This is a genomic window from Rhodophyticola sp. (assembly GCF_965284195.1).
Taxonomy (GTDB): domain Bacteria; phylum Pseudomonadota; class Alphaproteobacteria; order Rhodobacterales; family Rhodobacteraceae; genus Rhodophyticola.
Window position 1 is genome coordinate 1,626,517 of sequence record NZ_CBDIRM010000001.1, and the last position, 57,671, is coordinate 1,684,187.

The 57,671-nt window shown below is 65.2% G+C and carries 47 protein-coding genes and 1 tRNA gene (2 of these 48 only partly in view); 19 read left to right on the forward strand and 29 right to left on the reverse strand.

Translation table 11 applies throughout. From position 1 onward, the window contains the following. Both ACQ651_RS08110 and soxR read right to left on the reverse strand, forming a co-directional pair. On the reverse strand, nucleotides 1–29 hold the start of the coding sequence (locus tag ACQ651_RS08110) for a histidine phosphatase family protein (protein ID WP_430448991.1). Its footprint begins 562 nt before the window's first position; only the first 29 of its 591 coding nucleotides appear in the window; its start codon is at nucleotides 27–29; the stop codon falls past the left edge of the window. A gap of 64 nt (nucleotides 30–93) precedes the next feature. Beyond that, nucleotides 94–567 carry a redox-sensitive transcriptional activator SoxR gene (gene soxR / locus ACQ651_RS08115; protein ID WP_375552127.1) on the reverse strand — a complete coding sequence of 158 codons (474 nt, stop codon included), beginning with the start codon at nucleotides 565–567 and terminating at the stop codon, nucleotides 94–96. A 74-nt stretch (nucleotides 568–641) separates the two neighbouring features. On the opposite strand from soxR, the gene ACQ651_RS08120 reads away from it, so the two are divergent. After that, entirely contained in the window at nucleotides 642–872 is a 231-nt protein-coding gene (locus ACQ651_RS08120; protein ID WP_430448992.1) for a hypothetical protein, read from the forward strand. 111 nt (nucleotides 873–983) lie between these two features. On the opposite strand, the gene ACQ651_RS08125 is transcribed toward ACQ651_RS08120, so the two are convergent. From ACQ651_RS08125 to lon, 3 genes are all read right to left on the reverse strand, one after another. After that, a tRNA-Val gene (locus tag ACQ651_RS08125) sits at nucleotides 984–1,058 on the reverse strand. Between the two features lie 13 nt (nucleotides 1,059–1,071). Further along, on the reverse strand, nucleotides 1,072–1,599 hold the full coding sequence (locus tag ACQ651_RS08130; RefSeq protein WP_430448993.1) for an HU family DNA-binding protein: 528 nt from the start codon (nucleotides 1,597–1,599) through the stop codon (nucleotides 1,072–1,074). A gap of 277 nt (nucleotides 1,600–1,876) precedes the next feature. Beyond that, complete coding sequence (lon, locus tag ACQ651_RS08135; protein WP_430448994.1) at nucleotides 1,877–4,282, reverse strand: endopeptidase La; 2,406 nt, start codon at nucleotides 4,280–4,282, stop codon at nucleotides 1,877–1,879. Between the two features lie 585 nt (nucleotides 4,283–4,867). On the opposite strand from lon, the gene ACQ651_RS08140 reads away from it, so the two are divergent. Then, the gene (locus ACQ651_RS08140; protein ID WP_227286696.1) at nucleotides 4,868–5,515 is read left to right on the forward strand and encodes a hypothetical protein; all 648 of its coding nucleotides are present in this window, start codon (nucleotides 4,868–4,870) and stop codon (nucleotides 5,513–5,515) included. Here ACQ651_RS08140 and tgt read toward each other — a convergent pair. Beyond that, complete coding sequence (gene tgt / locus ACQ651_RS08145; protein ID WP_227286697.1) at nucleotides 5,512–6,642, reverse strand: tRNA guanosine(34) transglycosylase Tgt; 1,131 nt, start codon at nucleotides 6,640–6,642, stop codon at nucleotides 5,512–5,514. The two genes, ACQ651_RS08140 and tgt, sit on opposite strands and share 4 nt — an antisense overlap. Before the next feature lie 200 nt (nucleotides 6,643–6,842). Here tgt and ACQ651_RS08150 point away from each other — a divergent pair, with 200 nt between their 5' ends. After that, entirely contained in the window at nucleotides 6,843–7,205 is a 363-nt protein-coding gene (locus ACQ651_RS08150) for an SUF system Fe-S cluster assembly protein (RefSeq protein WP_227286698.1), read from the forward strand. Here ACQ651_RS08150 and ACQ651_RS08155 read toward each other — a convergent pair whose 3' ends face one another. Further along, complete coding sequence (locus tag ACQ651_RS08155) at nucleotides 7,206–7,355, reverse strand: hypothetical protein (RefSeq protein ID WP_227286699.1); 150 nt, start codon at nucleotides 7,353–7,355, stop codon at nucleotides 7,206–7,208. Nucleotides 7,356–7,444: 89 nt separating this feature from the next. Between ACQ651_RS08155 and ACQ651_RS08160 the strand changes: the two genes are divergently transcribed. From ACQ651_RS08160 to ACQ651_RS08180, 5 genes are all read left to right on the forward strand, one after another. Further along, complete coding sequence (locus ACQ651_RS08160) at nucleotides 7,445–8,305, forward strand: LysR family transcriptional regulator (protein WP_227286700.1); 861 nt, start codon at nucleotides 7,445–7,447, stop codon at nucleotides 8,303–8,305. A 30-nt stretch (nucleotides 8,306–8,335) separates the two neighbouring features. Beyond that, nucleotides 8,336–8,701: a HesB/IscA family protein gene (locus tag ACQ651_RS08165; RefSeq protein ID WP_121897941.1), complete on the forward strand. Its 366-nt coding sequence runs from the start codon at nucleotides 8,336–8,338 to the stop codon at nucleotides 8,699–8,701. Next, nucleotides 8,698–9,021 carry a TfoX/Sxy family protein gene (locus ACQ651_RS08170; RefSeq protein WP_375552121.1) on the forward strand — a complete coding sequence of 108 codons (324 nt, stop codon included), beginning with the start codon at nucleotides 8,698–8,700 and terminating at the stop codon, nucleotides 9,019–9,021. The genes ACQ651_RS08165 and ACQ651_RS08170 overlap by 4 nt, the downstream gene beginning before the upstream one ends. A gap of 135 nt (nucleotides 9,022–9,156) precedes the next feature. Then, complete coding sequence (gene tpiA / locus ACQ651_RS08175; protein ID WP_430448995.1) at nucleotides 9,157–9,903, forward strand: triose-phosphate isomerase; 747 nt, start codon at nucleotides 9,157–9,159, stop codon at nucleotides 9,901–9,903. A gap of 116 nt (nucleotides 9,904–10,019) precedes the next feature. After that, entirely contained in the window at nucleotides 10,020–11,015 is a 996-nt protein-coding gene (locus ACQ651_RS08180) for a TAXI family TRAP transporter solute-binding subunit (RefSeq protein ID WP_227286703.1), read from the forward strand. Nucleotides 11,016–11,090: 75 nt separating this feature from the next. Here the strand turns inward: ACQ651_RS08180 and ACQ651_RS08185 are convergent, their stop codons facing one another. Continuing rightward, a complete protein-coding gene (locus ACQ651_RS08185; protein WP_430448996.1) occupies nucleotides 11,091–12,332 on the reverse strand; it encodes a DVUA0089 family protein in 1,242 nt (413 codons plus the stop codon). Between the two features lie 252 nt (nucleotides 12,333–12,584). On the opposite strand from ACQ651_RS08185, the gene ACQ651_RS08190 reads away from it, so the two are divergent. Together ACQ651_RS08190 and ACQ651_RS08195 are read left to right on the forward strand one after the other, a co-directional pair. Beyond that, entirely contained in the window at nucleotides 12,585–15,089 is a 2,505-nt protein-coding gene (locus ACQ651_RS08190) for a TRAP transporter permease (protein WP_430448997.1), read from the forward strand. A 79-nt stretch (nucleotides 15,090–15,168) separates the two neighbouring features. Beyond that, nucleotides 15,169–16,335, forward strand: coding sequence for a cytochrome P450 (locus ACQ651_RS08195; protein ID WP_430448998.1), 1,167 nt, complete (start codon nucleotides 15,169–15,171; stop codon nucleotides 16,333–16,335). 10 nt (nucleotides 16,336–16,345) lie between these two features. On the opposite strand, the gene ACQ651_RS08200 is transcribed toward ACQ651_RS08195, so the two are convergent. From ACQ651_RS08200 to ACQ651_RS08210, 3 genes are all read right to left on the reverse strand, one after another. Beyond that, a complete protein-coding gene (locus ACQ651_RS08200) occupies nucleotides 16,346–17,095 on the reverse strand; it encodes a GIN domain-containing protein (protein ID WP_430448999.1) in 750 nt (249 codons plus the stop codon). A gap of 119 nt (nucleotides 17,096–17,214) precedes the next feature. Continuing rightward, entirely contained in the window at nucleotides 17,215–20,094 is a 2,880-nt protein-coding gene (uvrA, locus tag ACQ651_RS08205) for an excinuclease ABC subunit UvrA (RefSeq protein WP_375552114.1), read from the reverse strand. Between the two features lie 97 nt (nucleotides 20,095–20,191). Continuing rightward, nucleotides 20,192–21,352, reverse strand: coding sequence for an MFS transporter (locus tag ACQ651_RS08210; RefSeq protein ID WP_430449000.1), 1,161 nt, complete (start codon nucleotides 21,350–21,352; stop codon nucleotides 20,192–20,194). Nucleotides 21,353–21,501: 149 nt separating this feature from the next. Here ACQ651_RS08210 and ACQ651_RS08215 point away from each other — a divergent pair, with 149 nt between their 5' ends. Beyond that, nucleotides 21,502–23,739: a VWA domain-containing protein gene (locus ACQ651_RS08215; protein WP_430449001.1), complete on the forward strand. Its 2,238-nt coding sequence runs from the start codon at nucleotides 21,502–21,504 to the stop codon at nucleotides 23,737–23,739. Between the two features lie 68 nt (nucleotides 23,740–23,807). On the opposite strand, the gene lpdA is transcribed toward ACQ651_RS08215, so the two are convergent. From lpdA to ACQ651_RS08245, 6 genes are all read right to left on the reverse strand, one after another. Beyond that, complete coding sequence (gene lpdA, locus ACQ651_RS08220; protein WP_430449002.1) at nucleotides 23,808–25,205, reverse strand: dihydrolipoyl dehydrogenase; 1,398 nt, start codon at nucleotides 25,203–25,205, stop codon at nucleotides 23,808–23,810. A 90-nt stretch (nucleotides 25,206–25,295) separates the two neighbouring features. Next, the gene (locus ACQ651_RS08225) at nucleotides 25,296–26,162 is read right to left on the reverse strand and encodes an alpha/beta hydrolase family protein (RefSeq protein WP_430449003.1); all 867 of its coding nucleotides are present in this window, start codon (nucleotides 26,160–26,162) and stop codon (nucleotides 25,296–25,298) included. A gap of 55 nt (nucleotides 26,163–26,217) precedes the next feature. Beyond that, the gene (locus ACQ651_RS08230; RefSeq protein WP_375552111.1) at nucleotides 26,218–26,805 is read right to left on the reverse strand and encodes a DUF924 family protein; all 588 of its coding nucleotides are present in this window, start codon (nucleotides 26,803–26,805) and stop codon (nucleotides 26,218–26,220) included. Between the two features lie 41 nt (nucleotides 26,806–26,846). Next, nucleotides 26,847–28,124, reverse strand: a complete 1,278-nt coding sequence (locus tag ACQ651_RS08235) for an MFS transporter (RefSeq protein WP_430449004.1) — start codon at nucleotides 28,122–28,124, stop codon at nucleotides 26,847–26,849. A gap of 56 nt (nucleotides 28,125–28,180) precedes the next feature. Next, nucleotides 28,181–29,236, reverse strand: a complete 1,056-nt coding sequence (queA, locus tag ACQ651_RS08240) for a tRNA preQ1(34) S-adenosylmethionine ribosyltransferase-isomerase QueA (RefSeq protein WP_430449005.1) — start codon at nucleotides 29,234–29,236, stop codon at nucleotides 28,181–28,183. Further along, nucleotides 29,233–32,517 carry an AsmA-like C-terminal region-containing protein gene (locus ACQ651_RS08245; RefSeq protein ID WP_430449006.1) on the reverse strand — a complete coding sequence of 1,095 codons (3,285 nt, stop codon included), beginning with the start codon at nucleotides 32,515–32,517 and terminating at the stop codon, nucleotides 29,233–29,235. Before ACQ651_RS08245 ends, queA begins: the two co-directional genes overlap by 4 nt. A 123-nt stretch (nucleotides 32,518–32,640) precedes the next feature. Here ACQ651_RS08245 and ACQ651_RS08250 point away from each other — a divergent pair, with 123 nt between their 5' ends. The 5 genes from ACQ651_RS08250 to ACQ651_RS08270 all read left to right on the forward strand — a co-directional run bounded on the left by ACQ651_RS08250 (nucleotide 32,641) and on the right by ACQ651_RS08270 (nucleotide 37,480). Then, entirely contained in the window at nucleotides 32,641–33,102 is a 462-nt protein-coding gene (locus ACQ651_RS08250) for a peroxiredoxin (RefSeq protein WP_375552108.1), read from the forward strand. Between the two features lie 23 nt (nucleotides 33,103–33,125). Then, nucleotides 33,126–33,935 (forward strand): ferritin-like domain-containing protein, encoded by an 810-nt coding sequence (locus ACQ651_RS08255; protein WP_375552771.1) that lies wholly within the window; start codon nucleotides 33,126–33,128, stop codon nucleotides 33,933–33,935. 175 nt (nucleotides 33,936–34,110) lie between these two features. Beyond that, nucleotides 34,111–35,451, forward strand: coding sequence for a DUF5930 domain-containing protein (locus ACQ651_RS08260; RefSeq protein WP_430450318.1), 1,341 nt, complete (start codon nucleotides 34,111–34,113; stop codon nucleotides 35,449–35,451). Then, the gene (locus ACQ651_RS08265; RefSeq protein WP_227286727.1) at nucleotides 35,441–35,995 is read left to right on the forward strand and encodes a bactofilin family protein; all 555 of its coding nucleotides are present in this window, start codon (nucleotides 35,441–35,443) and stop codon (nucleotides 35,993–35,995) included. Before ACQ651_RS08260 ends, ACQ651_RS08265 begins: the two co-directional genes overlap by 11 nt. A gap of 39 nt (nucleotides 35,996–36,034) precedes the next feature. Then, nucleotides 36,035–37,480, forward strand: a complete 1,446-nt coding sequence (locus ACQ651_RS08270) for an MFS transporter (RefSeq protein ID WP_430449007.1) — start codon at nucleotides 36,035–36,037, stop codon at nucleotides 37,478–37,480. A gap of 36 nt (nucleotides 37,481–37,516) precedes the next feature. On the opposite strand, the gene ACQ651_RS08275 is transcribed toward ACQ651_RS08270, so the two are convergent. The 6 genes from ACQ651_RS08275 to ACQ651_RS08300 form a co-directional block, all read right to left on the reverse strand. Next, nucleotides 37,517–38,305 carry a DUF2189 domain-containing protein gene (locus tag ACQ651_RS08275; RefSeq protein ID WP_227286731.1) on the reverse strand — a complete coding sequence of 263 codons (789 nt, stop codon included), beginning with the start codon at nucleotides 38,303–38,305 and terminating at the stop codon, nucleotides 37,517–37,519. A 75-nt stretch (nucleotides 38,306–38,380) separates the two neighbouring features. Then, entirely contained in the window at nucleotides 38,381–39,766 is a 1,386-nt protein-coding gene (locus tag ACQ651_RS08280; RefSeq protein WP_430449008.1) for an amidase, read from the reverse strand. A 94-nt stretch (nucleotides 39,767–39,860) separates the two neighbouring features. Beyond that, nucleotides 39,861–40,985 carry a peptide chain release factor 2 gene (prfB, locus tag ACQ651_RS08285; RefSeq protein WP_121899520.1) on the reverse strand — a complete coding sequence of 375 codons (1,125 nt, stop codon included), beginning with the start codon at nucleotides 40,983–40,985 and terminating at the stop codon, nucleotides 39,861–39,863. 100 nt (nucleotides 40,986–41,085) lie between these two features. Further along, a complete protein-coding gene (locus ACQ651_RS08290; protein WP_375552104.1) occupies nucleotides 41,086–43,662 on the reverse strand; it encodes a penicillin-binding protein 1A in 2,577 nt (858 codons plus the stop codon). A 148-nt stretch (nucleotides 43,663–43,810) separates the two neighbouring features. Continuing rightward, a complete protein-coding gene (locus tag ACQ651_RS08295) occupies nucleotides 43,811–45,028 on the reverse strand; it encodes an N-acetylmuramoyl-L-alanine amidase (RefSeq protein ID WP_430449009.1) in 1,218 nt (405 codons plus the stop codon). 112 nt (nucleotides 45,029–45,140) lie between these two features. Then, nucleotides 45,141–46,298: a pyridoxal phosphate-dependent aminotransferase gene (locus tag ACQ651_RS08300; RefSeq protein ID WP_430449010.1), complete on the reverse strand. Its 1,158-nt coding sequence runs from the start codon at nucleotides 46,296–46,298 to the stop codon at nucleotides 45,141–45,143. 50 nt (nucleotides 46,299–46,348) lie between these two features. Here ACQ651_RS08300 and ACQ651_RS08305 point away from each other — a divergent pair, with 50 nt between their 5' ends. The 3 genes from ACQ651_RS08305 to ACQ651_RS08315 all read left to right on the forward strand — a co-directional run bounded on the left by ACQ651_RS08305 (nucleotide 46,349) and on the right by ACQ651_RS08315 (nucleotide 49,382). Then, nucleotides 46,349–47,701 (forward strand): M48 family metalloprotease, encoded by a 1,353-nt coding sequence (locus tag ACQ651_RS08305; protein ID WP_227286740.1) that lies wholly within the window; start codon nucleotides 46,349–46,351, stop codon nucleotides 47,699–47,701. Then, a complete protein-coding gene (locus ACQ651_RS08310) occupies nucleotides 47,701–48,459 on the forward strand; it encodes a DsbA family protein (protein ID WP_227286741.1) in 759 nt (252 codons plus the stop codon). Before ACQ651_RS08305 ends, ACQ651_RS08310 begins: the two co-directional genes overlap by 1 nt. Nucleotides 48,460–48,593: 134 nt before the next feature. Continuing rightward, nucleotides 48,594–49,382 (forward strand): Stf0 family sulfotransferase, encoded by a 789-nt coding sequence (locus ACQ651_RS08315; protein WP_430449011.1) that lies wholly within the window; start codon nucleotides 48,594–48,596, stop codon nucleotides 49,380–49,382. A gap of 122 nt (nucleotides 49,383–49,504) precedes the next feature. On the opposite strand, the gene ACQ651_RS08320 is transcribed toward ACQ651_RS08315, so the two are convergent. The 6 genes from ACQ651_RS08320 to purC all read right to left on the reverse strand — a co-directional run. Next, nucleotides 49,505–52,270 (reverse strand): Rne/Rng family ribonuclease, encoded by a 2,766-nt coding sequence (locus ACQ651_RS08320; RefSeq protein WP_430449012.1) that lies wholly within the window; start codon nucleotides 52,268–52,270, stop codon nucleotides 49,505–49,507. Nucleotides 52,271–53,002: 732 nt separating this feature from the next. Continuing rightward, nucleotides 53,003–54,319, reverse strand: a complete 1,317-nt coding sequence (locus ACQ651_RS08325) for a sigma-54-dependent transcriptional regulator (protein WP_121899545.1) — start codon at nucleotides 54,317–54,319, stop codon at nucleotides 53,003–53,005. A 17-nt stretch (nucleotides 54,320–54,336) separates the two neighbouring features. Beyond that, nucleotides 54,337–56,106: a sensor histidine kinase gene (locus ACQ651_RS08330; RefSeq protein WP_375552098.1), complete on the reverse strand. Its 1,770-nt coding sequence runs from the start codon at nucleotides 56,104–56,106 to the stop codon at nucleotides 54,337–54,339. Nucleotides 56,107–56,163: 57 nt separating this feature from the next. After that, a complete protein-coding gene (purQ, locus tag ACQ651_RS08335; protein ID WP_227286746.1) occupies nucleotides 56,164–56,832 on the reverse strand; it encodes a phosphoribosylformylglycinamidine synthase subunit PurQ in 669 nt (222 codons plus the stop codon). Next, nucleotides 56,832–57,062: a phosphoribosylformylglycinamidine synthase subunit PurS gene (purS, locus tag ACQ651_RS08340; RefSeq protein WP_227286747.1), complete on the reverse strand. Its 231-nt coding sequence runs from the start codon at nucleotides 57,060–57,062 to the stop codon at nucleotides 56,832–56,834. Before purS ends, purQ begins: the two co-directional genes overlap by 1 nt. 65 nt (nucleotides 57,063–57,127) lie before the next feature. After that, nucleotides 57,128–57,671 carry the 3' portion of a phosphoribosylaminoimidazolesuccinocarboxamide synthase gene (gene purC / locus ACQ651_RS08345; RefSeq protein WP_121899528.1) on the reverse strand. Its footprint extends 218 nt past the window's final position, so only the last 544 of its 762 coding nucleotides appear in the window; its start codon lies off the right edge, out of view; its stop codon occupies nucleotides 57,128–57,130.

Here is a 57,671-nt window from a genome sequence, read left to right on the forward strand (position 1 = left end):
CCATGGCGCAGGATATAGACCGGATACATGGGCGCAGCCCCTAGGCCGGAACGCGGCCGGGCGCAAGCCGCCGGGCGCGCGCGCCCGTGCGCCTCAGCCTTCCAGTGTGCTCCGCTCCTCCGGCGCGCCGGTCCAGCGTCTCGCGCCCGGCCCGTTGGCGGCAAGCGTGTCCCGGGGATTGTAAAGCGGGCAGGTCTCCAGCGACAGGCAGCCACAGCCGATGCACGATGCCATCTGCTTGCGCAATCGCTGCAGGGTCTCGATCTGCGCATCCAGCCGCGCCGCCCATGGCTCCGCCGCGCGGGCCCAGTCGGCGGCGGTGACAACCGAATTGGGCGGCACCGCGTCCAGCACGATCCTGATTTCCGACAGCGGTACGCCCACCGATTGCGCCGCGCGGATGATCGCCACCCGGCGCAGCTCCCGCCGGTCGTAGCGGCGATGATTGGCGCTGTTCCGCCATGAACTGATCAGCCCCTCCGCCTCGTAATAATGGAGCGTCGAAACCGCGACCCCCGCCCGTGCCGCCATGGCCCCCACACTCAGATCCTTCGCAATCGCCGACATTTCCGCTTTACCTCAAGTTCACTTGAGGTCGTAGCGTGACCCTGTTGAGACGATTCGCCAAGAGGAGAAAGCCCATGGCCCGCCCGATCACCCGCACCGCGCCCCCTTATCCCAAAGTCCGCTTTCCGGGCTTTCTGTCGCTGATGCTCAAGGCAGTTCTCCGCGCGGCGGATCACCGCCGACAGGCCCGCGCCTTCGACCGGGCGATGACCGATCCCCATCTGGCCCGCGATATCGGCCTGCCGGAGGTTCCGAGTGCCCCGGCAAATCCCCATCCGCTTGCCAGAATAGGAGAGCTGCGCTGACCGCCGGACGGGCGCGCCTCTCCCCAGGTCTTTACCCGCACGCCCGAGGGATACCGGCAACCGCGCACACCCGGTCCGCGCGAAATCTGGCAGCAAGACAGAAGGAAGGCATGGTGGGTGATGAGAGATTTGAACTCCCGACATCTTCGATGTGAACGAAGCGCTCTACCACTGAGCTAATCACCCGTAGGGCGGGCTTTTAGCCATCCTCGCCCGGCTTCGCAAGACCTTCCGGCGACGACTGATGCCGCTTGATCCGGGTGACCAGAACATCGCCGTTCCTCGCCGGATTGCGGCGTTTGACATTGACCTTGCCAAGGGGCGGCACGACCAGATCCTTGCCGCTGTCGAGCGCCTTGCCAAGCTCCTCAAGGACCAGTTCCACCACGATCCGCAAATCGCTCCGCTTCATCGCGGAGCGGGCCGCGACCGCCGCCAGCAGATCGCCGCGCTTGAACTTCTCGCTGCCTGTCCCTCCGGTGCCGGTTTCCGCATCGGCCACCTCCGCGACCGGCTCGGCCGCGGGGGGTGCCCCGGCCACCTCAGCGTCTGCCGCCGACGCCGCGCCTCGCGTCACCTTGTGCGCCGCATTGTGCACAGGGGCTTCGGCCTCCGTCTCCGCCGCGGGCATCGCTGCGGCGGTGGCGTCCTTCGGGGCGGATCTTGCGGTTTTCGTGCGCCGCCGCCCCGCGGGTGTGGATTTGCGTGGTTTGCTGCTCGTGGCCATGATCTGGCCCCCTGCTCATTGTTGCAACTCAGAACACAGCCTAGCGGTCCTTTGCACAGCCGTCAAAAGAACAACCCGGTCAATCCCGCAGACCGCATGACGCCCCTTGCGGCTGTCCTCCCCACCCCGCCGGGCCCAGGTTTGCCCCTCCGCAGCCGCTATCCCGGGCGCTTCGACAGGGCCCGGGGCAAGGGGGCCGCGCGCCTGCGGGGCAAAGAAAAAAAGCGTGCCGGGAAAACCTGGCACGCTTTTCGCAGTCACCTATCCGGCGCGGTCGTCAATGCGCCACGGTCGCACCGCCGCCGGGGCTTTCCAGCGCAGCCTTGGCCGCGGCGGCTTCCTCGGCCGCCTCGTCCCATTCCACCGGCTCCGGCTGCCCGATCAGCGCATGACGCAGAACCTCGGTCACATGGGCAACGGGGATGATCTCCAACCCCGCTTTCACATTGTCCGGGATCTCCGGCAGATCCTTCGCATTCTCCGCCGGGATCAGAACGGTCTTGATCCCGCCCCGCAGCGCCGCCAGCAGCTTTTCCTTCAGCCCGCCGATGGGCAGGACATTGCCACGCAGCGTCACCTCGCCCGTCATCGCGATATCCTTGCGCACAGGGATCTGGGTCAGCACCGACACGATAGAGGTCACCATCGCCACGCCGGCGCTTGGCCCGTCCTTGGGTGTGGCCCCCTCGGGCACGTGGACATGGATGTCGAGCTTGTCGAATTTCGGCGGTTTCACCCCGATGCTCGGGCTGATCGACCGCACGAAGGACGACGCCGCATCGATGGATTCCTTCATCACATCGCCCAGCGTGCCGGTGGTCTTCATCCGGCCCTTGCCCGGCAGGCGCAGCGCCTCGATCGACAGAAGATCGCCGCCCACCGATGTCCAGGCCAGCCCGGTGACCACGCCGATCTGGTGGTCCTCCTCGGCCAGTCCGAACTTGTGACGGCGCACGCCCAGCATGCCTTCCAGCTTGTCCGGCGTCACGGTCACGCTCTTCGCGGCGCCCCGCACGATGGTGGTCACCGCCTTGCGCGCCAGCTTGGCGATCTCGCGCTCAAGGTTCCGCACACCCGCTTCGCGCGTGTAATAGCGGATCACATCGGTCAGCGCCGCGTCGGTCAGCTCGAACTCGTCCTTTTTCAGACCGTGGTTCTTGACCTGCTTGGCCACCAGATGCTGTTTGGCGATCTCGCGCTTCTCGTCCTCGGTGTAGCCCGCCAGCGGAATGATCTCCATCCGGTCCAGAAGCGGCCCCGGCATGTTGTAGGAGTTGGCCGTGGTCAGGAACATCACGTTCGAAAGGTCGTATTCCACCTCCAGATAGTGATCGACGAAGGTCGAGTTCTGTTCCGGGTCCAGAACCTCCAGCATCGCGCTGGCCGGGTCGCCCCGGAAATCCTGCCCCATCTTGTCGATCTCATCGAGCAGGATCAGCGGGTTCGTGGTTTTCGCCTTCTTCAGCGCCTGAACGATCTTGCCCGGCATCGAGCCGATATAGGTCCGCCGGTGGCCGCGGATCTCGCTTTCGTCGCGCACCCCGCCCAGAGAGATGCGGATGAACTCGCGCCCCGTGGCCTTGGCGACCGATTTGCCGAGGCTGGTCTTGCCCACGCCCGGCGGCCCGACCAGACACAGGATCGGCCCTTTCAGCTTTTTCGAACGCTGCTGCACGGCGAGATACTCGACGATGCGCTCCTTGACCTTTTCCAGACCGTAATGATCGTCATCGAGGATCTTTTCGGCCCGGCCCAGATCCTTCTTCACGCGGGATTTCACGCCCCACGGGATCGACAGCATCCAGTCGAGGTAATTGCGCACCACCGTCGCCTCGGCGCTCATCGGGCTCATGCTCTTGAGCTTCTTGATCTCGCCTTCGGCTTTCTCGCGCGCCTCCTTGGACAACTTGGTCTTGGCCACCCGCTCTTGCAGCTCGGCCACTTCGCCCGCGCCATCCTCGCCATCGCCCAGCTCCCGCTGGATCGCCTTCATCTGTTCGTTGAGGTAATACTCCCGCTGCGTGCGCTCCATCTGGCTCTTCACGCGGGTCTTGATCTTCTTTTCCACCTGCAGCACGGACATTTCGCCCTGCATCAGGCCAAAGACCTTCTCCATCCGCTCGCCCACGTCGAGCGTTTCCAGAAGCTCCTGCTTCCGGCTCACCTCGATACCCAGATGGCCCGACACCAGATCGGCCAGCTTGGCGGGATCCTGCGTTTCCGCAACCGAACTCAGCGCCTCTTCGGGGATGTTCTTCTTGACCTTCGCGTAGCGTTCGAACTCCTCGCCCACCGTGCGCAGCAGCGCCGAAACGGTCGCCTCGTCACCTGGGCTTTCGGCAAGCGGCGTCACGCGCGCCTCGAAAAACTCGGGATTGTCGACGAAACCGGCGATCCGCACCCGCGCGCGCCCCTCGACCAGCACCTTGACGGTGCCATCGGGCAGCTTCAGCAGTTGCAGCACATTGGCCAGCACGCCGATTTCATAGATCCCGTCGGCGCTCGGGTCGTCGACACCGGGGTCGATCTGCGCCGACAGCAGGATCTGCTTGTCATCCGCCATCACCTCTTCCAGCGCGCGCACCGATTTTTCCCGGCCCACGAAAAGCGGCACCATCATATGCGGGAACACCACGATATCGCGCAGCGGAAGGACGGGATATGTCGTCTGATTATCTGGCATCTTGCCTTCCTTATTCTTGGCAAGAGGGCACGGGACCCTGACTTGGCAGCAATCCCCCTGGCCCTCTCCGGATCAGAAGGTCTTAATCTGGGGCACCCGGCGGGCAAATTCAAGCACATCCGGGGCGCGATCCTTAATGCAACCTGCACAGCCATGAAGACCGGCACAAGGCAAGATTTGCCTTCTCCACCGGGAATAACCGCAAAATATGGCCATCTTCGAGGCGTCGGGACGGCCTGACGGGGGCGCGGCGAAAGCCGCCCGCGACGGCCCCGCCGTGATTTCCGTGGCCTCCGTCCGAAGACGCCCGACCGCCTTGGTATCCGCCCATGGACCCCGCAGTTCGCCACGCGTTTCGAATTGCCGAACGCCTCTTCCCCGAATGCGGGCGCAATTCATCCGGCAATTGCCAAATCCCCGAAAACCTATAGCGTAAGATTACCCGGCATCGTCACTCCTCATGAAAGGTCTCCGAATATGCGTGGTAATCGCCGTCTGCCCGATATTTCCGATATCATCGAAAAACACCAACTCTCCACCGCGCCGCCGCCGGCGGATTCGCTATTCTGGAAAATGTGGAGAGGGGTGCAAGATGTGGCAACCGATACGCTTGCCCTGCCCTATCTTCAGGGGATCAACGCCGGCACGCTCGATCCCAATCAATATGGCGGCTACAACGTGGCCGATGCCTATTACTGTTTCGAAGGCGCCGACGCCTATCAGACCGCGGTGTCCAAGACCACGCCCAATACGCCGTTGAATGCCTTCCTGAGCAAGAAACTGGCAGGATATCAAAGATATAACGCCACGTTTCCTGATACATGGCACGTCTCCTCCGCCGCCTCCATCTCGCCGCCGCAGGTCACGAAGGATTATGCCGAATACGAAGGCAACGTGGCCGCCCGGCTCGATCCGATCTATTGCCTGATCGTCATGATCCCGTGCGAATATCTCTGGGCATGGCTTGCCGGCCAGATGAACCCGCCACAGCCCTCGAATGTCTATGGCGAATGGATCACCGAAAACAACGATCCCTCGGGCGCCTATGCCATGGGCAATTTCCTCGACAGCTACATGACCCAGAATCCGGGCGTCCTGGATACGTCCTATGCGCAGCTGATTTACGGCTTCGCCCAGATTTACGAGTATCAGAATTTCGCCGCCGCGACGGGGACCCAACCCAATGACGCGGCCCATTACGGGATCGACAAACCGGCCATTCCGCCCAGCTAGAGCGGCTCGATATCGCCCTGGGCGCGGAGCGCGTGGAAATCCGCCTCCCATGCCTCGAACCTGTCCGCGGCGATCGCGCCGCGGATCCCGGCCATAAGCTCCTGATAGTAATGCAGGTTGTGCCATGTCAGCAGCATCGAGCTGATGATTTCCCCCGCCCGGAACACGTAATGCAGATAGGCGCGGCTGTACTGCGAACAGGCCGGACAGGTGCAGGCCTCGTCCAGCGGCCTCGGGTCGTCGGCATGGCGCGCGTTCTTGATGTTCACCACCCCGCGCCGGGTGAAGGCCTGCCCCGTCCGCCCGGAGCGGGACGGCAGGACGCAATCCATCATGTCGATCCCGCGTTTCACCGCGCCCACGATATCGTCGGGCTTGCCCACCCCCATCAGATAGCGGGGTCTGTCCTCGGGCAGCATGCCGGTCGCGAAGTCGAGACAGTCGAACATCGCCTCCTGCCCCTCGCCCACGGCCAGACCGCCCACCGCGTAGCCGTCGAACCCGATGCGTTTCAGCGCCTCGGCACTCTCCTCGCGCAGATCCCGTTCAAGGCCGCCCTGCTGAATGCCGAAGAGCGCATGGCCGGGCCGGTCGCCGAATGCGTCGCGCGACCGCACGGCCCAGCGCATCGACATCCGCATGCTCTCCGCGATCCGGGTGCGATCCGCAGGCAGGGCCGGGCATTCGTCGAAACACATCACGATATCCGAGCCCAGAAGCGTCTGGATCTCGATCGACCGTTCCGGGCTCAACATATGTTTCGAGCCGTCGATATGCGATTTGAAGCGGACGCCCTCTTCGGTCAGCTTGCGCAGATCGGCCAGACTCATCACCTGAAATCCGCCGCTGTCGGTCAGGATCGGCCGCTCCCAGTTCATGAACCGGTGCAGCCCGCCCAGCGCCGCGATCCGCTCCGCCCCCGGGCGCAGCATGAGATGATAGGTATTGCCCAGAATGATATCCGCCCCGGTCGCGCGCACGGACTCCGGCATCATCGCCTTGACCGTCGCCGCGGTGCCCAGCGGCATGAAGGCGGGTGTGCGGATCTTGCCGCGCGGGGTGGACATCTCGCCGACGCGCGCGTCGCCGCTGGTTGCACTCACGGAGAAGGTAAATCGATCAGACATCCGGTCCCGATACGCCCAAGCTCGCGGCTTGCCAAGACCGGTTTGCACCGGCGGCCCGCTCCGGCCATGGCGTGGGGCGGCGTGAATTGATATACCATTGATATACCTCGGGGGCCCGCGATGGCGGTCAACGCACCCTTTACGGACCCGGTTCCAATCCTTATATCTTCTGTCAAGAATAGCGCAGTGAAGGCCGCCCCATGTCCCAGACCCAAGAGCATCTTGAAGGTACGCCGCTGATCAGGCCGTCAAGCACCGATCACCCGCTCTACGACAGCGTGGTCGAGGCATGCCGATCCGTCTATGACCCTGAAATTCCGGTGAATATCTACGATCTCGGTCTGGTCTACACGGTCGATATCGGGGCCGAGAACGATGTCGAGATCATCATGACGCTCACCGCGCCCGGCTGCCCCGTGGCCGGCGAGATGCCCGGCTGGGTGGCCGATGCCATCGAACCGCTCGACGGGGTCAAGACCGTCAATGTGCAACTCACCTGGGAACCGCCCTGGGGCATGGACATGATGAGCGACGAAGCCCGGCTCGAACTCGGGTTCATGTAGTCAAAACAACCTCTTACGCAGTGCGGCCCAGATGCGCGAGACCTTTCGCGGCTGCAACTCCGTTTGCATTTTTGCAAATGCCATCTGCTCTTTGCGATATTCCGTCAGGCACTGATCTTCGATATAAACGGGTCTGAGAATGGGCATCATCATGGCCTCCTCGTCTTGAGTTACGAGACAGATCTATGCCGCCGCCGCATGCCCCGGCAGGCCCCAAAACCGCGACTGGATTTGCAAAAATGAACACGCAGCCTCATTGGGACGATTACGCCTATTTCGCGGCCGTGGCCCGATCGGGCGGCATCGCGCGCGCGGCCGAAAGCTGCGGCGTCAGCACCGCCACGCTCAGCCGCCGGATGCGCGCGTTCGAGGCCCGGCTGGGCCGCCGCCTGTTCCTGCACGGCACCTCCGGCTATACGCTGACCGCCGAGGGCCGGGCGCTGTGGGAAAAGACCAGAAAGATGGAGGCGGCGGCGGCCGATGTTGCAAGATGGTCCACGAAAACAAAGGGTTCCGTGCCGGTCCGCATCTCCGCCGGCACATGGACCGCGCTGCATATCTCCGATCGGCTGAGCGAGATCTGGACGCCCGATGACATCTGGCTGCCCGAGTTCATTCATTGTGAACTGCCCATGGATATCGCCCGGCGCGAGATCGACATCGGCATCCGCAACCGCCGCCCCGAACAGCCATGGCTGGCGGGGCAACGGGTCGGCACCACCGAATTCGCGATCTATGGCGCCAGTGAATCGGTGACCGGCTGGATCGGCCCCTCCTTCGACGCCGCCGCGACCCGCTCGGCCCAATGGGTCGAGGCGAATTACGGCGCGCAGATCGTAACCCGCTCTAATCTCCCGATTTTCTCCTACCAGATGGCCCGGGCCGGGGTAGGACGCGTGGTTCTGCCCCTGCCCGTCGGCGACGGTGCGCCCGGGCTCATGCGCCTGTCCGAGCCGATCGAGGAGCTTTGCATGGAACGCTGGCTGGTCAGCCATCACGAAGGCCGGTTCGAGCCGCCGGTGCGGGCCGCGCTGACCGCGCTTGCGGCCTTTTTCACATCCTCGCCCGTGACACTTGAGGAACCGGCTACGGTCGCCTAGATTGTATCCGTAACGCGAAGGAGCAGGACCATGTTCGGCATCCCCGGAAAACAGGCGGTCAGCATGACCCCCGCAGCCTCGAAACAGATCGCCAAGCTGATGACGCGCGATAACCATCAGGGCTTGCGCATCGGTGTGAAAAAGGGCGGCTGCGCCGGTATGGAATACACCATGGATTACGTCACCGAGGTCGATCCTCATGACGAGGTGGTGGAACAGGATGGCGCCCGCGTGATGATCGCACCCATGGCGCAGATGTTCCTGTTCGGGACCGAGATCGACTATGAGGTGTCGCTTCTCGAATCCGGCTTCAAATTCCGCAATCCCAACGTCACCGACGCCTGCGGCTGCGGCGAGTCGATCAAGTTCGACGAGGCGCTCGGCAAGACCGCATGAGCGTTTCCGATGCGGATATCGCCTTCGCATTGGAATTGTTCGACGATCTAGGTCCCCTGACAACCCGCAAGATGATGGGCGGGCTATGCCTGTACCGCGATGGCACGATCTTCGCGGTCGTTCATGCGGATGGCTCCATCTGGATCAAGGGCGCGGGCGCGTTTCAGGACGTGCTTGATGCTCGGGGCCTTGCCCGCTGGACCGGCACCAGCAAGGCGGGCAAGATCACCGCCATGCCCTATTGGCGGCTGCCCGATGCCATGCTGGACGATGCGGAGGCCGCCACGGATCTGGCGCGCGAGGCGCTTGGCCATCTGTGATCCCGCAGCCTCCGATTTCCGGGCCTGTCGGCCACGCCGCCTGCCCCCGGGCGATGGTCTGCGGCGACGCCGGCGGTTGTTGACGCACTGCCCGCCTCTTGTCATCTCCTGTCTGACATCAAAAGGAACCCCATCATGACACGCCGCAAGCTTGCCGCCGGAAACTGGAAGATGAACGGGCTGAACGCCGATCTGACGGAACTGGAGGGTCTTCCATCGGTCAGCCGGGCCGAAGTGCTGATCTGCCCGCCCGCCACGCTGGTCGAGCGGATGGCGCGGGCGGCCTCCTCCGTCTCCGTGGGCGGGCAGGATTGCCACCCGGCCACGAGCGGCGCACATACCGGCGATATCTCCGCCCGGATGCTGGCCGATGCCGGGGCGAGCCATGTCATCCTCGGCCATTCCGAACGCCGTCAGGATCACGGAGAGACCGACGCGCTTGTCCGCAGCAAGATCGAGGCCGCGTGGAGCGCGGATCTGCGCGCGATCCTGTGTATCGGAGAGACGGAAGCGCAATATCAGGCGGGTGAGACCCTGGACGTGCTGCGCCGTCAGCTGTCCGGGTCCCTGCCCGACGGGGCAAGCCAGGACAACCTGATCGTGGCTTATGAACCGGTCTGGGCAATCGGCACGGGGCTGGTGCCCACAATGGCCGAGATCCGGGATATTCATGCCTTCCTGCGCGCCGAGCTGACGGCCCGCTTCGGGGCAGATACCGGCGGCGGTATCCGGCTGCTCTATGGCGGCTCGGTCAAGCCCGGAAATGCGGCCGAGATTTTCGCCGTGCCAGATGTGGATGGCGCTCTTGTCGGGGGTGCATCCCTGAAGGCCGCCGATTTCGGCGAGATTATCAACGCGCTGGAGGCCGCGGCCGCGGCCTGACGCCGAGGCGCGTTCATTTCTTGCATCCCTCAGCCTGCGCGCTAAAACAGTGCCCAAGTGGGTTGGACCGGGCGCATGAGGCGCCCGGCCTTTCACATGGGGAGGATACAAAAAAAATGACATTCACCAAACTGACCGCGCTGGCCATGACCACCGCATTGACCGCCTCTGTCGCCTATGCCGACGGGCATATCGACCGTACCGGCTGGCCCGAGAGCTTTACCGTCGGCACCGCGTCGCAGGGCGGCACGTACTTCGCCTATGGCTCCGGCTGGGCCAATCTGGTGGCGGAGGAGCTTGGCCTGTCCGGCGGCGGCGAAGTGACCGGCGGCCCGATGCAGAACATGGCGCTGGTCCATACCGGCGAGGCGCAGTTCGGCATGACGACCATGGGCCCGGCGGCCGAGTCGCTTCAGGGCACCAACCCGATCGCGCCCGGTCTGCAGATGACCAACGCCTGCGCGATGTTCCCGATGTACCAGACGCCGTTCTCAGTGACCGCGCTGGCCTCTTCGGGCATCACGTCGATTTCCGACATCCCGGCAGGCGCCCGCATCGGCTTCGGGCCCGCGGGTTCCACCTCCGACACCTATTTCCCGCGCATGATGGAAGAGCTTGGTGTCGAGTTCGAGCGCCGCAACGGCGGCTGGTCGGATCTGGGCGGACAGTTGCAGGACGGTCTTCTGGACGTGATCGCCTTTGCAGCAGGCGTACCTGTGCCGGCGGTCAGCCAGCTTGAGGTGCAGACCGATGTGAACATCATCGAGTTCACCGAAGAGGAGCAGGCCACGATCATGGAGGCCTTCCCGGTCTCGGAATTCATGATTGCGGCCGATACCTACACGACGCTTGAAGCCGACGCGCGGTCGGTTTCGATGTGGAACTTCGCCATCGCCAATTGCGAACTGCCCGACAGCTTCGTCTATTCCGTTGTCGATGTGGTGATGAGCGACAATGAGCGGATGATGAACATCCACCGCGCCGCCCGCTCCACCCTGCCCGAGAACTGGGACAAGAACAGCGTCATGATGTGGCATCCCGGCGCGGCGCAGTGGTTCACCGAAAACGCGGGCGCGGAGATCCCCGCGGACATGATCCACGGCGGCATGTAATCGCGCCACCGCTGAACGGAAACGAAACAGGGCCGCCCGGTTGGGCGGCCCTTTTCAATTTCCGATCCCTCCTCGTTACTGCGCCGGGACGTAGCGCTGCAGGGCCACACGGATCACGCCGGAATAGTCGTCGGAATACTGCGTCACACCCAGCATATAAGTGCCGGGATTGACCTGCACGGTCAGCTGGCTGTTGAGCGAGCCGCCCGCGTCGTCATTGAAATCGATCATCCTGCCGACCCCGTCGAAAAGACGGATCACCGGGTCGCTGTCGCTGATCTCGATCGCATCGATCAGCACCAGACCGCCTGCGGGCACGCTGAAACTGAACCATACCGCATCGCTGCCCACGACCTGATCCATCACCAGACTGGTCTGCAACACGCCCAGATCGGTGATCGGATAGCTGCCGCCGATGGGCGGGCTGGCCTCACCGGTGGCGAACATCTCCTGCATCGCGGCCGCCGGGTTATAGCCCCGGACCGATACGGTCACCGGCTGCGTGTCGTCGGACAGGGACCGCATCGCGATGCAGTAATTGCCCGCCGGCAGCGGGTCTGTGAAATCCACGCGGGAGTTCAGCCCGTCAAAATCGTCGTTTTCCGCCAGCAGCGTGCCCTGTCCGTCGTAGATATAGATATACGGATCCGCCGAGGGGTTTTCGGCCCGGATGCTCAGCGCCTGCGGTGCGGACAGCGAGAAGCGGTAATAGGGCGTGCCGGCGATGGAATTCGTGGCCGTCACGCCGCCCTCCAGCATCGCGTCGATCGCGCCCGCGCCAAGCGGCGTGGCCGGTGTATTGGGCAGGCAGGGGTCGACGCCCGCGAAATCGGCGGTGCCGCCACCCCAGCCCGGGGTCAGTGCCTCGTGTTCGGCCCGGCCCACCCGCAGATCGGCAACCACGGCGCCGCCGCCGAAGGCACGGGTCGAAACGCAATAGGTGCCCGGTTGCAGCGCGATATCGCCGCGGGAGGCGAAATTGCCGCCGCTGTCGTCATCGGTCAGGATGATCGTGCCCGCCTCGTCGCGGATGTCGATGACCGTATCGCCCCCGGCGTTCGGGTTGGCCTCGATCCGGTACTCGCCCGCGCTGCTGACGGAAAACAGCGAAACGGTTTCTCCGCCCGGCGGCACCATCAGCCCCGTCTGGTCAATGAACGTATCCGATGTGGAGATATCCGAGGCCTCCGGCGAGCCGCCGACCCATAACCCTTGGGCGCCGACGCCGCCGCAAAGCTCGGCGTTCTGTGCCAGGGCGGGCAATGCCGAGGCCGCGAGGATCGCGCCTGTCAAAAAGGTGCCTGTTCTGAAATTCATGTCTCGTCCTCTTCACTTGTGAAAGGCGGCGTGCACGCGCCCGACGCCGCAAAGACTAGCCTGCCGGCTCTGCCGCTGGCCAGTGGAATACGCCGCCATCTTTCCCCTTTTTTCGGGAACCGTTCGGGTCGATCTACCACGGCGCTGTCGAAACTGTTTGTTGCAATGCCCCGCGCAGCAAGACAAAAAGGCGGGCACGGGTGTTCCGATGCGCAATCGCAAGGCCCCCGTCGTCGATCAGGGGGGCTATATATGACCGAGACCAGCGCACAGACCGAGGGCCCGGTTCTTGCCGAAGGCGTCGATGAAGAGCCGATCGAGCAGAACCGGCGGCTGTATCACGGCAAGGCCCATCTTCTGGTTGCCATACTGTCCACGGTCTATGCCGGGTTTCATATCGCCGCGTTGAACGGCCTGTCGATCGAGGCGATGACCGGGCTCGACCTGCCGTTCCTGCCGCAATTCCCCATGGAAACGTGGAATTTCCGCATCGTACATATTGCGGGCGCACTGGCACTCGGTTTTCTGCTGTTTTCGGCCCGGATGTTCGGCGACGACACGAACAGCCGCGCCGGGCTGCCGTCGCTGGCGGGGCTCGCGCTGCTGATCCCGGCCTTCATCGCCATGTTCACAACCTTTCAGTTCATCGCGCTGGTCAGTTCCGGCACGCTTCCGGAAATGGGCGGACTGCCCACATGGCCGGCTTTCGAAGGCACCGAGATTTACGCGCAGGAGGTCACGTGGTTCGGATTGCCGCTGCTGATCGCGACCTTCGGCGCGATCCTGCTGAGCTGGATCGAACGGCGCGACCGTGGCCAGTTCGCCACATCCGATATCGTGCTGGCGGTCTGCGCGGTCGTCGTGGCGCTTTATCTCGTGCCCGTCTATTCCACGGCGGCGCGCAACTCCGTCGGCACGCCCTTCGTACCTATCGGCGTGGCCTTCGCGGCCACCGCAGGTGCCGCGCTTATCCTTGAGCTGACCCGCCGCGTCGCGGGTCTGGCGCTGGTCGTCATCACCGCCATCTTTCTGGTCTACACCTTCAGCGCGCATCTCCTGCCCGGCATTCTTGCGGTCCAAAGCCCCTTCACGTGGCAACGCTTCTTCGGCTTCGTCTATACCGATGCGGGCATTCTGGGGCCGACCACGGCGGTCTCGTCGACCTACATCATCCTGTTCATCATCTTCGCGGCCTTCCTGCAGGCCTCGAAAGTGGGCGACTATTTCGTGAACTTCGCCTTCGCCGCCGCGGGCCGCGCGCGGGGCGGCCCCGCCAAGGTGGCGATTTTCGCCTCCGGCCTCATGGGCATGATCAACGGCACCAGTGCGGGCAACGTGGTGGCGACGGGCTCGCTCACCATTCCGCTGATGAAAAAGGTCGGCTATCACAAGAAAACCGCAGGCGCGATCGAGGCTGCCGCCTCCACCGGCGGCCAGATCATGCCGCCGATCATGGGTGCGGGCGCCTTCATCATGGCCGAGATCACCGGCATCCCCTATCAGGAGATCGCGATTGCCGCGATCATCCCCGCCATCCTCTATTTCGTGTCGATCTATTTCATGGTGGATTTCGAAGCCGCGAAACTGGGCATGCGCGGCATGCGCGAGGATGAACTGCCCAAGTTCCGCGACATGGTGCGCCGTGTCTTCCTGTTCCTGCCGATCATCATCCTGATCGCCGCGCTGTTCATGGGCTATTCGGTGATCAGGGCCGGCACCCTGGCGACCGTCGCGGCCATCGTGGTCAGTTGGGCGGTGCCGGAGCATTTCTCGATCAAAGGCAAAGGGGCCTGGTCCGTCCAGCGCGTGGTGGTTCTGGCGATCACGGCGCTCACCGTGCTCATGACCATCACCTGGTTCCTGACGCCGACCGCCGAGCCAACTGTCGGCCCGTCGGAAACCGGTGCGTTCCTGCGCAGACTGGCCGAGATCACCGGCATCTTCATCGCGGCGGGCTTCGTCTATATCTCGGTGCTGGAGTTCTCCAGGCCCGACAGCGTCGTCGGCCTTGCAGTCAGGGGGACGATCCGCGCGCTGGAGCTTGCGGGCGTCATGTCGATCCAGATCATCGCCGTCTGCGCCTGTGCCGGCATCATTGTGGGCGTCATCAGCCTCACCGGGGTGGGCGCGCGGTTCTCCTCTGTCCTGCTCGATCTGGCCGGGGTCAGCCAGATTCTGGCTCTGTTCTTCGCCATGTGCATCGCGATCCTGCTTGGCATGGGCATGCCCACAACGGCGGCCTATGCGGTGGCCGCCTCGGTCGTGGCACCCGGCCTGATCCAGCTTGGCATTCCCACGCTGACGGCGCATTTCTTCGTGTTCTATTTCGCCGTGGTTTCGGCCATCACGCCACCCGTGGCGCTGGCCAGCTACGCTGCCGCGGGGATATCGGGCGCCAATCCGATGGAAACCTCCGTCGCCTCGTTCAAGATCGGCATCGCCGCCTTCATCGTGCCGTTCATGTTCTTCTACAACTCCGCCATTCTGATGGACGGGACATGGCTCGAAGTGATCCGGGCGGCGCTCACCGCCATATTCGGCGTGTTCCTGCTGTCGGCCGGGGTGCAGGGCTGGTTCCTCGGCGGGCGGACCGTGTGGTTCCTGCGCGTGGCCCTCGTTCTTGCTGCCCTCTTCATGATCGCGGGCGGATTGGTCACCGATCTGATCGGGGTCGCCATCGCCGCCGCCATCTTCTTCATACAGCGGGTGGTAAAGCCGTCTCCCGATGCGACGATCTCGGTGCGCGGCGCCGACTGAACCCCGGACCGCGCAGCCGGACCACATCTCAATCCCCATCCCCGCCGTGTCCGGCGGGCTCCTTCGGCCTTCGTTTCAGATGCAGCATCTCAGTCAGTCCCCCACCGATCCGGGTTTCGTGCAGAACCCCTACCCGTTCTATGACCGCGCCCGCCGGGCCGGGCCTCTCTTCCGTTGGACGGACTACGATCTGATCTGCGCCACCACGCATGAGGCCGTGAACACGCTCCTGCGGGATCGCCGTTTCGGGCGCGAGCCGGTCGCGCCTCCGCCCGTCCCCGAGCATCTGGCCCCGTTTTACGCGGTCGAGGCGCATTCCATGCTGGAACTGGAGCCGCCGCGCCACACCCGCCTGCGCAGCCTGGTCCTTCGCGCCTTCACCTCGCGCCGGATCAAGGCGCTGGCGCCTGAAATCGCCGCGCTGACCCATCAGCTTGTCGATGCCTTTCCCGAGGGCGAAAGCGATCTTCTCGATACGCTGGCCCGGCCCCTGCCGGTCACGATCATCGCCCGGCTTCTGGGTGTGCCCGAGGGCATGGCGCCGGATCTGCTGCGTTGGTCGAATGCGATGGTGGGCATGTATCAGGCCGGCCGCACCCGCGCCGACGAGGACGCCGCCGTCGCCGCGACCGAGGCTTTCGTGGCGTTCATGCGCGACTATGTCGGCAAGCGCCGCTCGGACCCCCGCGACGACCTGATCAGCCATCTTATCGCCGCCGAGGAGGACGGGGAGAAACTCTCCACCGACGAGTTGATCACCACCTGTATCCTGCTCCTGAATGCCGGGCATGAAGCAACGGTTCATGCCATCGGAAACGGTGTGAAACTCTGCCTGGAAACCGGCGCGCGGCCCGGGGAACACCCCGATCTTCTGGTCGAAGAGGTCCTGCGCTACGACCCGCCGCTCCACCTCTTCACCCGGTATGTCTATGAAGAGGTGGAGGTTTTCGGCCATACCTTCCGCCGGGGTGACGAGGTCGGCCTGCTGCTGGCCTCCGCCGGGCGAGACCCTGCGGCCTATGCCGACGCGGACCGGTTCCTGCCCGACCGCCGGGACGGCCCCGCCAATCTGGCCTTCGGGGCGGGGCTACATTTTTGCGTGGGCGCGCCGCTGGCGCGTCTGGAGATGCAGATTGCCCTGCCGATCCTCTTCGACCGCTGTCCGGATCTGCGTCTGATCGCGACGCCGGCCTATGCGGACATCTACCATTTCCACGGGCTGGAGCGCCTGACCGTGGCCCCGTGATGGGCGCGTGTCACTCGAACCGGATGCTGGCGCTGACGCCGCCATCGGTGGTGCGTGTAGCGGGGTTGCCCAGCACCCGGACAGAGGCCCCGGCCCGCGCCTGCACCGAGGCGGATTGATCGGCGTAGCCCAGGGCGCTTGCCCCCGCGCGTGCCGATATCGACAGCGTGTGGCATTCAAACGCGCCCGCATCCAATCGGGCGCCGGCGCGAACATCCGCATTCAGATCGGTGCAGTTGCCCGCAAGCTGCATGGTGGCACCGCTTTGCACCTGAACATCCGTTTGTCCGGCCGCGCCTTCGAATTGCAGGCGTGCGCCGGAAGCGGCCCGAAGCGAGCTCTGCTCTGCCTCTACCCCTTCGATGTCCAGCGACGCGCCCGATTGCGCCTGTGCCTCGAACCGCTCCGTCACCGGCACAGCCGCCGTTACCGCCGAGCCGGAACGCGATACGATCCTCGACAGAACCGGCATCTGGATATCCACCTCGAAGCGGTCCCGGTCGTTCAGCGAAGGTTGAAGCCACGGGGTTTCCCGCTCGATCCGCAGCACATCGCCATCCTGCTCGATCACAAGCCGGTCGATATCGCCGCGCCGTGCCGTCGCCTCCACCCGGAACGGGCCCTCGCGCAATGTCGCAACGATGCCTTCGGCCACCTCCACCTGCGTGAAGTCCTTGACCTCGAATACCCTGTCCTCTGCTACCGCACTGCCGGCGATCATGATCGCGGCAGCGGCTCCCAGGCTCAAACGCATGAACATCCCGAAATTCTCCTTGTCTCACAAAATGTGAGAAAGAGGTATGTAAATAGATTTAACATTCAAGATCCCGCGGGTGGAATTTCCGCAAGGCCACCCAAGGGCCGGAGGATTGCAAGGCGCTATTCTGCGGCGACCCGTTGCTTCAACATCGCCGCCAGATAGCGCCCGGTATGGGAGCGCTCCTCCAGCGCCACATCCTCGGGCGTGCCCTCGGCCACGATCCGGCCGCCGCCATCCCCGCCTTCGGGACCGATATCAATGATCCAGTCCGCGGTCTTGACCACGTCCAGATTGTGTTCGATCACGATGACGGTGTTGCCCTGCTCCACCAATTCGTGAAGCACCTCCAGCAGTTTTCGAACATCTTCGAAGTGCAGCCCGGTGGTGGGCTCGTCCAGAATATACAAAGTCCGACCTGTGGAGCGTTTGGCAAGCTCCTTGGAGAGTTTGACGCGCTGCGCCTCCCCGCCCGAGAGCGTCGTGGCCTGCTGGCCCACCTTGATATAGCCCAGGCCCACCCTGACAAGCGCATCCATCTTTTCGCGAATGCTGGGGACCGCCTTGAAGAACTCCTGCGCATCCTCGACCGTCATGTCGAGCACATCGGCAATGGATTTTCCCTTGAAGCGGATTTCCAGCGTCTCGCGATTGTACCGCGCGCCCTTGCAGGTCTCGCAGGTGACATAGACATCGGGCAGGAAATGCATCTCGATCTTGATGACGCCGTCGCCCTGGCAGGCCTCGCAGCGTCCGCCTTTCACGTTGAAACTGAAGCGCCCGGGCTTGTAGCCTCGCGCCTTGGATTCCGGCAGGCCGGCAAACCAGTCGCGGATCGGGGTGAAGGCCCCGGTATAGGTGGCCGGGTTCGAGCGCGGCGTGCGCCCGATGGGCCGCTGGTCGATGTCGATCACCTTGTCGAGATGCTCCAGCCCCTTGATCGTCTCGCAGGGCGCAGGCGTCTGGCGCGCGCCGTTCAGCTTCATCGAGGCGGTCTTGAACAGCGTCTCGATGGTCAGCGTGGATTTGCCGCCGCCCGACACACCCGTCACGCAGACGAATTTGCCCAAGGGGAAATCGACCGTCACATCCTGCAGATTGTTGCCCGTGGCCTTGACCACGGTGACCTTCTTCTTGTTGCCCTTGCGCCGGGTCGCCGGCACCGCGATCTTGCGCGTGCCCGACAGATACTGCCCGGTGATCGACGCCGCATCGCTCATGATCTGCGCCGGCGTTCCCTGGCTGACGATCTGCCCACCATGCACCCCCGCCCCGGGGCCGATATCGAAGACATAATCCGCCTCGCGGATCGCCTCCTCGTCATGTTCGACCACGATCACCGTATTGCCCGCATCGCGCAGGTTCTTCAGCGTGGTCAGCAGCCGGTCATTGTCGCGCTGATGCAGACCGATGGAGGGTTCGTCCAGCACGTAAAGCACGCCCTGCAGGCCCGATCCGATCTGGCTGGCCAGACGGATTCGCTGCGACTCCCCGCCCGAAAGCGTGCCCGCATTGCGGCTCAACGTCAGGTATTCCAGCCCCACATTGTTCAGAAACCCCAGACGTTCGCGGATTTCCTTCAGGATCGCGCGGGCGATCTCGTTTCTCTGATCGCTCAGATGCTCGGGCACCTGCGCGCACCAATCGGCGGCCTCCCGGATGCTCATCTGCACCACTTCGCCCACATGCAGAAGCTTTCCCTGCCCGCCTCCGGCAGGACCGATCTTCACGGCAAGGGCTTCGGGGCGCAGACGGAAGCCGCCGCAGGTGCCGCAGGGGCGATTGTTCTGATAACGCTCGAATTCTTCTCGGATCCACGCGCTGTCGGTCTCGCGATAGCGGCGCTCCATGTTGGGGATCACACCTTCGAAGGTGCGTTTCACCTGATAGACCCGCCCGCCCTCGTCATAGCGGAACTGGATTTCCTGCTCCCCCGATCCGCGCAGGAACACATCCTGGATTTCTTTGGGAATGTCCTTCCACGGGGTCTTGGCGGCAAAGCCGTAGTGATCGGCAATGGCCTGGATCGTTTGCAGGAAATAGGGCGATTTGCCCTTGCGCCATGGGGCCAGCGCACCGTCTTCGAGGGTCAGCGCGGCATCCGGCACCACCAGCCGTTCGTCGAAGAACAACTCCACACCCAGCCCGTCACAGGACGGGCAGGCCCCGAAGGGCGCGTTGAAGGAAAAGAGCCGCGGCTCGATCTCGGGGATCGTGAAGCCACTGACCGGGCAGGCAAAATTCTCGGAAAAGGTGATCCGCTCTGGCTCGCCGTCCTTCGGTGCCGTTTCCAGAATGGCGATCCCGTCCGCAAGGTCGAGGGCGGTCCGGAAACTGTCGGCCAGCCGCGTCTCGGCCCCTTCGCGCACCACGATCCGGTCGACCACAACATCGATGTCGTGCCGGAATTTCTTGTCCAACGTGGGCGGCTCATCAAGCTCGTAAAACTGCCCGTCGACCTTCACCCGCTGAAATCCCTGCTTGCGCAGTTCAAGGAATTCCTTGCGGTATTCGCCCTTCCGGTCGCGGATGATGGGCGCCAGAAGGTAACCGCGCGTCCCCGCCTCCAGCGCCATCACCCGGTCGACCATGTCCTGAACCTGCTGCGCTTCGATCGGCAGGCCCGTGGCCGGGCTGTAGGGCGTTCCGACACGGGCGAAAAGCAGGCGCATGTAATCGTAGATCTCGGTGACGGTACCGACGGTCGAGCGCGGGTTCTTGCTGGTCGTCTTCTGTTCGATGGAAATCGCGGGCGACAGGCCGCTGATATGATCCACATCCGGCTTTTCCATCATATCAAGGAATTGCCGCGCATAGGCCGACAGCGACTCCACATAGCGGCGCTGCCCCTCGGCATAGATCGTATCGAAGGCCAGACTGGATTTGCCCGAGCCGGAAAGCCCGGTGATCACCACCAGTTCATCCCGCGGGATATCCACATCGATATTCTTCAGGTTGTGCTCGCGCGCGCCGCGCACTTCGATATTTTTCAGCTCAGCCATCAAGGCCCCCCGTTTGCCGCTGGCTAACACATAGGCGAGCCCGCCTGAGTCTCCAACGAAAATGTGCGAACGAAGAGCGAACATGCTGACAGGATTGTCAGCGCTGCGCAACCCGGCCTCTTATCCACAGGATCGAGCCGAGCCCGGCGGCCATGATCACCACCGTAATCGCGACCAGTCCGGCCAGACCGCCCGCTGCCATGGCGGCCGCAAAAATCGGGCTGCCGGCGGATGTGCCGACATTTCCAAGCTGCGCCAGGGCGCCATTGGCCTCCGCCTGGGCCACCGACGTGTCGTTGAGCGCCGGGATTGCCGCAAAGCTCGCGCCGGGCACCAGACCGATGCTGACGAATGTCAGAAACGCGAGCCACGGTTGCGCGATCTGGGGCAGCAGCAAGAGCCCCACCATGCCGATCACCGTGGTGACATAGGACACCCGCAGGATCACGAAGACCGAGTGCCGCCGCGCCAGCCAGCCCGCCAGAAACGTGCCGCCAAGCGCCGTGAGCGGCAGGATGCTCGCCACAAGGGGGACCGGCAGATGTCCCGCCACGAAAGGGGCCAGAAAGGTCAGCAACGCCACGAAGATCAAGGTATGCCAGAAAAATCCGAGCGCGGGCGCCAGACGGTACGGATCGGAATAGATCGCCCGGTGGGCGGCGACAAAGCCGGGCCATGGCGCGGAAGACGGACCGATCGGCGCGACCATCCTCCAGACCAGTGCGGCCAGCGCCCAGAACGCCAGTCCATGCAGCATCCAGGCGGCCCCCAGCCCCCCGATCCCGACAAGCACCGGAAGGACAAGGGCGCTGAGCGCGAATGACACACCGAAGAAGCTGGCCCATAGCGCCATCACCATGGGCTGGTCCCGCAGGCTGCTGATCCGCACCATGAGAACCGGCGCCGCAACCACGATCGCCAGATGCGTGACACCTTCCAACAGCCGCAATCCGATCAGCACCGGAAAGGGCGGCAGAAGGCTTTGGGCCATCGAAAGGGCGCCGCCCGTCAGCAACGCGGTCAGCAGGACCGGCCTCGGGCCGAACCGCCCGGCGCCCATGCCCGCGACCGCACCCAGAAAGATACCCGCCACGCCCACGGCGGAGACGACAAGCGCCAGCACCGGCTCGGGCCGGTCATAGATCGCGCCAAGGGCTTCGAATATCAGGGAAACCTTGCCGAACTGCGCCGCGGCAAACAATCCGGTCACCCAAAGCAGAACAACCTGCGCCCAATCCGTGCTGACCCGATGCTCCATTGTCGCGACATGACAGCGGGGCGCCGGACGGTCAACCACCCGATCGCAGACTTCACAAATGACCCGACCCGGCCTAGCATTCTCCGCATATTCACGCCGTGCGGCAGGCGCGGCACTCGTATTTTGATATCGAATATGGAGTTTTCGCCATGCGCCAGCTTCTGTCAGCCGTGCTTCTCTCTGTCTGCATCCTGTTGCCCGCCGCGCCCGCGGTCAGGGCACAGGCCGACGAAACCCCCGCCGCCATTCTGGTTCTCGATGCCTCCGGCTCCATGTGGGGCCAGATCGACGGCATCAACAAGATCGTCATCGCCCGCGAGGTCATCGGCGGGATGCTGGAGGATCTTCCCGCCTCTCAGGCCATCGGATTGACGGTTTACGGCCACCGCACACGGGGTGATTGCGCGGATATCGAAACGCTGATCGCGCCGGGTCCGGACACCCGCGCGGCCATCGCGGAGGCGGTCAATTCGATCAACCCGCGTGGGCGCACCCCGATGACCGCCTCGGTGGTGGAAGCCGCCCGGGCGCTGCGCCACACCGAAAACGCCGCCACGGTCATCCTTGTCTCGGACGGGATCGAAACCTGCGAGGCGGACCCGTGTGCCATCGCCGCCGAACTTGAGGCGTCGGGCATCGCCTTCACCGCCCATGTGATCGGGTTCGACGTGGCCGACCCGGAAGCCCGGGCACAGATGCAGTGCATCGCGGACAATACCGGCGGGCAGTTCCTGACCGCGGACAATGCCGAGGAACTGGCGCAGGCGCTCGAACAGGTCGCCGTGGCCCCTGCCCCGGTGGCGACGCCGGTCACCCTGCGCGCGCTTGTGGAACCGGACATGTCGGCCCCGGTTTCCCCCCTTGAGTGGACATTGTTCGACGCCGACGGCAACCCGGTTCTGAACCCGACCCGGGCCCCGACGCTCACCGCGCAGCTTCTGCCCGGCAGCTATCGGGCGCAGGTGCTGCGCATGGCGCAGGACAGCGAACACGGCGCAAGCTTCACCGTCGAGGAGGGCGTGGCGCAGACCGTCACCATCCCGCTGCCCTTCATTCCGCCACCCACCCATGAGGTCACCTTTATCGCCCGGATCGGCGGCGAGGATGGCCCGCTGATCACGGACCCTGTTCTATGGGATATCCGCCCTCTGCCCGACGACGCCGACGAAACCGAGGAAGGCAACGGGCTGGTCTTCGAGATGGCCAACGGATCCTACACCGTTTCGGCCTACTGGACCGTGCAGGAGGTCAGCCAAGAGGTGCAGTTCGTGATCATCGACGCGGCGCGCGAGATCACCGTGGTGTTCGAGGAACCCGCAGTGACCGCCACGATCGTCGCCCCCGCCTCCGCCATTGCCGGATCGACCATCGAGGTCGGATGGAACGGCCCGGACATGCCCAACGACTACATTGGCATCGGGCGCGAGGATGCCACCGGCAGCGATGCCTGGCGCAACTACACCTATACGCGCGACGGCAGCCCCCTCAGCCTGCTGGTGCCGCCCGAACCGGGCGAGCACCTGATCGGCTATTTCCTGGCCGACGGGCGCGAACGGATCGGCACCGCCCGGATCACCGTCACCCCGGTGGAGGCCACGCTGATCGCGCCGGAAACCGCACGTGCCGGAGATACGATCAACGTGGACTGGACCGGGCCCGACAACCGCAACGACTATATCGGGATCGGCCGGGCGGACGCGACCGGCTCGAACCGGTGGGAGAACTACACCTACACCCGCGACGGCAACCCGCTGCAGCTGCTCGTCCCCACAGAGCCCGGCGATTACGTGATCACCTATTTCCTCGATCAGGACCGGACCCCGCTGGCCTCTGCCCCGATCACCGTCACCGCGCTGGAGACCGGCGTCACCGCGCCCGCCACGGCCATCGCCGGATCGACCATCGAGGTCGGATGGACCGGGCCCGACAACAGGAACGACTATATCGGGATCGGCCGGGCGGATGCGACCGGCTCGAACAGGTGGGAGAACTACACCTACACCCGCGACGGCAACCCGCTGCAGCTGCTCGTCCCCACGGAGCCCGGCGATTACGTGATCACCTATTTCCTCGATCAGGACCGGGCCGCGCAAGCGACCAGCGCCTTGAGCGTGACGCCGGTCGAGGCGAACCTGATGGCGCCGGACCGTGCAGAGGCCGGCGGGACGATCGAGATCGGATGGACCGGGCCGGATTACCACAACGATTACATCGGGATCGGGCGGGCGGATGCGACCGGCAGCGCGGCTTGGGAGAGCTACGCCTACACCCGCGATGGGTCCCTCCTCAGGATGCAGGTTCCCGACGAACCGGGCGCCTACGTGATCCGCTATTTCATGTCGCAGGACCGGACCGAACTGGCAAGCCGGCCCCTGATCGTGGACTGACCCGGCAAGACGAGAAAGGGGGCGGCCGCCACAGGCGCCGCCCCCTTTCCCGATTACGCTCCCGCGGTCTAGAAGTTGATGACCCGATCATAGGCATCAAGCACCGACTCGTGCATCATCTCGCTGAGAGTGGGGTGCGGGAAAACGGTTTCCATCAGGTCCTCCTCGGTGGTCTCCAACTGGCGACCCACCACGTAGCCCTGGATCAGTTCGGTCACTTCCGCGCCGATCATATGGGCGCCCAGAAGCTCGCCCGTCTTGGCGTCGAACACGGTTTTCACCAGCCCCTCCGCCTCGCCTAGGGCAATCGCCTTTCCGTTGCCGATGAAGGGGAAGCGCCCGACCTTGACGTCATAGCCAAGTTCCTTCGCCTTCGCCTCGGTATAGCCGACGCTGGCGACCTGCGGGTAGCAATAGGTGCACCCGGCAATGCTTTCGGGTTTGCTTGGATGAACCTTGTTCTTGCCCGCGATCAGTTCGGCCACCATCACGCCTTCATGGCTTGCCTTGTGGGCCAGCCATGGGGCGCCCGCGATGTCGCCGATGGCGTAAACACCTTCCACGCCCGTGCGGCAGAACTCATCCGTCACCACATGGGTCCGGTCGATCTTCACGCCAAGCTCCTCCAGCCCGAGCCCCTCGACATTGCCGACGATGCCCACGGCGGAGATCACCGTGTCGAATTCCTGCTTCTCGACCTTGCCACCGATCTCGATATGCGCGGTCACCTTGTCCTTGGCACGGTCAAGCTGCTTGACCATGGCCTTCTGCAGGATCTTCATCCCCTGCTTCTCGAAGCTTTTCTTGGCGAAGGCGCTGATCTCGGCATCTTCCACGGGCAGGATCCGGTCCATCACCTCCACCACGGTCGTGTCGGCGCCAAGGGTGTTGTAGAAGCTGGCGAATTCGATCCCGATCGCACCCGAGCCGATCACCAGCAGCTTCTTGGGCATGTGTTTCGGGGTCAATGCCGCCTTGTAGGTCCAGACCCTGTCGCCGTCGGCCTCCAGCCCGGGCAGTTCGCGGGCGCGGGCGCCCGTGGCCAGGATGATGTTCTTGGCGGTCAGGTCCTCGGTGCCCTTGTCGGTCCTGACGCTGACCTTGCCCTTGGCGGGGATCGTGGCCTCGCCCATCACCACGGTGATCTTGTTCTTCTTCATCAGATGGCCGACGCCGGAGTTCAGCTGCTTGGCCACCGTCCGCGACCGTTTGACCACCTCGTCCAGATCATAGCCGATCCCGTCGGCCTTCAGCCCGAATTCCTTGGCCCGCTGCATCAGGTGGAATATCTCCGAACTTCGCAACATCGCCTTGGTCGGGATACAGCCCCAGTTCAGGCAGATGCCGCCCATATGCTCCCGTTCGACGATGGCGACATTCAGACCGAGCTGGCTGGCGCGGATCGCGGCAACATAGCCCCCCGGTCCGGCCCCGATTACAACGATGTCAAAGCTTTTGGCAGCCATGGGCGACCCTCCTGGCGAAGATTTTGTTCAGCATTAAACTATCTGGCGGTCTGTCGCAATTGATCCATGGAGCGCAGTATTGTCGCGGCGTCACGCCCCCGACAGCCACGCAATTGTCGTGGCGATGACCTGATCCAGCATATCCGGCCCGGTGAACACGTTGAAGACATGATCCATCTCCATCAGCACCAGCGTATCGGCCGCGTTCCCGCGCGCGTCCAGCACGGTCTGCCCCATCGCGGGCTGCGGCGTGATCAGATCGTCATTGGCCCCCACGACCACCAGCACCGGGCCGGGATAATCCGCGATAGCGCCCACCGGGTCGCTGTCGGGGATTTCGTGAAAGAAGGCGCCGTTCAGCTCCATCTCGACACCCCAGGGCAAGGTGAAGCCCACGGGCGCGGCCGGTGCCGCGGCCAGCCCGGCCTCCATCACCTCGGGTCCGAAAAGCGCCCCGAAGGAGACGCGCGGCGCCGTCACCGGGTTCAGCAGGACGACGCGGGCCAGATCCGGGCGCTCGGCGGCCAGATGGGCGGCGACAAGCCCGCCCTGGCTCCAGCCGATCACGGCAATCTCGCGGGCACCGATATCGGGATGCGCGGCCATCCAGTCGACGGCCGCCACCGAATCCTCGATCTGGGTGGAAAAGGTCGTCTCTTCCCAGGGCATCTCCAGGCTCTCGCCCGAACCCCGGAAATCGATCCGCAGGCTCGGCATTCCGGCCACCGCAAGCTGCCGCGCGAAGCGGGTGAAGACGAAATCCTCCGTGCCTTCGACGGGAAGCTCGTCGCGGGTGCCCGTGAACCCGTGCAGCAACAGAACCGCAGGCCCCGGCCCGTCTGCCGCCTCAAAGGTTCCGATCACGCTGTCTCCGGCCACGTCCAGCCGCACATCCTCGGCCATCGCCGCCCCTGTCATCGCCAGCATAGCGGCCAAGGCCGTTCCGATCCGTGTCATCGCGCCGTCCCTTCCTCTCAATCAGGTCGGTCGGAGGGCACGCGACCGGCTCAGATCAGCCCGCAGCCTCCAACTCGCTGACGACCTTGCCATAGCCGCCATCTTCCATAAAGCGCAGTTCGTCGGCAGAGCTGTGCCGGCCAAGCGCCTCGTTGCGAAAGGGGAAGCGGCCGTATGTGCGGATAATCTCCCGATGGGCCCGGGCGTGCAGGATGTTGCTTTGCCCGGTTTCCGGCATCCGCTCCTTCATCAGGCGCACGCAGTGATCCTGATCGGCCAGAATTTCGGAATGACAGAAGGGCATGTAGAAAAACTGTCGTTCCGGCTCGGCGGCGCGCATGTCCCAGCCATGTTCGATCGAATAGCAGGCGGCGGATTTGGCCTTGAGATCGGTGGCAAAGGCCCGGGCCTGCCCCCGGAACATGTTGCGCGGAAACTGGTCCAGCAGGATGACAAGCGCCAGCGCCTTCTGCGGGTGGCTCGTCCAATCCGACAACTCGCCCCGCTCCCCCTTTTCCCAGAGATCCATGAAGCGCGTGGTGATCTCCTCATCCAGCGCCGCGTCCTGCTTGTACCAATCCTCGGGCGAACGCTCGGTCAGCCAGAAGGCCAGAACCTCCTTCGATGGGTGCGGGTCTGTCATCGCTCTCCTCCTTCACGACCTTTGGCGGTCTTGGGAGCACCTTACACGGCGGGCTGCGACTTGTCTTCCGTCTCCTCGGCTTCCTGCGCAGCTTCGATGAACGCCTCCTGCGCCCATTCCATGGCGACCGGCGATGTGGTCGCCATCACCGGGGCATAGCTGCCGGTCTCGTCCGACGACGGCGCGGGCCGCACGGTCATCCGATAGGCTGCATAGACCGCAAGCGTGGCCATCAGCACGGCGAGATAGATGAAATAGCCCGACGGCCCGATCGCCCCCATGATCGCGCCCACCGCAAGCGGGCCGAAGATCGCACCGACCCCGTTGATGAAAATCAGCCGGCCACCGGCCGCCGCCATCTGTTCATGTTCCAGAAAGTCGTTCGTATAGGCCACCAGAAGCGCATAAAGCGGGTTCGCCATGCCGCCGAACAGGAATGCCGCCGACAGCAGCAGCCAGAACAGGCCGCCGCCCAGCACCCCGACCACGGCGAGCGCGGCGGCCAGAACGCTGATGGCGAGGATAAGCACCCGGCGGTCCATCCGGTCCGATATCCAGCCGATCGGATATTGCAGCAGCAGGCCGCCCACGTAGAAGGAGGCGACGAACATCGAGATCTGGCCAAGGCCAAGCCCGGCCTCGGTGCCATAGACCGCCGACATGCCGAACATCGCCGAATAGACGCCCCCCATCACGAAGATGCCCGCACATCCAAGCGGAGAGACGGCGAGGACTTCGCGCAGGCTCATCGGTTTGGTGGTCTCGAAGGCCGGCGTCGGGGTGGCCGACAGCAGGATCGGCGCAAAGCTCAGCGAGACGAGCACCGACAGCACGATGAAAAGCGTGTAGCCGGACGGATCGCCCAGAACCAGCAGACCCTGCGCGGAGACGATGCCCGCCATCTGCACCACCATGTAGATCGACAGCGCCTTGCCCCGCGTCTCGTTGGTGGCCGCATTGTTCAGCCAGCTTTCGGCGGTCACGTACACGGCGGAGAAACAGAACCCGATGATCACGCGCAGCACCGTCCAGCTGATCGGATCGGTCAGCACCGGGAACAGAACCAGCGCCGCCGAGATCATCGAGCCCAGGGCCGCGAAGACGCGAATATGCCCCACCCGGCGGATCATCTCCGGCGCCATGCGGGAGCCGCCCAGAAAGCCCGCGAAATAGGCGGACATGACGATCGACAGTTCCAGTGTCGAAAATCCCTCGATGGCGCCGCGCACGCCCAGAAGGGTTCCCTGAAGGCCGTTTCCGACCATCAGCAGAAGCATGCCCAACAGCAGGGCCCATGAGGAGCGAAGAACATCTATCATGGGGCCGTCCCTAACCGTTTGACGCCAGTTAGGTCATCCAATTTCGTCACGATCTGTCACGTCTGCGACGGAATCAGCAACGAGGCGTCCCCGTAGGAGAAGAATCTGTATTCCTGCTCAATGGCATGGGCGTAAATCTCCTTGATCCGGTCCGCGCCCATCAGCGCGGAGACCAGCATCATCAGGGTCGATTTCGGCAGGTGGAAATTGGTCATCAACGCCTGCGTGATCTTGAACCGATAGCCGGGGTAGATGAAGATATCCGTGTCGCCCTGCCACGCCGCGAGGGAGCCATCGGCACCCGCGGCGGTTTCGATCAGCCGCAATGCGGTGGTCCCCACCGGGATAATCCGGCCGCCGGCGGCTTTTGTCGCGGTGATCTCGGCGGCGGCCTCGGCGGTGATCTCGCCCCATTCCGCATGCATCCGGTGCGTGGTCACGTCATCAACAGTGACCGGAAGAAAGGTGCCCGCGCCCACGTGAAGCGTCACGAAACTCATCGTGACCCCCCTGTCGCGCAGCGCGGCCAGCAACGGTTCATCGAAATGCAGGCTGGCGGTGGGTGCGGCCACCGCGCCGGAGCGGCGGGCCCAGATTGTCTGGTAATCCTGCTTGTCCTGCGCATCGGCGGCCCGTTTGCCCGCAATATAGGGCGGCAGCGGCATGGCGCCCGCCGCATTCAGCGCCGCGTCGAAATCCGTACCCCTCAGGTTGAACCGCAGGTGCAACCCGGCCTCCAGCGCAGTCACCTCGGCCGACAGATCGTCGGAGAACACCACCTTCTCCCCGATCGCCAGTTTGCGCAGCGGCTTGGCCAGCGCCGACCAGCTGCCATCGGCCTGCGGCTCCAGCAGGGTGACCTCGACCTTGGCCTTCACGATCTCGGTGCCGGTGTCGCGCCACCGGACCCCGGACAGCCGCGCCGGAATGACCTTGGTGTCATTCAGGACCAGCCGATCGCCGGGGCGCAGGATGTCGGGCAGATCATAGACATACCGGTCCTCCGTCCGGGGGCCGTCGGCCAGCAGCAGGCGTGCCGACGATCTGGGCCGTGCGGGCCGGGTGGCGATCCGCCCCTCCGGCAGGTCGAAATCGAAATCGTTCAAGTTCACTGGCTCAGCTCCGGTGGCGGACGGCGAAAGATCTCGCGGAAGATGCCCGGCGTCAGAATCGACAGCGGGTTCACGGCTACACGTGTGTTTTCCGGCGTGCCGGTCAAGCGGTAAGTGACACCGAAAAGCCCCTCGCGCCGGGGGGCGAACAACGCGCCCAGAACGCCGTTGACCATGTATAGCGGCGACACGACGCCCTGCATGTCGAAGCGCCGGTTGGCGATGTCATAGACCCCGTCCATCGAGATGCCCATGGACGGCCCCACCGCCGTGCCCTGTTCGACGACGATAGCCCGCGGATCGAGACGGAACCGCGCCTCCACCTCGCCGAGATTGATGCCCGTGTCGCCCAGTTGTTCAAGAAGCCCCACGATCGAAACGGCGTTCAGAAGCTCGGCCATCGCAGGCGCGTTGCGCAGGCGCGGCCCGTTGATCGTGAGCTGGCCGATATAGGCGCCGGTCTGGCCCGTCGGCTGCATCACAAGCTCCATCTCGCCGCCATAGGCATTCTCGAACAGGCCCGCCGCGCGCATGACCGCCCCGCCATCGTTCGAGCGCAGCCGCACCGCCGCCCCGTTCGCCGTGGTCACAAGCGTGCCGGTGACCGGCACCGCGCCGTTGACCTCTCCCCGGAACTGCCCCGAGAGACCGCCCGTGGTGGTCAGATCCGCCGCGACCGAATTGAGCGCGATGCCATCGCTGATCTGCAACCGGTCGAGGCGCACGGTCAGCGGACCGCTGCCCGCCCCGCCGCGCGCGCCCCCGCCGCCCGAGGGCACCCGGCGCAGATCGACGCTGCCGCCGGTCAGCTCGACCGATGGCGCGCGCGCCTGCCCCCGGCCCACCAGCGCGCCGGTCACATCCAGCCAGTCGTTCAGCCGGAACCGCGTGGCGGTCAGCCGGTCGAAGCCACCGCCTTCACGCAGGCGGATATCGCCCTGAAGCTCCAGACCCGCGGCGGCCAGTTCCAGCGAGGTGATACCGGGCGCGTCGCCCAGACGCACCGTCGCGGCAAGCCGCCCGGTCTGACCCTCCGGCTTTTGCCATGACAAGGCGTCAAGCCGCAGCCCCAGACCGGAGAGATCCGACGACAGGACCAGATCGGGCGGGCCATCCCCGCCGCCGAGTTCCAGAACGAAATCCGCCCCCGTCGATCCCGTGACAAGACCGTCGGGCAGTACCACACCAAAATCGGCCAACCCGTCCGGAGACAGAACGCCCGTACCCTCCAGCCGGCTGCGGCCATCGGCGCCGGGACCAAGGGCGCGGGTCCATCGCCCGGTTGCCGCGATCCCGTCAAGGCGCGCGCGTCCGCTGATCGCGACGCGGTCCGGCACAACCTCGACCTCAAGGCTGTCCGCGCTCACCACCCGCCCGGCCACGAGCGTATCGGAGCGGATGTCCGCCAGCCGGCCGCTGACCTCGAATTCGATCGCCTCGAACGGCACCCGTTGGCGCAGCGGCACACTGAGCCGCCCGCGCAGATCGGCCCGGCCCGTGGCCAGCGTCTCCGCAGAAAGCCGCCCCTCGGAAAACAGGTTCACCGGCGGCAGTTCCAGAAGGCTCAGCACATCGCGCAGCTCCCCCTGGGCGCGAAGGTCGAACGCGGTGTCGGGGCCGCGCACCCTCACATCCTCGATCACCATCGTCGATCCCGCCAGCCCGACCGACCCGCCCAATGGCCCTGTCACCCCGCCCGCGCTCAGCGACATCACGAAGCGCGGGCCGGTCAGCGAGACATAGCCCCGCGCGTCCTCGATCGGGGGCATCTGGCGCAAGGCGCGGATCGTGCTCTCCTCGAAGTCCAGACGCAGCATCTGAGCGGGCGTCCCGCCCGGCTCCTGCCGGAAGGAGAACCGGATATCGCGCAACGTGCCGCCGGTCAGATTGCGGTCCAGCCAGCCCCGGGTGTTCGGGATCGCACCGGTCGGCCAGTAGGGCAGCACATCGGTCACCGCGATCTCGGGGATCGTTGCGTCGATCCGCATGCTCAACCCGTCGGGGCGCGCGGCGATCTCGCCCTCCGCGCTCAGATGCAAGGCGCCATCGAACAGCACTGCCTGCCCCAGCTCCAGACGCACGAAAGGCGACAGGGACAGCCGCATATCCATCGCGCCCCCTTCGAACTGCACGGGCGCGGCAAAAATGCCCTCGGGCGCGGCTTCGATCCCGGTGAAGTGAAACTGGCCGACATAGCTGGTGCCATCTTGCATAAGATCGGCATTGCCCGTGGCCCGGAACCGCAAGGCGGGCGCATCCACATCGAGCGCGGAGAAGCTCAGCCGCGCGGCGGCCGCATCGTAATCGAAATAGGCGCTGAGCGCTGTGAAGGGCAAAGGTGCCACCCCCTCGCCCAGAGATATCCGGCCTTCCCCGATATCCAGCGCGCCGCTCAGATCGCCGACCGTGCCGTCATCCCTGAGCCGCGTCGTCAGCGCCCCTGAAATCGGCGCGCGCATCAGATCCAGCCAGGCAAGCGCGGGGGCGGCGCTGGCCACGTCCCGGGCCGCCAGATTCTGGAACTGCGCGCGCATATCGGTCCGGCCCAGTTCGGGGTTTCGGGTTACCGCAAGCGACAGGCTGGCATTGCGGCTTCCCTCCAGCTGGCCGCCCATGATCAGGGTCAGCGCGGCGCCCTTGCGCTCCAGCCGCAGGTTGGCGTCATGGGCCCGCATCTCGCGGCCCGTCACCGCATCGTTCAGGATCAGTTCCAGCCCCCGCCCGCTGATTTCTTGCAGTTCGGCGAAGATCGGCTGCGCGAACATCGCGTCGATGCGGGCCAGCGTCTCGGTCAGATCCCGGGCCTCGGCCCGGCGCTCATCGGTCAGGGCCAGATCGAGGCGCCCCTCGGCATCGCGGACCATGCGCAGGCCGGCACCGGTCAGATCGACCCGATAGGGCCGCATCTCTCCGCGCAGCAACGCGCGCCCGTTCAGATGCACCGACAGTTCCGGGAACCGTGCCCGCAGATCGTCACCATCGCGGAGCACCACATCGCTCAGCACGATCTGCGGTGTCACCCCACCCTCGCGCAGCGCCAGCCCGATATCGCCGATTTCCACCTGATTGGCCGCCATCGCCCGGTCGAGACGCGTCTCGATCATCGTCTGAACGCCGTCGGGCAGGCGCAGGACATTGTCCATCGCCATCCAGATGACGGCAACCAGCATCAGCACCGGAACCAGCACCAGCAGGCTCAGAACCGTACTGCACCACCACAGGATCCGCCGACGCAATCGGCGGGGCGGGGTCTGGCGAACGTCCTTTGGCTGCTCTGCCATGGGTGACCTGTCTGGGGGGCATTTTGCCCGGCGCGTCGATCTTGTCCTTTATCTTCGCTGCAAATCCCCTAGCTTGCAAACCGAACGCGGCCCGGCCGCCTGTCACAATTCGATGAGGTTCACATGCTCGACACCGGCGCTCCCGCCCCCGATTTCACGCTGCCCCGCGACGGAGACGGCGAAATCACCCTTTCCGCCCTGCGGCCCGCCGCGGTGGTGTTGTATTTCTACCCCAAGGACGACACGTCCGGCTGCACCAAGGAGGCGATCGCCTTCACCGAGCTTGCCCCGGAGTTCGAGGCCGCGGGGGCAAAGATCATCGGCATCTCCAAGGACACCGTCGCCAAGCATGACAAGTTCATCGCCAAGCACGACCTGGGCATCGCCCTTGCGTCCGACGCGGAAGGCGATGTCTGCGAACGTTACGGAACCTGGGTCGAGAAGAACATGTACGGCAAGAAATACATGGGCATCGAGCGCGCCACGTTCCTGATCGATGGCGAGGGCAAGATCGCCCGGATCTGGCGCAAGGTGAAGGTGCCGGGCCATGCGGACGCGGTGCTGGAGGCCGTGCGCGCGCTGTGAGCACGCCCGCCAGCCTTGCCGAGATGGCCGTGGCGGTTCTGACCACGGCGGATGCGCGCGCCAAAACCGCGCTCTCCCGCGATTTCGCAAAACGCTGGAAGGCCTCCCGTGCGGAAGGTGGCCGCGCCATTCCCATTGGCGCCGCCTGCCCGCCCGACCAGCCGGCGCGACCTGCGCAACCGCCGCTGCTGGACCCGCGCGACGTGCCCCGCCGCAAACCCGGAACGCTCGCGGGGCGCACCGCCATTCTCCATGCGGTTGCCCATATCGAACTGAATGCGGTTGATCTGCACTGGGACATCCTTGCCCGGTTTGCGCATGTGCCCATGCCGATGGGCTTCTACGATGACTGGGTGCAGGCGGCCGATGAAGAGTCCAAGCATTTCAACCTGATCGCCGATTGCCTGGCAGAGATGGACAGTTTCTACGGCGCGTTACCCGCCCATGCCGGCATGTGGCGCGCCGCCGAGGATACGGCCGGTGATTTCATGGGGCGGCTTGCCGTCGTCCCGATGGTGCTGGAGGCGCGCGGGCTGGATGTCACGCCAAACATGATCGAGGTTTTCCGCCGCGCGGGCAACGCCCCCGGCGCGGCGCAGGCCGTGGCCGCGATGGAGGTGATCTATGCCGAGGAGGTGCACCATGTGGCCTATGGCTCCAAATGGTTCCACTTTCTGTGCGGGCGCGAAGACACCGACCCGAAAGAGGCCTTTCACCGCCTCGTCCGGCGCTATTTCCATGGCGCGCTCAAACCGCCCTTCAACGAAGAGAAGCGCGCCGAGGCAGGGATCCCCCCGGATTTCTACTGGCCGCTTTCCGAGAAAGCCGGGTGAAGGCCGCCAGATCGGCGGATTTCCGCTCAAACCGCCCATTGCTGGCGTCTTTTAGCCACACTTAAAGATAAATCATTGAGGCAATAATCCCCATCGCTTATGCCCTTGCGGAGCTACGATGCCGCGTAGGGGATGACGCGTGCGGGCGACAAGACGGAGCATGGGGCAGAATATCGTGAAGACACGGGCACTAAACCGCTTGAGCGCGGTCTTGGAAAAGCATCTTCCTGAACAGCGACTGTTTCTCAAGGCCGATGAAGGCACACGGTTCGTGCGGCTCCGACCCGGCACACAGGCCCTGATGATCGCAGGCGGCGCGCTTTTCGTGGGCTGGACCGTGATCGTCACATCCATTTTCCTCATCGACACGATCAGCGCAGGCGGCGCCCGGGATCAGGCCGCGCGCGAACAACTGACCTACCAGACACGACTGAATGCACTTTCCGACGAGCGCGACGCCCGCGCGGCGGAGGCACGTCTGGCCCAGGACCGGTTCGCGGTGGCGATGGATCAGGTATCGGACATGCAGTCGCGGCTGCTGGAATCCGAACAGCGCCGGCGCGAGATGGAAACCGCCGTCGACGTGATCCAGACCACGCTGCGCCGGACCATGTCGGAACGCGACGAGGCCCGCGCCCGCGCCGATCAGCTTATGGCCGAGCTTCAGGCCGAAACCGGAACGATCCAGACCGCGGCGGGCCGCCAGCAGGACATGGAACAGACGATGACCTTCCTCGCCGAGGCGTTGGAGGACACCGCGAGCGAACGCGACAATGCGCATCAGAACATGGCCGAAGCCCATTCCGAGGTGGAGCGGCTTCAGTTCGAGGCCGAACTGGCCGCCGAGCGCAACGAGCGCATCTTCACCCAGATCGAAGAGGCCGTCGCGATGTCTCTGGAACCGCTGGACAACATGTTCCGCAGCGCCGGCATGCCCACCGACCAGATCATCGAGCAGGTGCGCCGCGGCTATTCCGGCCAGGGCGGGCCGCTGATGCCGATCACCATGTCGTCACGCGGGCAGGAACCCGACGCGATGTCGCTGCGCGCCAACGAGGTTCTGGAAGGTCTCGATCAGGTGAACCTGTACCGGATGGCGGCCGAGCAATTGCCCTTCGCGATGCCGGTCCAGTCGTCGGTCCGCTTCACCTCCGGGTTCGGCTATCGCCGCGACCCGATCAATGGCGGTCGGCGGCTTCACGCCGGTACCGATTTCGCGGGTCCCGTGGGTACGCCGCTTTACGCCGCGGGCGACGGAGTGGTCATATTTGCAGGGCGCCAGAGCGGATACGGGCTCATGGTGAAGATCCAGCACCCCTTCGGGATCGAGACGCGCTACGCCCATATGTCGCGCCTTCGCGTGTCCCAAGGCCAAAGGGTCTCGCGCGGGGACCGGATCGGTGATATGGGAAGAACGGGCCGTGTAACGGGGCCGCATTTGCACTACGAAGTGCGCCAGAACGGCACTCCAATCAATCCGATGAACTTCATCACCGCAGGTAGAGATGTTTTCTAAATCCAAGATCAACGATCCCGCCCCGAAACCGGGCGATGACGCCGCCGCCAAATCGGCGAGCGCGCCGGTCGAACGCCCGGCAATGCCGCTTGGCACCCCCAGCACGCCGAAGGCGAAGCCGCCGGCCTCCACGCTCAGCGCGGATCTGACCATTGTGGGCAATCTGCGCACCTCGGGCGATATCCAGGTCGAGGGCCATGTGCAGGGCGATATTCGCGCCCATCTTCTGACCGTCGGCGAAAGCGCCACGATCGAAGGCGAGGTGGTTGCCGATGACATCGTCGTCACCGGCCGCGTCGTCGGCCGGGTCAGAGGGCTGAAGGTTCGCCTGACATCCACGGCGCGGGTCGAAGGGGATATCATCCACAAGACCATCGCCATTGAATCGGGCGCGCATTTCGAAGGCTCGGTTCAGCGTCAGGAAGACCCGCTTGCCACCTCGGGCCAGCCCAAGGCGACGCCGCCTTCGGCGGTTTCCAAGCCCCCTTCCTCGCCCGTTCAGGCCGCGCCCAAACCCGCGGCTGCCGCCGAGAGCAAAAGCTGATCCTTGAACACTGGCCTCCCTTCTCGGGGCGGGGCCGCCATGACAGTGAAAAAGCCGGGCCATGTGCCCGGCTTTTGTGCGCCCGAGGCACGGCCGTTCATTCTCTTTTCCGCCATTCTGGCCTCGGCCCTGGGGTTCATAGACGGCACGCTGGTCGCGATCGCGCTGCCAGCCATGCGCGACGGGCTGAACGCGACGCTGGTTCAGGCGCAATGGATCAATAACGGCTATCTGCTGCCCCTCTCCGCGCTGATCCTGATCGGCGGGGCCATCGGGGACAGATACGGGCTGGCCCGCGTCTTTGCCGCCGGGATCGCCGGTTTTGTGCTGGCCTCGCTGGCCTGCGCCGTCGCCCCCACGCCGGAAACGCTGATCGTGGCGCGCGTGTTTCAGGGCATCGGCGCGGCGGTCATGGTGCCCGGCAGTCTTGCCCTGATCGCGCGCGCCTATCCGGCGGAGGAACGTGGCCGGGCCATCGGCATCTGGGCCGCCGCCTCCGCATTGACCACCGCGCTCGGGCCGATCCTGGGCGGGCTGGTTCTGAGCTTCGGCGGGACCGAGACGTGGCGGCTTCTCTTCGCAATCAATCTGCCGCTTGGCGCACTGGCGCTCTGGATGATCCTGACGAAGGTCGCCGCCGACCCGGCGCGCCCCGATCACCCGCTGGATCTGCCCGGCGCGGCCCTGATCACCGGTGCGCTCGCCCTGATCGCTCTGGGCCTTACCGGCGCGTCCGAGGGGCATGCCGTCAACTGGACGCCCGCCCTTGTCGGCGCGGCGCTGTTCGCGGGATTTCTGGCTTGGGAGGCCCGCAGTCCCGCGCCCATGGTTCCGCTTGATCTGTTCCGAAATGCCAGTTTCTCGGCCGCGAACGGGGCGACCTTTCTGATCTATTTCGCACTGTCCACGGTGCTCTTCTTCCTGCCGATGACCTTGATCGCCGGTTGGGGGCAATCCGAAGTCGTGAGCGCCGCCGCCTTCGCGCCGCTATCGATTTTCATCCCGCTTCTGTCCACCCGCGCCGGGAAATGGGCCGATGACCATGGCCCCGGGCCCCTGATCGCGGTTGGCGGCGGGCTTGTGGCGCTGGCCTTCGCGGGGCTTGCGATCACCACCCCGTTGCAGGCCTTCTGGATCTTCACCCTGCCCTGCACCGCGCTGATGGGTCTGGGCATGGCCCTTGTCGTCGCGCCGCTATCGGCGGCGATCATGGGCGCGGTGCCCGAAGACCGCTCGGGCACGGCATCGGGGATCAACAATGCCGTCAGCCGTGTATCCGGGCTTGTCGCGGTCGCCGTGATGGGCACGCTTGCAGGCGCGATCTATGCGGGTGCGGGCGGCACCGGCAGCTTCGGCGCGTTTTCGGATACGGCGGGCCATGCGGCGGCGATGAATACGGCGTTCGCGACGCTTTGCTGGGTGACCGCGGCGCTGACCGCTCTGGGCGCGGGTCTGTCCTGGCTCTTCATCCGCAACGAGGACTGAAACCTCCGCACAGGGCATGCAGGCGCGCCGTGGCCTCTAGTCGCGGGAGGTAAGCGCCCGGCGATAGATATGCCACGACGCGTGGCCCAGCATTGGCAGCACCAGAAACAGGCCCAGAAGGAACGGCAGCATCGCGACGAAGGTCAGCCCGGCGATGATGGCCCCCCATGCCAGCATGACGCCCGGGTTGGTTTTCACCACCGAGAAACTGGTGAGCATCGCGGTCACGAAATCCAGTTCCTTGTCCAGCAGAAGCGGCAGGGCGATCACGGTCAGCGAAAACAGGACAAGGGCGAATATCGCCCCCGCCACCGTGCCGACGATCAGCATCATCAGCCCTTCCGGCTCCAGCAGATATGCATAGGACGATGTGACATTGGTCAGCGCCGAGGGGCCCAGAAAAAGCGCAAACAGCATATGGGCGAAAAACGACCAGAACAGGAAATAGACGATGATAACCCAGGAAATCGACGGCAATTGCCGATCTTTCTGCCGCCAGATCACGCCGAAGATATCGTTTCGCCGCCAGCCTTCGCCTTGCTCCAGACGACGCGACACCTCGTAAAGCCCGACCGCCAGAAACGGCCCCAACAGGGGAAAGCCGAGCGTGATCGGGATCGCATACCAGATCTGGTCAGTGACGAAGAGAAACAGATAGATCAGCCAGCCGCCCACCACATAGACATGGGCGAAAAACAGCCCCATGAACGGCGCGGCCAGATAATCCCGCAGCCCCATCTTCAGCGCATAGCCCAGATCGCCCAAGCTCATCCGGTTGACGGCGGGCACTTTCGAGGCGAGGCGTGGCTGGCTTATGTCGCTCATCCCGGATCCTCCCTTGCGAAACTCTAGCGGCAGGGCTTGCCGCGCGCCAAGCCCCTGCCGGGCGGATTTGCGAATTTATGTGTCATCGTCAAGGATCGGCAGATGGGTCCGCGGCCATTGCGTTGCCTGATGATAGATTTCGCCAAGCGCCAGCACCGCCGCATCGCCGCCCTTGGGCCCGATCAGTTGCACCCCGCCGGGCAGGCCTGCGGCGCCAAAGCCCACGGGCAGGTTCAGGCAGGGCAGCCCCGCCAGACTGACCGGCACGACAACCTCCATCCAGCGGTGATAGGTGTCCATCGCGACGCTCGCGATCTCCTGCGGCCATCTCCACTCCGCCGGAAACGGCCAGCATTGGGTCGATGGCAGTACCAGCGCATCAATTTGCCTGAACATCTCCTCCAGCGCCGACAGCCATCGCGTCCGGATCGCCGCCGCCGTCTCGATCCGGTCTCCGTCGAGCGCAAGGCCGCGCTCGATTTCCCAGACGGCCTCGGGCTTGAGCAAGGCCCGGCGGGCCGGATCGCGCCAGTCGGCCCCGTATTCCAGCGCCACCGTGAACGACCGCAGATCGGTCCAGCTTTGCCAGAGCGCGGCGGCGTCGAAGGGCGGGGCCAGCGGCTCCACCTCCCAGCCCAGATCGCGCATCGCGGCCACGGCGCCCTCTGCCAGATCGAGCACGCCCTCCTCCATCGGATAGGCGCCGCCCCAGTCTCCCAGCCAGCCGATCCGCGGGGGTTTCCGCGGCGGCGGCCCCGGTTGAAACGCCCCGTCGGTCAGCGTTTCCAAAAGCGCCGACACATCGGCGACCGAACGGCCCATCGGGCCGCGCGTGCTCAGCCCGTGGGAAAAAACGCTGTCGCCGGGCTCGGCCGGTATCAGCCCCGCCGTCGGTCGGAACCCGTAGACATTGTTCCAGGCGGCGGGGTTGCGCAGGCTGCCCATCATGTCGGACCCGTCGGCCACCGGCGCCATCCCCATGGCCAGCGCCGCCGCCGCACCCCCCGAAGATCCACCGGCGCTGCGCGACAGATCGTAGGGGTTCCGCGTGACGCCGAAAATCGGGTTGAAGGAATGGGATCCAAGCCCGAATTCCGGGACATTGGTCTTGCCGATGATGATCGCGCCCGTCCGGCGCAGCCGGGTCACCAGCGCCTCGTCCGCCACGGGCACGCAATCGCGCAACGGTGACCCCCAGGTCGATCGGACGCCCTTGACCCCAACCAGATCCTTTACGGCGAGCGGCATCCCATGCAGCCAGCCTTCGCGCGGCATGGCATCGGCCAGCCGTGCCTCGCCCATCAGCGCCTCGCGGTCCCGCAGGGACACAATCGCATTCACGCGGGTGTTCACGGCGTCGATCCGGGCCAGCGTGGCGCGCATCACCTCAACCGCGCTCACCTCTCGCGCCGCCATCCGTCGCGACAGCTCGACCGCATCCATGTGCAGAAAATCAGACATCCCGCCCCCCTTCATCCGGCCCCAGGGCGGCGCCCGGGGCAATGGCAGAGCGGTTCCGTCAGCCCGCCGACCGCGCGCCGGGGCGCCCGCCCGTCTATTCCGCCCGCGCCTCTGCCCGGCTCTTGCCGGAGACATCCATGGCCAGCGTCGCGGCCATGAGCCCGTCCAGATCGCCATCCAGAACCCCGGATGTGTCAGAAGTCTCGTAGCCGGTGCGCAGGTCTTTCACCATCTGATAGGGTTGCAGGACATAGGACCGGATCTGGTTGCCCCAGCCCGCATCGCCCTTGGCCTCATGGGCCTCGTTGATGGCCTCGTTCCGGCGATCCAGTTCCATCTGGTACAGCCGGGATTTCAGGGCTTTCATCGCGATATCGCGGTTCTGGTGCTGCGATTTTTCCGAACTCGTCACCACGATACCGGTGGGAATATGGGTGATCCGCACCGCCGAATCCGTCGTGTTCACATGCTGCCCGCCCGCGCCCGAGGAGCGATAGGTATCCAGCCGGATATCGGCGGGGTTCACCTCGATCTCGATATTGTCGTCGACCACCGGATAGACCCAGACCGAACTGAACGAGGTATGCCGCCGCGCCGCACTGTCATAGGGCGAAATCCGCACCAGACGATGCACGCCGCTTTCGGATTTCAGCCATCCATAGGCATTGTGGCCGGAAATCTTGTAAACCGCAGAACGTATGCCCGCCTCGTCACCGGCCGTGGTCGATTGCAGTTCCACCTCGTAGCCGCGTTTCTCGGCCCATCGCACATACATCCGCGCCAGCATCGAGGCCCAGTCGCAGGATTCCGTTCCACCCGCACCGGCATTGATCTCAAGGAAGGTGTCGTTGGCGTCGGCCTCGCCGTCCAGCAGCGCCTCCAGCTCCTTGGCCGCCGCATCCTCCACAAGTGCCGCCAAGGCTGTTTCGGCCTCGGCGACGACCTCGTCATCGCCTTCCTCCTCGCCCATTTCGATCAGGCCGACATTGTCCTCCAGCGCGCCCTTGATCGCCTCATAGGTTCCGATCTTGTCCAGCAGCACCTGCCGGTCGCGCATCAGTTTCTGCGCCGCGGCCTGATCGTTCCACAGATCCGGGTCCTCCACCCGGGCGTTGAACTCCTCAAGCCGGTGCCGGGCCGTTTCCAGCCCCAGTCGCTGACCCAGAAGCTCAAGCGATTTCTGCACTTTTTCGATATGGGATTGGGTCTCGGCCCGCATGGATCAGCCTGCCTCGTGAAGGATCATGTCAGTGTCCAACCGATCTAGACCAGCGGCCCGGCGCCCGCAAGCGGGCGCGCGCCAGGCAGCTTTCCGCATCTCAGTAAAGCCCGCCGGAACTCAGCGTGCCGAAGCCCGTGCCCGTAGGCACCCGGGCGCTGTCGCCGGTTGAGGTGGTGACCGTCTGCCCCGTGGTGCCGCCCTCGCCGCTGTCTTCCTCGCCGCGGGCGAACATCGGCAGGTCCGATCCCATCGCGAACCCGCCATCGACAATCGCCAGCAACCCGTAGATCGGCTCTTCGCCCTGGCGGAACAGTTCGGCGACAACGTGGTCGCCCTGCGCATCGTCGGGCAGGCGCTGGCCCGAGAACCGGTCGATATTGTAGAAGACCCCGCCTTCGGGAACGCGGAACGGGCCGCCGCCATATTCCTCGATTGCGGCCTGCATGAACTCGTTGAAGACAGGCCCGCACATCCCCCCGCCCGAGGCCCCCCGGCCAAGCGGGCGCGGCTGGTCATGACCGATGTAACACCCCGCCGCGATGTTGGAGGAGAAGCCAACGAACCACACGTCGCGCGCATCGTTCGTGGTGCCGGTCTTGCCCGCGATCGGTACCGGCAGGTTCACGGTGGAGGACGCCGTGCCGCGCTCCACCACACCGCGCATCATGGAGGTCAGCTGATAGGCCGTGATCGGGTCGATCACACGCTCGCGGTTGGAGACGATCCGCGGCGCCATGCCGGGCTCCAGCGAGGCCAGTTCGCAATCCGGACACAGCCGCTGATCGTGACGATAGACCGTCCCGCCGAAGCGGTCCTGCACGCGGTCGACCAGCGTCGGCTGTACCCGTTCACCGCCATTGGCGAACATCGCATAGGCCGCGACCATGCGGAACAGCGTCGTCTCCTGACTGCCAAGCGCATTCGCCAGAAAGGTCTCCGCGTCGTCGTAGACGCCGAACCGTTCGGCGTAGCGGGCCACGGTTTCCATGCCCACATCCTGCGCCAGACGCACGGTCATCAGGTTTCGCGACCGCACGATGCCCGTGCGAAGCGGTGCAGGCCCGTAGAACTGGTTCGACGCGTTTGTCGGGCGCCAGATGCCCGCGCCCGTGTCCAGCTCGATCGGCGCGTCGATGACGATCGTGTTCGGGCTGTAGCCGCTGTCCAGCGCGGCGGCATAGACGAAGGGCTTGAAGCTCGATCCCGGTTGCCGCGTCGCCTGAGTGGCCCGGTTGAAGACCGAATGCTGATACGAAAACCCGCCCTGCATCGCAAGCACACGGCCCGTGTTCACATCCATCGCCATGAAGCCACCCTGCACCTCGGGGATCTGGCGGAGCGTCCAGCGGATGAAGCTGCCGTCGCTGTCGCTTGTCATCGCGCGCACATGGATCACGTCGCCAACATCCAGCAGATCGCCGGCAACCCGCGCGGCGCTGCCCCGGTTGCCATCGGCATCCACGGGCCGGGCCCAGGTCACGTCCTCGGCTGGGATGAAGTGGCCGTCCTCATCCTCGGGCACATCCTCGATCCCGATCCGCGCACTGCTCTCGCCGACCGACAGAACCACCGCCACATGCCAGCCTTCGATGTCGCGGGGAATGTCCGTATCCGCAAGCGCCGCGCGCCAGCTTTCCTCATCCGCGCCCTCCAGCAGGGCCGGGTCGATCACCGCCAGCGGGTCCCGCCAAAGGCCCTGCGCGCGGTCGTAGCGTTCCAACCCCCGGCGCAGCGCGACCTCCGCCACCTGTTGCAGGCTCTCATCCATCGTGGCGCGCACCGCATAGCCGCCGGAGAAGAACTCCTCCTCCCCGAACTGCACCGACAATTGCCGGCGGATCTCGTCGGTGAAGTAGTTCCGCGGCGGCACTGTGGCGCGGAACGGCTCGATATGGCCGCCCTGAACGGTTTCCAGGGGCGCGGCCTGCGCCGTCTCCATTTCGTCGCGGCTCAGATACCCGTTCTCGAACATCTCGCGCAGCACGTAGTTGCGGCGGTTGATCGCCTGATCGTAGTCACGCACCGGATGCAGCCGGCCTGGCCGCTGCGGCAGCGCCGCCAGATATGCCGCCTGCTCCGGGCGCAGCTCTCGGAGGGACGCATTGAAGTAGGTCTGCGCGGCGGCGGCCACGCCATAGGAATTCTGGCCCAGGAAAATCTCGTTGAGATACAGCTCAAGAATGCGATCCTTGCTCAGCGTCTGCTCGATCCGGGCAGCAAGGATGATTTCCTGCACCTTGCGCTCGACCGTCCGCGATCCGTCCAGAAGGAAGTTCTTCATCACCTGCTGCGTGATGGTGGATGCGCCGCGGACATCGCGCCCCCGGGACCGTATGGCTTCCACGAAAGCGGCGCCGATTGCCCGCGGGTCATATCCGTCATGTTCATAGAAATTCCGGTCTTCGGCACTCACGAAGGCATGGGCCACCAGATCGGGAATATCCTCGGCCGCCACGAACAGACGCCGCTCGCGGGCGAACTCGTCGACGATCTCGCCCTCGGCGGAATAGATGCGGCTGATCGTGGCGGGCGTGTAGCGCGCCAGCGTCTCGTGATCGGGCAAATCGCGGCTGTACATGTAAAGGACCGCGCCAATCGACAACGCGGCAAACACCAGCCCGATCGTCAGCAAACTGAAGATCGCGCCGAATATGCCAAGAATGAATCGGATCATGTCGAACCTGTGCCGCCACCTGATGCCCGCTTATAGGGGTCCCGGCGGGCGGGGTCAAAAGCCACAGGCATCTTTCCGCGATCACAAAACCGCGGCCCCGTGCCCGGGTAGCCCGGTACCTGTCCTGCGATCCGGGCGGTGCGCCCTGCTATTGCCGCAAGAGCGTGGCCGCCGCCGCATCCTCCACCGCCCATTCCAGAATGGCGTCGCGCATCGTGGCCTGCATCAGCGCGCGCCAGACCGGATCCACAAGGTTGGCCAGATCCTCCGGCTCGGACATGAACCCCAGTTCCACCAGAACCGACGGGATATCCGCGGCTTTCAGCACGGTAAACCCCGCCTCCAGCCTCGGGCGGCTGTGCAGATCGCCTTCGGCTGCCGCGATGCCCGCCACCAGCGCATCGGCCAGCGCATCCGAGCGCGGGTCGGTTTCCAGCCGCGCCAGATCCATCAGGACGCCCGCCACCACATCGTCGCTGCCGCTGAGATCGATCCCGGCCAGCAGATCCGCCCGGTCATGGCGTTCCGCCAGCGCGGCGGAGGCTTCATCGGACGCGGTTGCCGACAGGGTGTAGACCGTCGCACCCGTCGCCCGCCCTTCGGCCAGCGCATCGGCATGGAGCGAGATGAACAGATCCGCACCGGCGGCGCGGGCGATGCTGACCCGGGTGGGCAGCGGCACGAAGACATCGCTCTCGCGCGTCAGGATCACCTCGAACCGGCCGGACCGCACCAGCGTTTCGCGCAACTCGCGGGCAAAAACCAGCATCAGATCGGCCTCGTCATGGCCGTCGCGCTGCGCGCCGGGGTCCAGCCCGCCATGGCCCGGGTCCAGCACCACGACCAGCATGCCCGTGCCGCTCTGCCGGGGGCGGGCCATTTCGCCCGCAGCCGGTGCGACCAGGGTGGCAACACCGGGCGGCGCGCCCGCGGTCTCCGCGAACGCCTCCGGGCTTGTGGGGTCGAGCCGCAGATGAACGGTAGCCGTCCCGTCGGCCGGATCGGTCTCCATCGCGGCCTGGGCCACGGCGAGCGGCCGGGACAGTTCCAGCACCATGCGCGACCAGCCCGGCTCAAGCGCGCCGCCAGTCTCGACGCCTGCCACCGCGTCGGCGGCATCGAAATCGACCGACAGACCCTCCCAGGCGACCTCCCGGAAATCCACCACGACGCGGGCGGGGTCATCCAGGGTGAACACCCGAAACGGCACCGCCTGGCTCAGCGCAAGCCCCATCCGGGCGCCGCCGCCGGCCACGTCGCTCAGCGAACTGTCGGCGGGCAGAACCCGGGCCAGGGCGCGGAAGTCCTGCGCCAGGGCCGGGGTCGCCAGCCAGATCATCAGAAAACTCAAAACTGCTCGGATCATCGGTCTTCCGCCGAAAGAATTTGCCGGAGACTAGCAGAGCCGGCGGCCCGCCCCAAGAGGCATCCTGCGTCCGGACGGATCGCGAAAACGCCGATCTGGCGAGGCCGGCACCCTATTCGGCGGCGGCCCGCGTCGACATGAAGTTTTTCAGCCGCGCAAGCCCCTCCTCGATATCCGCCGTGGCGCGTGCGTAGGAAAAACGCACCGTCCCCTGCCCCCGAACCGGGTCGAAATCCAGCCCCGGCGTCACCGCAACGCCCGCGTGGTCCAGTATCTCGGTGCAGAACGCCCGGCTGTCGGTGGTGATCTCCGAGACATCCGCATAGACGTAAAACGCGCCATCCGCGGGCGCGACCCTGTCGAAACCGGCCGCGGCGAGACCCTCCAGCATCAGCGCCCGGTTTGCGGTATAGACCGCGCGATGGCCATCCAGCTCGGCCCGGCCTTCTGGGCTGAGCGCGCCAAGTGCCGCGACCTGCGCCGCATGGGGCGGGCAGATGAACATGTTCTGCGCCAGCCGTTCGATCAGCCGCACATGATCCGGCGGCACCACCATCCAGCCGAGACGCCAGCCGGTCATCGAGAAATACTTGGAGAAGGAGTTGACGACATAAACCTCGTCGGTGACTTCCAGTGCCGAAATCGCGCGCCCGTCATATTGCAGACCGTGATAAATCTCGTCCGAGATCAGCGAGATCCCCTGCTCCGCGCAGGCCCCGGCCAAGGCACCCATGGCCGCCTTGTCCAGCATGGTGCCGGTCGGATTGGCGGGGGAGGCCACGATCAGCCCGGCCAGATCGCCGGACATTTGCCGCGGCAGGGGCTGGTAGCGGCTGGCCAGATCGGTCTGCAGCCCCACGGGCACAAGGCTGAGCGCGCGCAGGATTTGCCGGTAGGACGGGTAGCACGGCTCACCCAGAGCCACCTTGTCGCCCGCATCGAACAGCGCCGAGAAGGCGAGGAGAAACGCGCCTGAGGCCCCCGCCGTGATCACCACCCGCGCCGGGTCCAGATCGAGGCCGTACCATTCGCCGTAGAGCGCGGCGATGGCCGCACGCAGATCGGGGCGGCCAAGGGCGACCGTGTAGCCAAGCGGCCCGGCCTCCATCTCGGCGATCAGGCGCTCCCGCGCGGCCCGTGGCGCGCCGGTGCCTGGCTGCCCCACCTCCATATGGATAATATGGCGACCGGCCTCTTCGGCGGCGCGGGCGGCCTCCATCACGTCCATCACGATGAAGGGATCGACCTCGGCCCGGCTTGAATGTCGCATGAAAGCCTCCCTATGATGACGCGTTGAAGCAGGCCCCATGGGAGACGTCAATGCCCCGCCGCCGCCCGTTTACGACGCTGATCGCAGCGCTGGCCCTTTTGCTGACCGGATGGGCGGCCGAGGCGCGTTCGATCATTCGCGACGCAGAGATCGAACGCGGCCTGCAGGAACTGGCGGCGCCCATCCTGCGCGCCGCGGGTCTGCCGACCTCCACCCGGATCATCGTGGTGAACGATCGGACGCTGAACGCCTTCGTGGCCGATGCCCGGCATATCTTCATTCATTCCGGTCTGCTGATGCGGATGGAGGACCCGGCCGAGTTGCAGGCCGTGCTTGCCCATGAGGCGGCCCATATCGCCAATGGCCATCTGACCCGGCGCCCGGCCAATGCCCGCAGCGCGCAGAGTGCCGCGCGCATGGGCCTGCTTCTGGCGCTGGCGGCGGGGGCGGCATCGGACAATGGCCGCCTGGGCGCCGGGATCGCGATCGGAACCGGGTCCACCGCCGCGCGCCTGTTTTTCGCCCATACCCGCGCCGAAGAGGCCAGCGCCGACCAGGCCGGGCTCCGCTACATGGTTCAGGCCGGGATCGACCCCGCCGCGATGCTGGAGGTGCTGGAGATCTTCCGGGGTCAGGAGGCCCTGTCGGCCGGGCGGCAGGACCCTTATGTCCGCACCCACCCGCTGACCCGCGATCGCGTGCGCAGTGTCGAGGCCTTTGTCAACGGACGCTCCGGCAGCGCGGCGGGCGCCGAAAGCAGCGCCGAGGCACAATACTGGTTCGCCCGGACCCGCGCCAAGCTGGGCGGTTTCCTCAATGCCCCGCGCCAGACGCTCCGGCAGGCGGGCCGCACCGACCAGGGCGAGATCGCGACGCTGGCGCGCGCCATCGCACATCACCAGAACGCCGATGCCGCGCAGGCCATATCCGAGGTCGGGCGGCTGTTGCAGATGCGCCCGAATGATCCGTATTATCAGGAGCTTCAGGGCCAGATCCTGTTTGAATCGCGCAATTTCCCGCAGGCCGTGCAGGCCTATGCCCGCGCCGTGCAACTGGCGCCTCGGGAGCCGCTCATTCTGGCGGGCTACGGGCGCGCGCTTCTGGCGGCGGACACATCCTCCGGCAATGCCCGCGCCCGCGAGGTGCTGGAACAGGCCTATGCCCGCGATCCGTTCGACCCGCGCATGCTGCGCGATCTGGCTCTGGCCTATGCCCGCGGCGGCAACAATGGCATGGCCTCGGTCGTCACGGCGGAGCGCTACGCGATCCTGGGCCGGATGGAAGACGCCGAAATTCACGCCAACCGCGCCAGCGGCCTGCTGCCCAACGGATCGGGCGGGTGGCTTCGCGCGCAAGATGTGTTACGGGTGGCCGAAGCCGCCCAAAGCCGGAGAAATCGCTGATGAAATCGTTTTTTGCCGCCGCCCTGACCGGATTGATGCTGATCCTGAGCGGCCCTGCCCTCGCCGTCGATCTGGACGCCCTTACCGATACGGAGCGCGCGGCCTTCCGGGCGGAGGTGCGGGCCTATCTGCTCGAAAATCCCGAAGTGCTGATGGAGGCGATCGCGGTTCTGGAACAGCGCCAGGCCGCGGCCGAGGCGGCGCAGGACATGGACCTCGTGGCGGCCAATGCGGAGGCGCTCTTCAACTCCGAAACCTCCTGGGAAGGGGGCAACCCCGAGGGCGATCTCGTGCTGGTGGAGTTTCTCGATTACCGCTGCGGCTTCTGCCGGCGTGCCTTTCCGGAGGTGGAGCAACTGCTTGAAAGCGATGGCAATATCCGATTCGTGATCAAGGAGTTCCCGATTCTGGGCGAGCAGTCCACGCTGGCCTCCCGCTTCGCGCTCTCGACCCGGATCATCGAGGGCGATGCGGCCTACAAGGATCTTCACGATGCGATGATGGTGATGCGCGCGGAGGTGTCCGAAGAGAGCCTGAGCCGGATTGCCACCGAGCTTGGCTTCGACGCGGAGGCGATTCTGGCCGGCATCGATGCCCCCGAGATCGACCGGGTGCTGGAGGAGAATTACGCGCTGGCACAGCGTTTGCAGATCAGCGGGACACCCAGTTTCGTGATGGGCGACCAGTTGCTGCGTGGCTACCTGCCCTACGAGGCGATGGCGGAACTGGCGGAGCAGTTGCGGGCCGAAGCGAACTGAGCCCTGCCCGTCCCCCCCCGCCGCGTGGCGGGAAAGGCGCGATAGCGCCGGTTTGCCCGTCGCGCCCTCCTCGCAACGCCGGGATAGCTGCCCGTGCGGGCGCAGCCCGCGTGGCCCGCACCGAAGAGTGAGTGATGGCTGAATTCGCGTCCTATGTCATCTGCACGTCACCGCGAAGCGGCAGCACTCTGCTTTGCCAGCTTCTGGCGGCAACCGGGGTATCGGGCAACCCCGCCTCCTATTTCCACAAACCTTCCGTGGCGGATTGGGCCAGTGCCCTTGGCCTGTCGCCCGCCGCATCCGCCCCGGAAAAGGACATGCTCGCCGATATAGTCCAGGCCGCGCTTGCCAAGGGGCGGCGCGAGACCGGGATCTTCGGGCTCAGGCTGCAGCGACACAGCTTCGATTTTTTCGCCCGGAAACTGGCGGTGCTTCACCCCGAACCGGCAACCGATTTGCAGCGTTTCGAGATGACCTTCGGGCGCACCGCCTTCATTCACCTGACCCGGCTCGACAAGGTCGAGCAGGCGGTGTCTTGCGCGATGGCCAATCAGACCGGCCTTTGGCATCGGGCATCGGACGGCACGGAGCTTGAGCGCGTCTCTCCGCCGCGCCCTCCGGTTTATGATGGCCGCGAGATCCGGGAGCATCATGATCGCTTCCTTTCCTTTGATCGCGAGTGGACCCGCTGGTTCGACGCCGAAGGCATCGAACCGCTGCGGATCACGTATGAAACGCTTGCAGCCGACCCGGTCGGGACATTGCGCGGCCTGTTGGCCGAACTTGGCCTGAACCGGGAGGCCGTAGCCGGCGTGACGCCGACGGTCGCGAAGCTGGCTGACCGGACCAATCACGACTGGGCAACACGCTTTCGGGCCGACCTGCGATCAGCCGCTCACGAAGCGGAACGCCACCCGCACTGACACCTCCAAAGGGCCCACCGGCGGTCGCGGGCATAAAACAGGCGGGCAAGCCACAGAATGACAAAGGGCGCCACCGGGGCGCCCTTTGCAATCTGGTCTTCAATGGGTCCGACGCGCGCCCGTCAGCCGAGCGACCACCAGCCCTTGCGTTTCGGCTTGGCCGGTTTCTCGGGCGCAGCCTGCGTCTCCGGCTGCGGCTCGGGGGCGGGTTCCGGTGCAGGATCCGCCGTGACTTCCGCTGTTTCCAGAACCGGCTCCGGTGCGGGCTCGGGCTCCGGCGCGGCGGCGGGTTCGGGCGCCTCTTCGGTTGCCACGGCCGCTTCGGTATCAGGCTCCGCGGCGGGTGCCTCAGCGATTGCCGGCGCGGCCTTTTTGCGCCGCGTCCTCTTCGCCTTGACTTCGGGCGCAGGGGGCTCGCTCACGGGCTCTTCATCGCTCGCCGCGGCGACCTCCTCTTCGGCCGGTGCCTCCTCGGCGGCCTCTTCGGCCGGCGCCTCGTCGGTCTTCTTGCGGCCACGTCCCCCGCGGGAGCGGCGGCGCTTGGGCTTGGTCTCCCCCTCCTCGGCGTTTTCGGCGGCGTTCTCCTGATCGGGGGCCGCCACCTCGGCAGGCGCTTCCGTTTCAGGCACCTCGGCTGTGGTGTTCTCCTCCGCTACCGCTTCGGGTGCATCCTGCCCGTCGGCCTCTTGCGGCGCTTCGTCGGCCGCGCCCTCGCCATTGCTCTCGTCACTCGTCTCCGCATTGGTCTTGCGGCGGCCACGGCCCCCGCGACGGCGGCGGCGTTTGCGCTTGGTGCCGTTTTCCTCCCCGTCGGAGACCTCCGGAACATCCGCGACCTCAACCTCGTCGGCAACGGCTTCTTCCTCGATCTCGTCCATCAGGGCGGCATCCATCGACACGATCGGCGCGGCCTCCGGCACCCTGCGGGTGGCGGTCTTGAACTTCTCGATCTTGTAGTCCGGGGCGACCAGATGCGGGTCGGCCTCGATCCGGATCGACAGGCCATACCGCGCCTCGATCGCAGCCAGATACTCGCGTTTCACGTTCATGATGAAATTCACGATGCCCACCGGCGCTGTCAGCAACACCTCGCGCGACCGGCGGCGTGTCCCCTCCTCCTCCAGCTGGCGCAGGATGGACAGCGCAAGGCTGTCATCGGAGCGGACAAGACCCGTACCGTGGCAGGCGTGGCAGGGCTGGGTCGTCGCCTCCAGCATGCCCGGACGCAGCCTCTGACGCGACATTTCCATCAGCCCGAAGGCCGAAATCCGGCCCACCTGAATGCGGGCGCGGTCGGTTTTCAGCTTGTCCTTGATCCGCTTCTCGACCGCGGCGTTGTTGCGCCGGTCATCCATGTCGATGAAGTCGATCACGATCAGGCCTGCCAGATCGCGCAGGCGCACCTGGCGCGCCACCTCTTCGGCGGCCTCCAGATTGGTCTTGGTCGCGGTCTCTTCGATCGAGCCTTCCTTGGTGGCCCGGCCGGAGTTCACGTCGATCGCCACCAGCGCCTCGGTCACGCCGATCACGATGTAGCCGCCGGATTTCAGCTGCACCACAGGGTTGAACATGTCGGCCAGATAGCCCTCGACCTTGTGCCGCGCGAAAAGCGGCATCGGATCGGTGTACTGTTTCACGTTCTTGGCGTGGGACGGCATGATCATCTTCATGAAGTCCTTGGCCTGACGATACCCGGCCTCGCCCTCCACCAGAACCTCGTCGATCTCGCGGTTGTAGAGATCGCGGATCGACCGGTGGATCAGGTTGCCTTCTTCATAGATCGGGGCCGGCGCGATGGATTTGAGCGTCAGCGCGCGCACCTGTTCCCATTGCCGTTGCAGATATTCGTAGTCCCGCTTGATCTCGGCCTTGGTGCGTTTCGCGCCCGCCGTCCGCACGATCAGCCCCGCCCCCTGAGGCACGTCCAGACCGGTCGCGATCTCCTTGAGCTTCTTGCGATCCGCGGCCAGCGTGATCTTGCGGGAAATCCCGCCGCCACGGGCCGTGTTCGGCATCAGCACGCAATAGCGGCCGGCCAGAGACAGATAAGTGGTCAGCGCCGCGCCCTTGTTGCCGCGCTCTTCCTTGACGACCTGCACCAGCATAATCTGGCGAACCTTCACCACCTCCTGGATCTTGTATTTCCGGGGGCGCGGCTTGCGGACGGGGCGGATATCTTCCTGGTCGTCATCGTCGGCGACCGTATCCACATCATCCTGTTCGGCGCTGTCCGCGTCACCGTCATCGGCCCCGTTATCCTCGGCGCCATCCTCTTCGGAGCCGTCGTCATCGGCGCCCGTCTCGGAGATGTCCGCTTCGGCGGCATCCTGTGGATCTTCCTCGACCGCGTCTGCCTGCGTCCCGTCCTCGGAGGCGCCCGGTGCTTCGGCGGCGACATCGTGCAGATCGGTCGTTGCGATCTCATCCTCGTCTTCATCGCCCAGATCGACGACATCCATGCCCGACGGCGCGCGGGCCTCGCCCCGTGTCACCACGTCATGCGCGGCGCTCTCGGCCCTGGTCTCGCCGCCCTTCCGTCGGCGGCTGCGGCTGCGCCGCTTCGGGCGCGGCTCGTCTTCTGTCGCGGCCATCGCCTCGGCATATTCCCGTTCCTCGGCCAGCAGCGCTTCGCGATCCGCCGTCGGGATCTGATAGTAATCGGGATGAATTTCGGAAAAGGCGAGAAAGCCGTGGCGATTGCCGCCATAATCCACAAAGGCCGCCTGAAGCGATGGCTCCACCCGGGTGATCTTTGCGAGATAGATGTTTCCTGCCAGTTGCCGCTTGTTCAGCGACTCGAAGTCGAACTCCTCGACCTTGGTTCCGTCTGCCACGACAACGCGGGTCTCTTCCGCGTGTGTGGCATCGATAAGCATCTTTTTTGCCATGTTATCCTTGCGCATGGCCCCTTGCCCGCCCGTCGGGCGGCATGGCTGCCATGTTGTCCTGAAATGGCGAGGACGCGCGCCGACATGCCCACCGGACGGGCCGAAGCCACGTTGGTTCGTATCGGGGTTTGTCGCGCGCGTGTCATCGCGGTTTGTCTCCGATAGCGCGACAATGTCAGCGCCACCCGTTCATTGGCCCTGTTTTCAAGGGCAATCTTCCTGGGCCCTAACCGGCCCTGTGACCTGCCCGGCTGCTGCGCGGCGAATTGCCCGGCGCGACAGGGGGGCAGAGAAACTGTAAGGGGGTCAGCATATCCTGCCGACCCTTAGGTGACATTAATGGCAGCGCAGGCGGAATTACAATGGGCTATTTCCGCGCTCCACCCCGCACTTGCATCCCATTGCCGACCGGCCAGGGTGCGAAGACCTCGCTTCCGCCACCGAAACGCGCTGTATGCGCAACCTTTCAAAAACCCCGCCATATCAATGGGCTGAGCCCGAGCGGCGCGGTCTGCAATAGTCATTACGCGCTGATTATCGCTGGATAAGGACTGCCCCTAAAAGCCAGTTCGATTTGGATTTTGTCACGACCATCGGACCGCCCACTGCAGCCGGGCCGACAAGGCGCATGACATGCAAGTCATCAGTGCTCAGCGGAGCGCACACGCTGGCGCGGCGAAGGATCGGCGGTCGGGCCGGCAGGCATGGCCCGCCAAGCCCGCCAGCCCGGCATCAGAGATAATCCGACCGGCTCAACCCGTATTTCGCCATCTTCTCGTTCAATGTGCGGCGCGGGAGGCAGAGTTCCTCCATCACACTGGCGATCGAGCCGCGATGACGGCGCATCGTGTTGTCGATCAGCATGCGCTCGAACGCCTCCACATACTCTTTCAGAGGCTTGCCCTCGCCCACGGCCTGCGGGCTTATCTCGGCATTGTCGCTCATCAGCAGCGACGCGATCGTCCCCGAGCCGCGCCGTTGCTGCAGGATCGCGCGCTCGGCGATGTTGATCAGTTGCCGCACATTGCCGGGCCATGGAGCCTGCAGAAGCTGCGCGGCCTCCTGCGCGGTGACCTCGGGCGCGTCGGTGCCATATTCCTCGGCGAACTGCTCTCCGAACCGGTTGAAGAGCGTCAGAATATCCTCCCCGCGCTGGCGCAAGGGCGGCAGGTCGATCCGCATCGCCGCAAGGCGATAGAAGAGATCGGGGCGAAGCGCCGCCTCGCAGCCTTCGGGCTCGGCGGCATTGCAGATCGCCACGATCCGGGTTTCCGCCGGCGTGCCCTGATCGTTGATGGCGGTCAGCAGACGCGCCTGGAGCGCCTGCGGCAGCGCCTCCACATCCTCCAGAACCAGCGATCCGCCGCGCGCCTGCTCCATCAGGGGCAGATCCTGCCCCTCACCCACGGGGCCAAACAGCATGGCGGACAACGCGTCCTCGTCATGGGCGGCGCAGCTGATGGCGACGAAGCTCTTGCCCGCCCGCGGCCCCACCGCGTGCAGCGCATGGGCCACAAGGGTCTTGCCGGTTCCGGTCTCGCCGGAGATCAGCACATGGCCATCGGCCTGCCCCAGATCGAGGATGTCCTCCCGCAGCCGTTCCATCACCGGGGAAGACCCGATCAGCTTGCGCATCAACACGGTGCCGTCCGACAGCTCGCGGCGCAGCGCGCGGTTGTCCAGCGTCAGGCGGCGGGTCTGGCTGGCGCGTTTGGCCAGTTCGGTCATCCGGTCGGGATTGAACGGTTTTTCAAGGAAATCATAGGCGCCGATCCGCATCGCCTCGACCGCCATGGGCACATCGCCATGGCCGGTGATCATGATCACCGGCAGGCCGCTGTCCATGCCCATCAGACGCTTCAGAAACGCCATCCCGTCCATGCCCGGCATCTTGATGTCGCTGACCACGACACCGGGGAAGTCCGGGCCGATCCCTTTCAGCGCATCCTCCGCGCTGGCAAAGGTTTCTGTATCAAATCCGCTCAGCGCCAACCACTGGCTGATCGACTGGCGCATGTCCTGTTCGTCATCGACAATCGCGATTTTCATGGCGTCGTCCTCTATGCTCACTCAGCGGCGGCGTTGGCGGACCGATCAAGGATCGGCAGGCGCATCTCGAACACGGCGCCCCGTTTGGCGCCGTTGCGTGCGGTCAGTCGCCCACCAAGGTCCGTCACGATCCCGGACGAGATCGCCAAACCCAGGCCCACCCCGTCACCGGGTTTCTTCGTTGTATAGAATGGCTCGAACAAAGCATCGAGATCGTCAATCCCCCTGCCGCTGTCACGCACCGTCAGGACGGCCTCGTCGCCGCCGGCCACAATCAGGTCCAGCTCGCGCTCGTCCTCTGCCTTCATCGCATCCAGCGCGTTGCGCAACAGGTTGATGATCACCTGCTCAAGCCGCAACCGGTCGGCCAGAACCATCACCGGGCGACGGGGCAGGTTCTGGGTGATATCCACGGTCATCTGGCGCAGTTGCGGCTCCATCATCGTCAGCGCCCCGGTCAGCGCATCCCTGAGATCGACCGGCTCGAACGCCTCGCCGCCCTTGCGGGCATAGCTTTTGAGCTGCCGGGTAATCGCGCCCATCCGTTCGATCAGGTCGTCGATCCTCTGAAAGGAGCTCAGCGCCTCGTCGGGCCGGCGCCGCTGCAGAAGCAGCTTGGCCCCCGCCAGATAGGTCTTCATGGCCGCCAGCGGCTGGTTCAGTTCATGGCTGACGGCGGCAGACATCTCCCCCAGAGCGGCCAGTTTCTGGCTCTGCGCGAGGCTTTGCTCCGCCTCTTCAAGGGTCCGTTCGACCTTCTGGCGCTCGGCGATTTCCCGCCCGAGCCTGTCGTTCAACCGGCGAAGCTCTGCCGACTCGCGCTGGAAAATCGCGCTCTGCAATCGGGCGCGGCGGCTCAGCACGTAGAACCCCCCGGCCAGCAGCAGCGCGAATCCCATGATCTGGAGCGCCAGAACCCCGTTCACGCGCTCCCGCACCGAGGCATAGGCGGTGAACGAGGTCAGCCGCCAGCCGCGAAACGGAATGCGGCTTTCCAGCCGGATCGTCGCGTCGCCGAAGAAATAGGGCGTGGGGTCACCGAAGGCCCAGTCGCCCGTCGCCTCGATCGCGCGCTGGATGGCCGATGGCGGAGACCGGAGCGCCAGCGCCTCCTCCTCGGTCCGGCCGCGCCAGCGCGGTTCGGTGGACAGCATGATGCGCCCTTCGGAATTGGCCACGAACACCGCTTCGGTCGTGCCGCGCCAGCGGTCTTCGAGCCGGGCGAGATTGACCTCCACCACCACCACGCCCAGAAGCCGATTGTCATCCATGACCCGGCGCGAGAAGGTGAAATCGAAGGCACCCGTTTCCGACTGGCTGCTGTTGAAAACCGTGTCTGACGACCGCTGCGCCTGCACGAAGAAGGGCTCCGTGTTCAACAGCTCGCCCAGACGGTTGCGATCGGTGGCGGCCACGACCCGCCCCTCGCGGCTCAGCAGAAACATCGAGGCTGCGGCGATTTCCTCCCCATAGGAGATCAGCCGTTGCGACGTGGTGGTGTAATCGCCCTGATCGAGCGCCCGGATCAGAAGCGGATCGCGGCTCAGGAGCAGCGGAACCACCGAGTTTCGCTGAAGCTCCGACACGATCGAACCGGAATAAAGCGCAAGGCGCAGTTCGGCCCTGTTGCGGGTGCTTTCGGTGAACCGTTCTGTCAGCCAGATATTCGATATCCAGATCACGATCACGGCCGCGGCCAGAAACAGCATCATCAGGCCGCGCATCACCCAGGTGTGCGTCAGTCCAAAGCGCCGCGAGGCCGAAAGGTTGGTTTTGATAAGGCTCATCGCCGCCAGATTACGCGATGCAGGCCTGCCGCCTCAAGCATCTTGCAGCCATCTCCATCAGGCGTTGACCAGCGCCTCGGACAGCGAGGTGAACAGCGCCGCGCCATCCGTGCCGCCATGGGCAGGCTCCGCGCGCCGTTCGGGGTGCGGCATCATCCCCAGCACGCGGCGGTTTTCCGACAGGATCCCGGCAATCCGGTCGGTGGACCCGTTCGGCGCATCGAGATAGCGGAAGGCCACGCGATCCTCTCCCCTGAGCCGGGCCAGCGTGTCGGCATCGGCCTGATAGTTGCCTTCGTGATGGGCGATGGGAATGTCGATCTCCGCCCCCGCCGCATAGGCATTGGTGAAGGCGCTGTCGGTCGTCTCCACCCGCAAGGTCACGGTCTTGCAGATGTATTTGACCCCTGCATTCTGGAGCAGCGCCCCGGGCAGAAGCCGGGTTTCGGTGAGAATCTGGAAGCCGTTGCAGACGCCGAAGACATAGCCGCCCCGCGCCGCATGGGCTTTCAGCGCGCCCGAAATCGGCGATTGCGCCGCGATGGCCCCGCAGCGCAGATAATCGCCATAGGAAAACCCGCCCGGCACGCCGACGATATCGAGCCCGCCGGGCAGGTCGGTATCCTTGTGCCAGACCATCTCCACGTCGAAGCCGGCATTCCGGAACGCCACCGCCAGATCGCGGTCGCAGTTGGAGCCGGGGAAAACGAGAACCGCCGCGCGCATCAGCCCATCTCCACCCGGTAGCTTTCGATCACCGTGTTGGCGAGCAGCTTCTCGCACATCTCGGTCACCTGCGCCTCGGTCGTGCCGTCGGCCAGATCCAGCTCGATCAGCTTGCCCTGGCGCACACCCTCGACGCCATCGAAGCCCAGTGCGCCAAGCGCGTGGCGCACGGCCTCGCCCTGCGGGTCCAGCACGCCTTGTTTCAGCATCACGGTAACGGTTGCGCGCATCGCGTCTGCCCCTTCTTCCTGTCTCGAATTCGCCCCGGTCCGGCCCTTGACCCGAATGCCCGGTATCAGTTGATCAAGGTCGGTTTCGTCACCGGCGCGGCATTGGTGGGCATCACGCCCAGACGCCGCGCAACCTCGGTATATGCATCGGCCAGATTGCCCAGATCGCGGCGAAACACGTCCTTGTCGAATTTCTGCCCGGTCTCCATGTCCCAGAGCCGGCAGCTGTCGGGGCTGATCTCGTCGGCGACGATCAGGCGCATGTAGTCGCCGTCCCAGATCCGCCCGATCTCGATCTTGAAATCCACCAGCTTGATGCCGACCCCCATCATCAGGCCGCTCATGAAGTCATTCACGCGCAGCGCCAGCGAGATCATGTCGTCCAGATCCTGCTGGCTGGCCCAGCCGAAGGCGATGGCGTGCTCTTCGCTCACCAGCGGATCGCCGAGGGCGTCGTCCTTGAAGTAGAATTCCACGATCGGGCGCGGCAGGGCCGTGCCCTCGTCAATGCCCAGGCGCTTAGAGATCGAGCCGGCCGCCACGTTGCGCACGACCACCTCCAGCGGAATGATCTCCACCGCGCGGATCAGTTGTTCGCGCATGTTGATG

Coding starts and splice junctions, on each gene's coding strand:
- soxR (WP_375552127.1), bottom strand. CDS start 567: ATGTCGGCGATTGCGAAGGATCTGAGTGTGGGGGCCATGGCGGCACGG.
- ACQ651_RS08120 (WP_430448992.1), top strand. CDS start 642: ATGGCCCGCCCGATCACCCGCACCGCGCCCCCTTATCCCAAAGTCCGC.
- ACQ651_RS08130 (WP_430448993.1), bottom strand. CDS start 1,599: ATGGCCACGAGCAGCAAACCACGCAAATCCACACCCGCGGGGCGGCGG.
- lon (WP_430448994.1), bottom strand. CDS start 4,282: ATGCCAGATAATCAGACGACATATCCCGTCCTTCCGCTGCGCGATATC.
- tgt (WP_227286697.1), bottom strand. CDS start 6,642: ATGTCTGATCGATTTACCTTCTCCGTGAGTGCAACCAGCGGCGACGCG.
- ACQ651_RS08150 (WP_227286698.1), top strand. CDS start 6,843: ATGTCCCAGACCCAAGAGCATCTTGAAGGTACGCCGCTGATCAGGCCG.
- ACQ651_RS08155 (WP_227286699.1), bottom strand. CDS start 7,355: ATGATGCCCATTCTCAGACCCGTTTATATCGAAGATCAGTGCCTGACG.
- ACQ651_RS08160 (WP_227286700.1), top strand. CDS start 7,445: ATGAACACGCAGCCTCATTGGGACGATTACGCCTATTTCGCGGCCGTG.
- ACQ651_RS08165 (WP_121897941.1), top strand. CDS start 8,336: ATGTTCGGCATCCCCGGAAAACAGGCGGTCAGCATGACCCCCGCAGCC.
- ACQ651_RS08170 (WP_375552121.1), top strand. CDS start 8,698: ATGAGCGTTTCCGATGCGGATATCGCCTTCGCATTGGAATTGTTCGAC.
- tpiA (WP_430448995.1), top strand. CDS start 9,157: ATGACACGCCGCAAGCTTGCCGCCGGAAACTGGAAGATGAACGGGCTG.
- ACQ651_RS08180 (WP_227286703.1), top strand. CDS start 10,020: ATGACATTCACCAAACTGACCGCGCTGGCCATGACCACCGCATTGACC.
- ACQ651_RS08185 (WP_430448996.1), bottom strand. CDS start 12,332: ATGAATTTCAGAACAGGCACCTTTTTGACAGGCGCGATCCTCGCGGCC.
- ACQ651_RS08190 (WP_430448997.1), top strand. CDS start 12,585: ATGACCGAGACCAGCGCACAGACCGAGGGCCCGGTTCTTGCCGAAGGC.
- ACQ651_RS08195 (WP_430448998.1), top strand. CDS start 15,169: ATGCAGCATCTCAGTCAGTCCCCCACCGATCCGGGTTTCGTGCAGAAC.
- ACQ651_RS08200 (WP_430448999.1), bottom strand. CDS start 17,095: ATGTTCATGCGTTTGAGCCTGGGAGCCGCTGCCGCGATCATGATCGCC.
- uvrA (WP_375552114.1), bottom strand. CDS start 20,094: ATGGCTGAGCTGAAAAATATCGAAGTGCGCGGCGCGCGCGAGCACAAC.
- ACQ651_RS08210 (WP_430449000.1), bottom strand. CDS start 21,352: ATGGAGCATCGGGTCAGCACGGATTGGGCGCAGGTTGTTCTGCTTTGG.
- ACQ651_RS08215 (WP_430449001.1), top strand. CDS start 21,502: ATGCGCCAGCTTCTGTCAGCCGTGCTTCTCTCTGTCTGCATCCTGTTG.
- lpdA (WP_430449002.1), bottom strand. CDS start 25,205: ATGGCTGCCAAAAGCTTTGACATCGTTGTAATCGGGGCCGGACCGGGG.
- ACQ651_RS08225 (WP_430449003.1), bottom strand. CDS start 26,162: ATGACACGGATCGGAACGGCCTTGGCCGCTATGCTGGCGATGACAGGG.
- ACQ651_RS08230 (WP_375552111.1), bottom strand. CDS start 26,805: ATGACAGACCCGCACCCATCGAAGGAGGTTCTGGCCTTCTGGCTGACC.
- ACQ651_RS08235 (WP_430449004.1), bottom strand. CDS start 28,124: ATGATAGATGTTCTTCGCTCCTCATGGGCCCTGCTGTTGGGCATGCTT.
- ACQ651_RS08245 (WP_430449006.1), bottom strand. CDS start 32,517: ATGGCAGAGCAGCCAAAGGACGTTCGCCAGACCCCGCCCCGCCGATTG.
- ACQ651_RS08250 (WP_375552108.1), top strand. CDS start 32,641: ATGCTCGACACCGGCGCTCCCGCCCCCGATTTCACGCTGCCCCGCGAC.
- ACQ651_RS08255 (WP_375552771.1), top strand. CDS start 33,126: ATGGCCGTGGCGGTTCTGACCACGGCGGATGCGCGCGCCAAAACCGCG.
- ACQ651_RS08265 (WP_227286727.1), top strand. CDS start 35,441: ATGTTTTCTAAATCCAAGATCAACGATCCCGCCCCGAAACCGGGCGAT.
- ACQ651_RS08270 (WP_430449007.1), top strand. CDS start 36,035: ATGACAGTGAAAAAGCCGGGCCATGTGCCCGGCTTTTGTGCGCCCGAG.
- ACQ651_RS08275 (WP_227286731.1), bottom strand. CDS start 38,305: ATGAGCGACATAAGCCAGCCACGCCTCGCCTCGAAAGTGCCCGCCGTC.
- ACQ651_RS08280 (WP_430449008.1), bottom strand. CDS start 39,766: ATGTCTGATTTTCTGCACATGGATGCGGTCGAGCTGTCGCGACGGATG.
- prfB (WP_121899520.1), bottom strand. CDS start 40,985: ATGCGGGCCGAGACCCAATCCCATATCGAAAAAGTGCAGAAATCGCTT.
- ACQ651_RS08290 (WP_375552104.1), bottom strand. CDS start 43,662: ATGATCCGATTCATTCTTGGCATATTCGGCGCGATCTTCAGTTTGCTG.
- ACQ651_RS08295 (WP_430449009.1), bottom strand. CDS start 45,028: ATGATCCGAGCAGTTTTGAGTTTTCTGATGATCTGGCTGGCGACCCCG.
- ACQ651_RS08300 (WP_430449010.1), bottom strand. CDS start 46,298: ATGCGACATTCAAGCCGGGCCGAGGTCGATCCCTTCATCGTGATGGAC.
- ACQ651_RS08305 (WP_227286740.1), top strand. CDS start 46,349: ATGCCCCGCCGCCGCCCGTTTACGACGCTGATCGCAGCGCTGGCCCTT.
- ACQ651_RS08310 (WP_227286741.1), top strand. CDS start 47,701: ATGAAATCGTTTTTTGCCGCCGCCCTGACCGGATTGATGCTGATCCTG.
- ACQ651_RS08315 (WP_430449011.1), top strand. CDS start 48,594: ATGGCTGAATTCGCGTCCTATGTCATCTGCACGTCACCGCGAAGCGGC.
- ACQ651_RS08320 (WP_430449012.1), bottom strand. CDS start 52,270: ATGGCAAAAAAGATGCTTATCGATGCCACACACGCGGAAGAGACCCGC.
- ACQ651_RS08325 (WP_121899545.1), bottom strand. CDS start 54,319: ATGAAAATCGCGATTGTCGATGACGAACAGGACATGCGCCAGTCGATC.
- ACQ651_RS08330 (WP_375552098.1), bottom strand. CDS start 56,106: ATGAGCCTTATCAAAACCAACCTTTCGGCCTCGCGGCGCTTTGGACTG.
- purQ (WP_227286746.1), bottom strand. CDS start 56,832: ATGCGCGCGGCGGTTCTCGTTTTCCCCGGCTCCAACTGCGACCGCGAT.
- purS (WP_227286747.1), bottom strand. CDS start 57,062: ATGCGCGCAACCGTTACCGTGATGCTGAAACAAGGCGTGCTGGACCCG.